Here is a 45,945-nt window from a genome sequence, read left to right as displayed (position 1 = left end):
CTGGTGGGGGTGGGGGGTTTTGTTCTGGAGGGGGCTCGTTGGGGGGGGGGGGGGGGGCCCCCCCCCGCCGGGGGGCGGGGGGGGGGGGGCCCCGGGGGGGCCCCGGGCCCCCCCCCCCGCCCGCACGCCTCCACCGACGCTCGGAGCCCGCCGCATAGGGTGTCCTCACCCGAACAGCCCCTGACGAAGGGATGCAGCGATGGCGATCCAGGTCGGCGACAAGGCGCCCGACTTCGAGCTCAAGGACAACCACGGCCGGTCCGTGCGGCTGTCCGACTTCCGCGGCGAGAAGAACGTCGTGCTGCTCTTCTACCCGTTCGCCTTCACCGGCGTGTGCACGGGCGAGCTGTGCGAGCTGCGCGACAACCTCCCGCAGTTCGAGGACCGCGACACCCAGCTGCTCGCCGTCTCCAACGACTCCATCCACACCCTGCGCGTCTTCGCCGAGCAGGAGGGCCTGGAATACCCGCTGCTCAGCGACTTCTGGCCGCACGGCGAGACCTCGCGCGCCTACGAGATCTTCGACGAGGCCAAGGGCTGCGCGGTCCGCGGCACCTTCGTCATCGACAAGGAGGGCGTCGTGCGCTGGACGGTGGTCAACGCACTGCCCGACGCCCGCGACCTGAACGACTACGTGCGCGCGCTCGACGCCCTGTAGGCGGCGCGCCCCGCTCGTGTGGCGGAGCGTCCCCGAGGCGTGCCGCCGAGGTGTCCCGGCGGTGTCCGCCCGGACGTCCCCTAGGGGCCGCGAGGGCCGACACCCGGTAATTCTTCGGGGTGCAGGGCCTGCGGGCAGCGGGAACCCGTCACTAGGATCGAAACGTTGATCCGGTATCCGAAGCACGACGGGGGCTCCCCGCCCCTGGACACCACAAGGGAGGACTCGTGGGAGTCAGCCTCAGCAAGGGCGGCAACGTATCGCTGACGAAGGAGGCCCCGGGCCTGACCGCGGTCCTCGTCGGTCTGGGCTGGGACGTCCGGACCACCACCGGCACGGACTTCGACCTGGACGCCAGCGCTCTGCTGCTGAACGCCGAGGGCAAGGTCGGCAGCGACCAGAACTTCGTCTTCTTCAACAACCTCAAGAGCCCCGACGGCTCGGTCGAGCACACCGGTGACAACCTCACCGGTGAGGGCGAGGGCGACGACGAGGTGATCAAGGTCAACCTCGCCACGGTCCCCGCCGACGTCGACAAGATCGTCTTCCCGGTGTCGATCTACGACGCCGACAACCGCCAGCAGTCCTTCGGCCAGGTCCGCAACGCGTTCATCCGCGTGGTGAACCAGGCCGGCGGCGCCGAGATCGCCCGGTACGACCTGTCCGAGGACGCCTCGACGGAGACCGCGATGGTCTTCGGCGAGCTGTACCGCAACGGCGCGGAGTGGAAGTTCCGTGCCATCGGCCAGGGCTACGCCTCCGGCCTGCGCGGCATCGCCCAGGACTTCGGCGTCAACGTCTGAGCCGAGCCGCGGGGCCCAGGCACTCGCACGTCCGCTCTGTCCGGCGCCGCACCGTTTACGGTCGGCGCCGGACGCGCAGGACAACCGGAGAAGCACCACAAGGGGAGGACCAACACCATGGGCGTCACGCTCGCCAAGGGAGGCAATGTCTCCCTCTCCAAGGCCGCACCGAACCTCACCAACGTCATGATCGGACTCGGCTGGGACGCCCGCTCCACCACCGGCGCCCCCTTCGACCTGGACGCCAGCGCGCTGCTGTGCAGGGACGGCCGGGTGATGGGCGACGAGTGGTTCGTCTTCTACAACCAGCTCAAGAGCCCCGACGGCTCCGTCGAGCACACCGGCGACAACCTCACCGGCGAGGGCGAGGGGGACGACGAATCGATTCTGGTCGACCTGCCGAAGGTGCCGGCCGAGTGCGACAAGATCATCTTCCCGGTCTCCATCCACATGGCCGACGAGCGCGGCCAGACCTTCGGCCAGGTCTCCAACGCGTTCATCAGAGTCGTCAACCAGGCCGACGGCCAGGAACTGGCCCGCTACGACCTCAGCGAGGACGCCTCCACCGAGACCGCCATGATCTTCGGCGAGCTCTACCGGTACCAGGGCGAATGGAAGTTCCGGGCGGTCGGCCAGGGCTACGCGTCCGGCCTGCGGGGCATCGCGCTCGACTTCGGCGTGAACGTCTCGTAGGGCCCGTCACAGCCGGATTCAAGGCCCACGCGAGCCGTAGGACACCCATGCCCTCTAGACTCCGTGGTCAACAGTGAGTAAAGCCGGGTACGGCGCGGGGTACACCTACCCCCAGACATCGTCTGGGCGGTGCCCCCACAGACGACGATTGGGTAGCCAGTGCTTCTGAAAACCTTCGGCTGGTCGTTCGCGATCACCGCGCTCGGCCTGGTCGCCGCGGTCTTGTACGGGGGGTGGGAGGCCTTCGGCCTCGTGGCCATCCTCGCCGTCCTGGAGATCTCCCTGTCGTTCGACAACGCGGTGGTCAACGCCGGGATCCTGAAGAAGATGAACGCCTTCTGGCAGAAGATCTTCCTCACGGTCGGCGTGCTCATCGCGGTCTTCGGCATGCGGCTCGTCTTCCCCGTCGTGATCGTCGCGGTCACCGCGAAGATGGGCCCCATCGAGGCCGTCGACCTCGCCCTCAACAACAAGGACCGCTACCAGGAACTGGTCACCGACGCCCACCCGGCGATCGCCGCCTTCGGTGGCATGTTCCTGCTGATGATCTTCCTCGACTTCATCTTCGAGGACCGGGACATCCAGTGGCTGCGCTGGATCGAGCGCCCGCTGGCCAAGCTCGGCAAGGTCGACATGCTGTCGGTCTGCATCGCCCTGATCGTCCTGCTGATCACCTCCTTCACCTTCGCCACCCACGCCCACCAGCACGGCGGCGGCCACGTGGACAAGGCGCAGACGGTCCTGATCGCCGGCATCGCAGGCCTGATCACCTACATGATCGTCGGCGGCCTCTCCGGGTTCTTCGAGGACCGGCTCGAAGCCGAGGAGGAACGCGAGCACGAGGCGGAGGAGGAGGCCGAGCGCACCGGCAAGAAGAAGTCGGCGGTACTGCTCGCCGGCCAGGCCGCGTTCTTCATGTTCCTCTACCTGGAGGTCCTGGACGCGTCCTTCTCCTTCGACGGCGTGATCGGCGCCTTCGCCATCACCAACGACATCGTGCTCATGGCCCTCGGCCTCGGCATCGGCGCGATGTACGTCAGGTCGCTGACGGTCTACCTGGTCCGGCAGGGCACCCTCGACGACTACGTCTACCTGGAGCACGGCGCCCACTACGCGATCGGCGCGCTGGCGGTCATCCTCATGGTCACCATCCAGCACGAGATCAACGAGGTCATCACCGGTCTCGTCGGCGTCGTCCTGATCGCCTGGTCGTTCTGGTCCTCGGTGCGGCGCAACCAGCGGCTGGCGGCGGCCGAGGGAAAAGCGGGGACGGACGAGAAGGCTGAGGTCTCGTCCGCCGTCTGAACCGGCCCGCCGGGCCGGAAACGAAGGGTGTGACACCCTTCGTTACGAGGAACGCTCTGTTCGGGGCGGCCGACACGGTCGGCCGCCCCGCGGCGTCGGCGGAAGTCTCTGGGGGCGGGAATGGGTTTCTTCGACGGGCTGCTGGGCGGCCGGGCGGCCGAGTTCGACTCGGGCAGCGCCGCGTCCAACTCGATCGAGCTGACCAAGCGGCACCAGCAGGTGTCCCTCACCAAGCAGGGCGCGGCCACCGGCAACCTGCGCATCAACCTCGCCTGGCGGATGCGGACGTCCGACTTCGACAGCGAACAGCGGACCAGCCTCTTCAGGCACCCCTTCAAGGCGCTCAAGCCGCCGGAGGTGCTCGGCCACGGGCAGAGCATGGTCAACGTCGACCTCGACCTCGGCGCGCTGTACGAGCTGAGCGACGGCAGCAAAGGGGTCGTACAGCCGCTCGGCGGCCTGCTCGGGGACGTCAACGCACCGCCGTACATCAAGCTCAGCGGCGACGACCGGTTCGGCTCCGCGTCCGGCGAGACGATGTACGTCAACCTCGACCACCGCGACGACATCAAGCGGCTGCTGGTCTTCGTGTACATCTACGACCAGACGCCCGCGTTCGACCGTACCCACGCCGTCGTCACGCTCTACCCGAGCAACGGGCCGCGGATCGAGATCGGCCTGGACGAGCGGCACCCGCAGGCCCGGTCCTGCGCCGTGGTGATGATCGAGAACGTCAAGGGCGAACTCGTCGTCCGGCGCGAGGTCAAGTTCGTCTACGGCTTCCAGGGCGAGCTGGACCGGCTGTACGGGTGGGGACTGCAGTGGGGCCGCGGCTACAAGACGAAGGTCGAGAAGTAGGCCGTCCCGCACGGACCGGGGCCGGTCACCGCCCGATGAACTGCGGGCCCTGCGGAGGCAGCCGGAAGTCCGAGTTCGGCACCGTCGCCACCGGGACCGGCTGCGGGTAGCCGTAGCCCGACGGGGGCTGCTGCTGCGGGTAGCCGTAGGACGGCTGCGGGGCCGGTGAGGCGGGCTGCGGATAGCCGTAGGCGGGCTGTGTCGGGACCGAGGCCGGCTGCTCGGGCGGCAGCGGCTGGGCGGCCTGGGGCTCGTCCAGCGCCTCCGACTCGTCCACCGAGATGCCGAAGTCGGTCGCCAGGCCCTTGAGGCCGTTGCTGTAGCCCTCGCCGAGCGCGCGGAACTTCCAGCCCTCGCCCCTGCGGTACAGCTCGCCGCAGATCAGGGCCGTCTCGGCGCCGGTCTCCGGCCTGATGTCGAAGTGGGCCAGCGGCTCGGCGTCGGGAGCAGAGGCGTCGTACAGCAGGATGCGCAGGGCGGGTACGTGCTCGAAGGGGATGCCGTCCGCCGATGCGACCAGGAGGATTCGGCCGACACTGGGCTCGACACCGGGGAGATCTGTCTGGATCGTGTCGGTGAGACCTTCGGGCACCCGTTTCTTGCCGAGCCGCCAGACCTTCCCGGACGGGTGCCGGGGCTGGTTGTAGAAGACGAAGTCCTCGTCGGATCGCACACGTCCGTCGGGGCCGAGGAGCAGCGCCGAGGCGTCCACGTCCGGAACTCCCTGCCCGGGCGTCCAGCGCAGCACCGCCCGGACCGTGGTGGCCTCCAGCGGGACGTTCGACCCCTTCAGCATCGCGTGCGTCATGCGGTCATCCTGCCCTCTCGGTCCTGGTCACGACAACGCGGGGGGCCTCGCGCCCGACACAGCCGGGTTACCTGGAATTCATGCCCGGCGGGAACCCTCGACATGGCTTTGTACGTACTATTACCGGCCACCCTTTACCCAATCCACAGGCCAGGCCCACGCCACGGGGGAGTTCTATGCGTCATTTCGGGCACATCGCACCTGAGGTGCGCCGGCGCCTCTTCCACCAGGAGCCGTGCGAGTTCACCGCCGGCTCCCCGGCCCGGCTGCTCTCCGCGGCCCTGGGCGCCACGCTCTACAGCCCGGCCACCCGGGAGCGGCTCGCGGACGACGTCGTCAAGCAGGCCGGACTCGGCGTGGTCTCGATGGTGCTGTGCCTGGAGGACTCCATCGGCGACGAGGACGTGGCGGCGGGCGAGGAGAACCTCGTCCGCCAGTTCGCCGACCTGGCCGCCCGGGTCCGGCAGGGCGTGGAGCTGCCGCTGCTCTTCATCCGGGTCCGCGAACCCGAGCAGATCCCCGACCTCGTACGGCGGCTCGGCGACAGCGTGCCGCTGCTGTCCGGCTTCGTGTTCCCGAAGTTCACCGAGGAGCGCGGCATCCCCTTCCTGCAGGCCCTGGACGGCGCGGAGGCGCTCAGCGGCCACCGCCTGTTCGGGATGCCCGTCCTGGAGACGCCCGAGCTGATGTACCGCGAGACGCGCGTGGACGCCCTGGAGGGCATCGCCCGCGCCGTCGACAAGTACCGCGACAAGGTGCTGGCCCTGCGCCTGGGCGTGACCGACTTCTGCTCCTCGTACGGGCTGCGCCGGGCGCCCGACATGACCGCCTACGACGTGCAGATCATCGCCTCCGTCATCGCCGACGTGGTGAACATGCTGGGACGGGCCGACGGCACCGGCTTCACGGTGACCGGACCGGTCTGGGAGTACTTCCGGGTGCCCGAGCGCATGTTCAAGCCGATGCTGCGGACCAGCCCGTTCCTGGCCGAGCAGGCCGTGGAGCTGCGGACCCGGCTCATCGAGCACGCCATGGACGGCCTGCTGCGGGAGATCTCCCTGGACCAGGCCAACGGGCTGCTCGGCAAGACCTGCATCCACCCCTCGCACGTCATCCCCGTGCACGCGCTGTCGGTCGTCAGTCACGAGGAGTTCTGCGACGCCCAGGACATCCTGCGGCCGGAACGGGGCGGTGGGGGTGTACTTCGCTCGGCGTACACGAACAAGATGAACGAGGTGAAGCCGCACCGCGCCTGGGCCGAGCGGACCATGCTGCGGGCCGAGGTGTTCGGCGTGGCCAACGAGGACGTCGGCTTCGTGGAGCTGCTCGCCGCCGGAATCCCCGGCTGACGGGCCCTAGGGGACGACACAGGAAGCTCATGAACATCGCAGTGAACAACGGGGACTGGTCGGGCAGCTGGGTCGCCGAGCGGCTCGGCGTCGAACTGGAGGGCGACGACGGTCTGCGGGCGCTCCTCGGGCTCGCCCTGCGCCGCAACCCGAAGCGGGCCCATCTGCTGGTCTCCAACGTGCTCGGCAAGCACGTGCCGCAGTCGCCCGCGGTGGTGTACGGGCACGGGTTCGCCCTGGGCCGGCGGGTCCGCGACCTCCTCGGCGAGACGGAGGCCGGCCGGGCGGTCGTCGTCGGCTACGCGGAGACGGCCACGGGCCTCGGGCACTCGGTGGCCGACGGCATCGGCCTCGCCCCCTACCTGCACTCCACGCGGCGCCCGGTACCGGGGATGACACCGGCCGGCGGCTTCGAGGAGTCCCACTCCCACGCGACCTCGCACCTGCTGCTCCCGGAGGACCCGGCCCTGCTCTCCGGCGACGGCCCGCTGGTCCTGGTCGACGACGAGTTCTCCACCGGCAACACGATCCTGAACACGATCAGGGACCTGCACGCCCGCTATCCGCGGAAACGTTACGTCGTGGTGGCTCTGGTCGATATGCGGTCACCGGCCGACGCGGGACGGCTCGACGGCCTCGCCGACGAGATCGGCGCCGGGGTCGACCTGGTGGCCGGGGCCTCCGGGACGGTGAAGCTGCCCGACGGCGTCCTGGAGAAGGGCCAGGAGCTGGTGGCGCGGTACGAGGAGGGCGCTGCGGCGGCCGATGTGTCTGCCGCGCCCCTTGCCGGGGTTGCCGTCGAAGCCGACGACCGGTCCCCCCACCCAGGGGCACGGGGAACTGCGCGAACGGCCCCCACCGGGCCGCGGGCGACCGGCGACCGCACCGCCCCCACCGCCCCGCACGTCACCGGTGTCGACCTGCACTGGCCGCACGGCCTGCCCGACGGCGGACGCCATGGCTTCACCCCCGCGCACCGCATACGCCTGGAAACGGCCCTGCCGGCGATGGCCGCCCGTCTCGCCGAGGCGCTGCCCCTGGGCGCCCGCCGCGTCCTCGCGCTCGGCTTCGAGGAGCTGATGTACGCCCCCCTGCGGGTCGCGCGCGAGCTGGAGCCCCTCGTCGCCGCCGAGGTCCGGTACTCCACCACCACCCGCTCGCCCGTGCTGGCCGTCGACGACCCCGGCTACGCCATCCGCAGCCGTCTCGTCTTCCCGGCGCACGACGACCCCGCCGACGGCCCCGGCGAGCGCTACGCCTACAACGTGGCCGGCGCCGGCTTCGACGCCGTGGTCGTCTTCGTCGACTCCGCCGGCGACACCCCCGAACTGCACGCACCGGACGGCCTGTTGGCCCGGCTCGGCGCGCATGTCCCGCATGTCCTGCTCGCGGTTGTACCGTCGTACGTCCCCGCGCTGACCGAAGAGAGCCCCGCCATGCTGCCCGAGCCCCTTCGCGGCCCCGCCTTCTCCTCGTATCCGCCGGAGGACGTCGGCTGGCTGCTCCAGGACCTCTCGGAGGTCACGCTGGAGGCGCCGACCGAGGAGCGCGAGGAGGCCATCCAGAGCGGCGGCGCGCACTACGCGGAGTCGCTGCCGGTGGAGTACCAGCCGAGCGAGCGCTACCAGGCGCTCTTCCACGCGGCCCTGGAGACCTCGGCCGCGCGGATCGCGCAGGCGGTCGGCGTCGTGACGGAGACCGTGCTGGCCGAGCGGTCCGCCCGGCCGGTCCTGGTCTCGCTGGCCCGCGCCGGGACCCCGGTGGGCGTGCTGATGCGCCGCTGGGCGCGGTTCCGCTACGGCGCCGAACTGCCGCACTACGCCGTGTCGATCGTGCGCGGCCGCGGTATCGACGCCAACGCGCTGCGCTGGCTGGCCGCCCGTCACGACCCGCGGGACGTCGTCTTCGTGGACGGCTGGACCGGCAAGGGCGCGATCACCCGGGAACTCGCCGAGGCGGTCGTGGAGTTCGAGGAGCGCGAGGGCGTATCCGGGTTCGACCCGGAGATCGCGGTGCTCGCCGACCCCGGGTCGTGCGTGCGGACGTACGGCACCCGGGAGGACTTCCTGATCCCCTCCGCCTGCCTCAACTCGACCGTCTCCGGGCTGATCTCACGGACCGTGCTGCGGGCCGACCTGGTGGGTCCCGACGACTTCCACGGCGCGAAGTTCTACCGCGAGCTGGCCGGGGCCGACGTGTCGGTCGCCTTCCTGGACGCGATCGCCGCCCGCTTCGGCGAGGTCGTGGACGCCGTGGACGCGGCCGTGAAGGAACTGGCCGCGGCGGACCGCACGCCGACCTGGGAGGGCTGGGCGGCCGTCGAGCGGATCAGCGAGGAGTACGGCATCCACGACGTGAACCTCGTCAAGCCGGGCGTCGGCGAGACCACGCGGGTGCTGCTGCGCCGGGTGCCGTGGAAGATCCTCGCGCGGGCCGGGGCGGGCGCCGACCTCGACCACGTGCGGCTGCTGGCCGAGCAGCGAGGAGTGCCCGTCGAGGAGGTCGGCGAACTGCCGTACACCTGCGTCGGGCTGATCCATCCCCGGTTCACGCGCGGGGCGACCGGCGCCGACGGCCGGGCGGTGAACCTCTGATGGCGGTGCTGGTGGCGAGCGACCTGGACCGTACGCTCATCTACTCGGCGGGCGCGCTCTCGCTGACCATGCCGGACGCGCGGGCGCCGCGGCTGCTGTGCGTGGAGGTGCACGAGAGCCGGCCCCTGTCGTACCTGACCGAGACGTCCGCGCAGCTGCTGGGCGAACTCGGCGACGCGGCGGTCTTCGTGCCGACGACCACCCGGACCCGCAAGCAGTACGAGCGGATCAACCTGCCGGGGCCCGCGCCGCGTTACGCCATCTGTGCCAACGGCGGGCATCTGCTGGTGGACGGGGTGTCCGACGAGGACTGGCACGGGCGGGTGCAGGCGCGGCTGGCCGACGAGTGCGCGCCGCTGGACGAGGTGCGCGCGTACCTGGCCGAGCACGCAGACCCGCTGTGGCTGCGCAAACTCCGGGTCGCGGAGGACCTGTTCGCCTACCTGGTGGTGGAACGCGAGCTGCTGCCCGAGGACTGGGTGAAGAACCTCGCCGTGTGGGCGGAGAACCGCGGCTGGACGGTGTCGCTGCAGGGACGGAAGATCTACGCCGTGCCGAAGCCGCTGACCAAGAGCGCGGCGATGCGGGAGGTGGCGCGCCGGACCGGGGCCGGGCTCACGCTCGCCGCCGGTGACTCGCTGCTCGACGCCGACCTGCTGCTGGCCGCGGACCGCGGCTGGCGCCCGGGACACGGAGAGCTGGCCGACGCCGGCTGGGCCGGGCCGGCCGTCGTCGCGCTGCCGGAACGCGGCGTGCTGGCCGGGGAGCGGATCCTGCGGGAGTTCTTGCGCACGGTCCGCGCCGAGGGCTAGGAAGGGCTCCTGGGGCCCGTCCTGCGGACAGGCCCTAGCCGCAGCAGCCGCCGCCGCAGCAGCCGCCGCCGCCCGAGGCGGGGGCGGCGGGGGTCGCCGCGGTACCGCCGACGGCTACGGTGGACAGAAGCTTTACGGTGTCCTCATGCCCTTGAGGGCATGCTGCCGGTGCGGCCGACTCGGCCATGGGGCGGGACAGTTCGAAGGTGTCGCCGCAGGTGCGGCAGCGGTACTCGTAGCGGGGCATGGGAACAGGCTAACCGGAGTACTGGGGGAGTGATGGGCATCACTGCACCTCAGAATTTCATGAGTGTTCCTTTCTGTCCGATACTTGTGCGGAGATATTGAAAAGATCGCTGATAATTTGAGCTGGCCGCGAGGAGCCGAAAGACCGGGGGATGAGGGGGGCTCGCAGCGCCGCACCCATCGCGGCCCTGCCACCCGTCGTGTCTAACCGCGCGCGCAAGACCGAGTGCGAGGGGAGACGCAGTCGTGACGGACGCAACGGGGCGGACGGGCGACCCGGAAGAAGGCCATGACCAGGCCGCATCCCGGGAACGAAAGCCGTTCGAGCCGGACGCGACCCTGCATCTGAAGGTCGACGGCCTGCGGGCGGAGCATGCTCCGCGGCAGAAGGGCGAAGACGCTCAGCGCGCGCAGGACGTCGCGCGACGCAAGGCCCAGGCCCTGTGGGACGAGCTGCACACCCGGCGGGCCGCCGACTCCGGGACCGCGGCGCGGGACGAGGACGCGCGGAGCGAGAAGCCGGATTTGCCGCGGCACGAGGAGACCCTGCATCTGAAGGTGGCCGACCTCCGGGCGGACGTCACGATGCAGATCCGCGTCCCCGAACAGCGCCCGAGCGAGCCGGAGTCGGAGCAGGCCGCCGCGGGCGGCCGCGCCGAGCGGCGGCGCAGCGCCCGCCCGACGCCCCGTGAGCGGGCGCTGGCGGCGGTGGCGGCGGTCCGGGCCCTCGTGGGGCCCCGACTCGCGCCACTGGCCCCGTACGCGCGCAAACTGCGGCCCCAGTACCCGCGGCCCGGCCGGGCCGGCTGGCGGCGCTGGATGCCGTCCTGGCGGCAGTGGCTCGGCGGCGTGCTCGGGAGCGTCGGCCTGACCGGGCTCTTCCTCGTCGTCGCCTACGCCGCCACGGACATACCGTCCAACCTCAACACGTACGCCACCCAGCAGGACAACGTGTACTTCTGGTCCGACGGCACGCCGATGGCCAGGACCGGCTGGGTGCAGCGGCAGGACATGCCGCTCAAGGACATACCCGTGGACGTGCGCTGGGCCGTCCTCGCCGCGGAGAACGAGAGTTTCTACTCCGACCCCGGCATTTCCGTCAAAGGCATCACCCGCGCCCTGTACCGCACGATCGGCCAGGGGGACACCGAGGGTGGATCGACCATCACCCAGCAATACGTGAAAAACGTCTATCTGACCCAGAACCAGACGGTGAGCCGGAAATTCACCGAGGCGATGATCTCCCTCAAGCTCGACAACAGGATGAGCAAGGACCAGATCCTGGAGGGCTACCTCAACACCAGCTGGTTCGGGCGCGGGACCTACGGCATCCAGCGCGCCGCCCAGGCCTACTACGGCAAGGACGTCAGCCAGCTGAACGCCAGTCAGGCCGCGATGCTCGCCTCCCTGCTCAAGGGCGCCGGTCTCTACGACCCGACCCTGAGCAAGGCCAACCACCAGCGGGCGGTGGAGCGCTGGTCCTGGATCCTGGACCGGATGGTCAAGATAGGAAAGCTGTCCCCGGCCGAACGCGCGAAGTACAAGACCTTCCCCGAACCCATCGAGACCAACAAGGTCTACGACACCGGCAGCCAGAGCGACTACCTGGTCGAACTGGCCCAGCAGTACGCCAAGAAGTCCGCCCACATCTCGGACAAGCAGTTCGACCTCGGCGGATACCAGATCTACACGACCTTCGACCGCAAGAAGGAGGACACCCTCACCAAGGCGGTCACCAAGGCCCGCACCCAGGCCCGCAGGAGCGACCCGAAGCTCGCCGAGGCCGCCCACTACGGCGCCGCCTCGGTCACCACCGACGGACGGATCCTCGCGGTGTACGGCGGCCCCGACCACCGCAAGCAGGGCTACAACGAGTCCAACGCGACCACCGTGCCCGCCGGAACCGCCTTCCTGCCCTTCGTCTACGCCGCCGGCCTGGAGAACGGCGTGCACAAGGAACGCGGCGGAGCCACCACGGCGATCACCCCCGACACGCCCTACGACGGCGACGACAAGGTGCCGGTGACCACACCGGACGGGCCGTACTGGGACCGCAGCGGCAAGAAGGTCTTCGCGAACAACGACAACGGCACGTCCTACGGGCAGATCGGCCTGGGCCAGGCCCTCGCCAAGTCCGTGAACACACCGTTCATGCAGCTCGGCATGGACACCGGCCTCGACCGGGTGCGGGCCACCGCGGTGGCCTCCGGACTGCTCTCCGACAGCATCGGCGCCCAGGTGCCCGCGCTGTCCATGGGCAGCTCCACGCCCAGTGCGATCCGCATGGCGAGCGGCTACGCGACCTTCGCGGCCGGCGGCACCCACACCGAGCCCTACTCGGTCGCCAAGATCACCCGCAACGGCCGCCGGGTCGCCCTCGACACCCCGAAACCGTCCCGCGCCCTGCGCGCCGACGTCGCCCAGAACGTCGAACAGGCACTCAGTGAATCGTTCCGTCTCGCCCATCCCGGCAGCACCGAAGCGGCCGGCAAGGCGGGCAGCACCAACGCCTCCGGAAAGGACACCGCCTCCTGGTACACCGGCACGGCCTCGTCCGTGACCACGTCCGTCGTCGTCTACCGCATCGACCTGAACAAGTCCCTCGAACCGCTCCCGCTGGAGGGTCTCGCGGGCAGTGACGACGACAGCGTCCCGTACGCGGTCTGGGCCCAGGCCATGGGCCTCGACTGACCACCGAAGCCGACAGCTCCCCACCCCACCCGCAGAGTGAGCCCTGTATGAAGCCCCGCACGAAGTCGACAACCGGCGGCCACCGCCGCAAGGCGCCCACCCGTGACCGCCGTCCCGCCCGCCCGGAATTCCTGACCCTGGCCGCCTTCCTCGTCGTCGCCTCCCTCGTCGCGGGCTACCTGGTGCTCTCCAGACAGGACGACACCGCCCCCACCGCCGCCGGCACCGGAAAGGCCTCGCCCTCGCCGTCCGCGAGCCCGAAGTGGGACGGCAGGACCAAGGTCCTCGGAGACGGATCGACCTCGTACACCGGGCCGCAGAAGGACCAGCTGAAGCCCGAGAAGCTCAAGCCCGGCGAGAAGCCCCCCCAGTTCGTGGTCTTCTCCTGGGACGGCGCCCTGGAGGGCGACGACCATCTCTTCTCGCACTACCGGGAGATGGCCAAGGAGTACAACGCCCACATGACCTTCTTCCTCACCGGCATCTACCTGCTGCCCAAGAGCAAGAAGTCCCTCTACACCGGCCCCATGCACTCCCCGGGCGACGCCGCCATCGACTACGCCACCGACCCCCACATCCGCACCACCCTGGAACAGCTCCGCGAGGCCTACAACCAGGGCAACGAGATCGGCACCCACTTCAACGGCCACTTCTGCGAGAAGAAGGGCGGCGGCGACTGGAGCGTCGCCCAGTGGAAGAGCGAGATCGACCAGTTCTACGACTTCGTCGAGAACTGGAAGACCAACACCGGCTTCAAGGACATCCCCGCCCTGCCCTTCGACTTCAAACAGGAAGTCGTCGGCGGCCGCGCCCCCTGCCTCGAAGGCCAGCCCAACCTCCTCAAGGCCCTCCAGAAGTACGGCTACAACTGGAAGTACGACGCCAGCTCCCCCGGCGACTACCAGATATGGCCCTCCAAGAAGGACGGCCTGTGGAACTTCCCGCTGGAACTGCTGCCCTACGGCACCAACATCCAGGCCCTCTCCATGGACTTCAACTTCCTCTACAACCAGTCCAACGGCGAGGTCGACGGCGACTCCTCCCAGTACGCCACCTGGGAACAGCAGACCGTCGACTCCTACATGAACGGCTTCAACCGCGTCTACTACGGCAGCCGGGCCCCGCTGTTCATCGGCAACCACTTCGAGGACTGGAACGGCGGCATCTACATGAAGGCCATCGACCGGATCATCCCGAAGATCTGCACCCAGAAGGGCGTCAAGTGCGTCTCCTTCAAGGAACTCGCCGACTGGATGGACGCCCAGGACCCCGAGACCCTCGCCCGGCTCCGCTCCCTCGACCCGGCACAGGCCCCCGCCGACTGGTCCACCGTCGTCAAGTGAGGCTCGCCGACGGTTGATTCCGGTTCCGTAACCCCCTTCACGCCAGCCACACACGCCGTGCGAAGATGCCGTCGCCCGGTAGGTGTACCGGCGTAGAGGGGAAACACCATTGAAATCAAGAAAACTGAGCCGTAAGCGCAGCCGTGCGGCCATAGTCACGGCGGCGGCTGCCTCGGTCGTCGCCGGCGTCGCCCTCGTGCCCAACTGGAGCGCGGGCGCGGCCGTCGTCGACGACCCGACCGTGGACACCGCGACCAAGGCGACCTTCCAGAAGCTGGCCGACGCGGTCTTCACCGACCGCACCCAGGCCCTCGTGCACGGGGCCACCACGAAGCAGAGCACCTCCCGCTTCTCCGGCGACGTCCGCCTCTCCGGCACCCAGTCGCGCGACGAGCACTCCGCGCTGGCCCAGCTGCGCGGCCGCCAGACCAAGCTCGCCAAGCTCGGCGAGACGTACAGCGCCGGCAACACCCGGGTCACGCTCGACGCCACCCGGGTCACCGGCCGCACCGCCAAGGCCGACGTCACCGAGACCACGACGCTGACGTACGCCAAGGCCACCGGCAACGCGCCGAAGACCACCGGCTTCCAGTCCCACCACGAGCTGACCTTCAAGGCGGACCGGCAGGGCACCTGGCAGCTCACCACCATCAAGGACACGGACGAGGGCGGCCTCGCCGTCAACACCCTGTCCAAGCCGTCCGTGAAGGCTCCCGCCACCGGCGACGACGGCAACACCACGCCGGACGCCCCGCGCGCCGCCACCACCCGCAACCCGGTGGTCGTGCCCAAGACGCTCACCGGCGGCACGTACGACTACAAGGCCATGGCGACCTACGCCGAGAAGTACTGGAACGTCTACAACAAGGACTACCCGGACTTCAACGGCCAGGGCGCCGGCGGCGACTGCACCAACTTCGTCAGCCAGTCTTTGAAGGCCGGCGGCTGGAAGCACGTCCCCGGCTACGTCTACGACTACACGAAGTGGTTCGGCACCGCCGACATCCAGTCCGACTCCTTCGTCGGCGTCAACGAGTGGTCCTGGTTCGCCCAGAACTCCAAGCGGACCAAGCCGCTCGCCAACGTCTACCAGGCGGAGGTCGGCGACGTCATCCAGATGGACTTCAACCGTGACGGGGAGAAGGACCACACGATGATCGTGACGTACAAGAGCAACGGCGTCCCGTACGTCACGTACCACTCGAACAACACCCTGCGCAGGTCCGTGGCGAGCCTCATCGCGTCGTACCCGAACGCGTACTTCTACGCCTACCGCACCTGATCACCCGCGGTGAGGGCCCGCTGCTCCGCCTCGGGGTGGCGGGCCCGCCAGTAGGGATTGTCGTGCGGCAGGTTCGTGCTGACCCGGCCGTACATCCCGAACGCCATCAGCACGAGACCCACGACGAAACTGAACAGCACGTTCTGGATCCTGAAGGCCAGGAAGTTCGAGTCCGTGTCCAGCAGGGCCAGGAACAGGAAGCCGTTCAGGATGAACAGCACCCCCAGCACCATGTTCAGCGTGGACGCGAAATTCCCGCCGATCACCATCCCGACGAACAGCAGCAGCCCGACACAGATCGACAGCACGCTCAGCGCGCCGTTGGTGTTCAGGCCGATCGCCATGTTCCCGCCGGTGTCGAAGAACCCGATGTTGTCGGTCAGCCCGAGAATCCCGAAGGCCAGCAGGAACAGACCCATCAGGCCCGCCCCGACCCGGTAGACCCTGTTCAGCCGGTGATCGACGGGCAGGGCCTCGTCGAAGAGGATCTGCTGCCGCCGGGCCCGCGGGTGCGCTGCGTGTGAGGCCATGTCCGCCTCCTGATGTCGAAAGCGTTCGCCTACCCAATATCCGCCCGCACCGACGGGTCGGCAACGGCTCGGCTCACGGACGGCCGGTGCCCCGCTCCTCCCGGATCTGCCCGACCACCCGCGCCACGCTCTGCCGCACCGCCTCGGTCTCCGTCAGGAAGTGCCAGTAGTCCGGATGGCGCCCCTCCAGCGACCCCACCGCCCGCTCCAGCCGCGCCACCGCGTCGTCCAGCGGCCGCGCGTGCCGCGGATCGGGACTGTTGCGCCCCGACATCGCCAGCCGCTGCGCGTCCCGGATCGCGAACCGGGTCCGCTCGATCTCCGCCTGCGGATCCTTCTGCACGGCGTTCAGCCGCGCCAGCCGGTCACCGGCCGCCGACACCGCCTCGTCCGTGCCGTTCAGCAGCGCCCGCACCGTCGACAGCAGCGAGGCGGCGTCCGCCCACCGCTGCGCGTCCCGCGCGCCCTGCGCCTCCTTCAGCTTCTCCTCGGCCTGCCGGACGTTCTCCGCGGCCTGCCGGGGCACCTGCTGCAGATCCTGCCAGCAGGCCGCCGAGAACCGCCGCCGCAGCTCGCTCAGCACCGGATCCACCTGACCGGCCCGCGTCGTCAGCGCCTGCGCGCGGGTCCGCAGGCTCACCAGCCGGTGATCGATCTCGGCGGCCTTCTCCGGCAGCCGCTCCGCCTCCACCCGGACGGCCTCGGCCTCCCGCTGCACCCGCCCGGCCCGCTCCAGCGTGGCCTGTACACCGTGCTGCCCCGCGCCCTGGTTGAGCTTCGTCAGCTCCGGCGCCAGCGCCGCCAGCCGGGCCGCCAGCTCATCGGCCCTGATCGGGGTCGCCCGCACCGCGTCCAGCGCGTTGCTGGCCGCCAGCAGCGCCTGCCGGGCCCGCTCCACGGCCGGCGCCAGCCGCGCCAGCTGCGTCTCCGCCTTGCCCAGCAGCGGCCCCAGCGAGTCCGCGAACCGGTCCAGCTCGCCCTTCACCCGGACCAGCTCGTCCTTGGCCCCGGAGATCTCCCCGCGCGCCCGCGCCGCGACCGCGGCCTCCAGGTCGTCCCGCTCCAGGTCGTAGGCGTCGATGGCCTGGATGTACCGGTTGCTGACCTCGTCGATCCTGCGGCCCAGCGCCTCGAAGTCGGCGACCGCGCGGCGGGCGGCGGGAGTGTCGTCGACGGCGGAGATCGTCTCTATGGAGATCCGCAGATCCCGCTGGGCGGTGTCCAGTTCGTAGAACGCGTTGGCCGCGGCGTCCTTGGCCGCCTGCGCCTCGGCCCGCTGCCCGTCCGCCCGCCCGCCGAACCACCGCCGCGTCCCGCCCCCGGCGAACGCCCCCGGCACCACGAGCACGGCGAGCAACGGCAGGCCTACGAGCCCCAGGACGTCCCGCAGCGGAGTGCGCCGGTCCCGCTCGGGGGGCGAGTACGACTGCTCGGATGCCGCCGAAGTCGCCGGTGTCGCCGTCACTTGTCCCTCTCCCGTGCCGCGGTGCGCCCAGTGTGCTGGCGGTCCTGACATTCTCCCACCCGGTGAAGACGAACACACGGGCCGGTCAGTTCGCCGTCGAGGGGATCAAGTCCGCGACGGTCCGGACGGGCGGCCGCAGACGGGCCGCGAAGGGAGCCGGCCCGCCCGCGCGCGGCGACCCGGACGGACGGCGGCAACCGTTCGCCTGTCGAACGCGTGACCTTTCCGGGCGCGAGTCGTTGAACACGGCGGAAGGATCTTCGGTTCGGACGGTCGTGACGGGGGGCGGGAACGGTGCGTGAACTCCGGGCACCGTTCGTGGCGCCCGCGCCCGCCGGCGTGAGCACGCGGACGCGACTGCGGGTGTCCGGGCAGGACGCCGCGGTGCTGACCGAGGTGGGTCTGCTGCTCGGTTCGCTGGCCGCCCGTGACCTTGCCACGCGGTGCCGGCTGGGGACGAGCACCGACGCCGCCTCCTGGGCGGACCGGAAGCGTGCGCTCACCCCTTCGTCGTCGGCACGGTGGGCGGGCAGCATCACCAGGGCCACGCACGACCAGTGGGCGCTGGCCCGGCGTGCGCAGGCGGCCGAGCTGGCATGGCTCCGCGGCGAGACGGCGCGGATCGCGGCCCGGCTGGCGAGGCCCCTGGGTGCCAAGGCCGACAAGCGGGCGGGGCTGGCGCGAGGCTGTGCCGGTCCGGGGGAACGGCACGCCAAGTCCCGCCGCCTGCAGGCGCTCGGGAACCGCCTGGACGCCCTCGAAGCCGACTGGGAGGCGGGCCGGGTACGTGTGGTCCGCGGCGGCCGGGGGCTCGCCCGCCTGCGGCACCGGCTGGAGGCGGCCGGCCTGAGCGCGGAAGCGTGGCGGGAGCGGTGGCAGGCCGCTCGTATGTTCCTGTCGGCGGAGGGCGAGTCGGGCAAGCGGTACGGCAACGAGACCGTCCGGGTCACGGAGTCCGGGCAGTTGTCGATCCGGCTCCCGGCGCCGCTGACCCACCTGGCCAACGCCCCCTACGGCCGCTACGTCCTGACCGCGTCGGTGGCCTTCCACCACCGGGCCGGGGAATGGCGGGAGCGGATCACCGCGGACCGAGCCGTGGCCTACCGCGTTCACCACGACGTCTCCCGCGACCGCTGGTACCTGACCGCGTCCTGGCAGCGGGCGGTGGTGCCCACGCCGCCTCTCCCGGCGGCGCGGGCCCGCGGCGTGGTCGCGGTCGACATGAACGACGACCATCTCGCCGCCTGGCACGTGGACGTGCACGGCAATCCGGTGGGCCGGCCGAGGCGCTTCACCTACGACCTGTCGGGCACGGCATCCCGCCGTGACGCCCAGATCCGGCATGCGCTGACCCGGTTGCTGCACTACGCCCGGCGCTGCGGGGTCTCGTCGATCGCGGTCGAGGATCTCGACTTCGGTGATGCCGTGTCACGGGAGAGGCACGGTCGGGCGAGGCGCTTCCGCCGTCTCGTCTCCCGTTTTCCCACCGCTCGGCTCAGGGCCCGGCTGACGGCGATGGCCGCCGAGCGGGACATCGCGATCGTCGTGGTCGATCCCGCCTGCACGAGCCGATGGGGTGCGCAGCACTGGCGGCAGCCGCTGAGCACCGGAAACAGTGAAGCCACGCGCCACGACGCCGCGGCCGTGGCGATCGGCCGGCGCGCTCTCGGGCACCCGGTCCGGCGTCGGGCGGCACCGCCCCGTCTCCACCGGAGCGATGGACACGGGCATCGGACCGCACAGGCCGGAGCGGAGGCCCGGGAGCGTGAGGGACCCCGCCCCCGTCTGCCCGGACCACGGACACGATCCGTGCCGCCCGGCCGCGGAGCGAACGCGGGGGACCAGCGTGCCCAGGACCACTCGGGGCACGCGGCTGGGCACCGGTCCCGGTACGGGGCCGGAACGCCGCCCAGTCCGTAGGAATCGCTGCGCCGGCCCGGTCCTGGAAACGGAATTGCGGGACGGAGCCCGGGACGATGTAGGCTGTCGAATCGTCTCGGGTGCGTAGCTCAGTGGTAGAGCGCCTGCCTTACAAGCAGGATGTCGGCGGTTCGAAACCGTCCGCGCCCACGTGTCAGAGGACCCCGGCCGGATCGGCCGGGGTCCTCCGTGTTTCTCAGGCCTCCTCGCGGGTGTGCTTGAGGCGGCTGCGGGCGTGTACGCGGTCCGGTGTCGTGACCTCGGCCCAGAAGCGGTGGCCGCTGACGAAGACCGCCAGTTCGTGTTCGCGGCGGCGCAGCTTCTCCACCTCGGCCTGTTCGTCCTCGGTCCAGCCCGGTGAGGCGGGGCGCTCCACCTTGCGCCAGCCGCCGTCGTCGCTGAATCCCTCCAGCGGCACGACCGACCAGGGAAGCCGCTTCAGCAGGGCCGACAGTTCGGCCCGGACCTGATGCAGCTCCTCCTGACCGGCCAGGAGGTCACTCGGGAAGTCATAGGTCGCTGCCACGCCGGCAATGGTACGCCTGTTCGATTTTAGGTGGCGAGTTGGTTCGTGGGGTTCATGTGTTCGAGTGAGAGGCTGGGGGCCGGCACGGGCGGGTTCCCGCGGTGCGGGCGGAACGGAACAAGGGGACAGGATGAGCAGCGGGCAGCGGCCGGTGTTCGTGAAGGTGTGCGGACTCACCCAGGAGCGGCAGATCGACTGGGCCGTCGAGCTGGGGTACGACGCGGTCGGGATCGTCGTGACCCCGAAGAGCAGGCGGTACTGCCCGCCCGAGCGGGCCGTGGCGCTCGCCGGGTATGCCCGCGGCCGGATCCCGGTCTTCGCCGTGGCCCTGACGTACGCCGAGACGGCCGAGGTCGCCGGGCACGTCGACACCGTCCAGATCTACGAGAGCGCCGACGTCCCGAACCTCGCCCTCGCCTCCGCCGCCCCGCCCGAGCGGCCCGAGGACCTGCAGTACTTCTTCTACGACGCCAGCGCGGGCAGCGGTGTCTTCGCCGACATCCCCGACTGGGTCGCGGACGTGCCCGGCCGGGTCGTCATCGCCGGCGGCCTCGACGAGCACAACGTGGCCCGTGTCGTCGAGGCCTACGGTCCCTACGGCGTGGACGTCTCCAGCAGCGTCGAGACCGCGCCGGGCGTCAAGAGCCGCGAGAAGATGGCCGCTTTCGTCGCCGCCGCCCGCGGTACCGCACGGGACGGCGGCTGAGCGTCCGGCCGCGGCGCCGCGCCGTCCTCGCGGGCCGCCGCACCGGCCGGTGCGGTCAGTGGCCCGCCTCGCGCAGCTCGCGCACGATCCTGGCCGTCACCGGCACGGGCACCCCGTGGCGGTCCGCCGCGCGTAGCAACGCGCCGCCGATCGCGTCCAGTTCGAGCGGCCGGCCGGCCTCCGCGTCCCGTTGCATGGAGGACTTGGCGGCGGGCGGGAAGGCGTCGTAGCGGGCGAGGGCCTGGGCCGGGTCGACCGGGGTGCCGCAGGCGCGGCTGACCGCGGCCGTCTCGGCGACGAGCGAGGCGAGTTCGTCGCGGTGCCGGGTGCGGGCCTCGCCGAGGGGGAGGCCGTAGCGGGTGGTGAGCAGGGCGAACGGCGCGAGGAACGACATCTTCGCCCACAGGGCCGCGCTCTCGTCGTCCAGGACGCGGGTGACCGGGCCGGCCGCGGTGAGGACGTCGGCCAGGGCGTCCAGGCGCGGCCGGGGCACCTTGGCGCCGGTGAGGTCGATCTCCGCGAACGGGCTGGTGTGTTCGATCAGGCCGGGGGCGGTGCGGGTGGACTCGACGCGGATGACGGAGGGGGCCACCCGGTCGGGGGCGTAGCGGGCGCGCAGCAGCGCGGGGTGTTCCACGCCGTTCAGGAACGGTACGAGGAGGGCGTCGCCGAGGGCCGCGGGCGGGATCCGGGTGAGGGCGTCGTCGAGGGCGGTGGCCTTGACGGTGATCAGGCAGGCGTCGACCGGTTCGCGCAGGGCGGTGTCGGCGGCCACGGGGGCGGTGAAGTCGCCGTACAGGGCGCTGCGGACCTGGATGCCGGTGGTGCGCAGGGTGTCGGCCGTCCGCTCGCCCGCGAGGCACAGCACGCGGTGGCCGGCGCGGGAGAGCAGGGCCGCGAGCAGGCCGCCCACGCCGCCGGGGCCGAGGACGGCGACGGTGAGCCGGGGCGCGGACGCGGTGTCCTGGGCGTCCGGGGTGTGCGGGGGGTTCGTCATGGGACTGTCCTCTCGTCGGTCGGCCCCGGGAGTGGTGGCCGCCTCGGGACGATCCTCGCAGGAGAGCGGGGCTCTGCGGGAGACTGGGCGCATGTGCCGGAGTATCAAGACCCTGCGTCCGCCTCAGCTGGCCCAGGAGGCCACCGAGGAAGAGATCCGTGCTGCCGCGTTGCAGTACGTGCGGAAGGTGTCCGGGTTCCGGGCGCCTGCGGCGCACAACCGGGAGGTGTTCGAGCGGGCGGTCGAGGCGGTCGCGGAGGCCACCGCCGCACTCCTCGGCGGCCTGGAGGTACGCGGTCAGGCGGCACGCGAGGAGGCCGCGGGCTGAGGGGACCGGGCCCGGCGGGTGGGCGCGAGATGGGGTCGGTCGTGCCGGGCGGCCGGGCGGGGATCGGGCCGGGTGCGGCAGAGGATGGCGGGCCCGGTGCGGCAGAGGGTGGCGGGTCCGGTGCGTCAGGCCGGGCGTCTGCGCATCAGGAGGCCCGCTCCGGCTCCCGCGCCGAACAGCGCCACCACCGACACCGCCGTCGCCAGCCAGGTCGCGCCCAGCCACTGGGCGCCGAGGTAGCCGAGGGCGACGCTGTAGACCGCCCAGCTGAGGCCCGCCAGCGCGGACCAGGGGAGGAACTCGCGGACGCGGCGGTGGGCGGCGCCGGCGCCGAGGGAGACGATCGAGCGGCCGGCGGGGGCGAAGCGGGCCAGGACCACCAGGGCGCCGCCGCCGCGGGACAGCGCCTCGCCGAGACGTTCCTGCGCGCTGCTCAGCCGCCGGGAGCGGGCGATGGCCCGGTCCAGGCGGGCTCCGCCGCGCCAGGCCAGCCGGTAGGCGGCGAAGTCGCCGAGGACGGACGCGGCGGCGGCGCAGAAGGTCAGCGCGAGGATGTCGGGTACGACGTGCGGGACGTGGCCGGGGGCGGCGCCGGTGCCCGCGGCGGCCGCCGTGGCGGCGGTGATGACCAGCACGCCGCTGGGCAGGACCGGCAGGAACACATCAAGCAGCACGGAGAGGGCCACCATGGCGTATATCCATGGCCCGGCCTCCAGCGACCCCATGCTGTCCCACACGACGGTTCCCCCGTGATTGTCCTGCTGTGCCCCCCGACGTCAGCCATACAGCGTACGCGGAGGGTGTGACAGGAGTTTCACGGGGGGGTTTGCGGAATCCGCAAAGGGTTAAACGGCCACCGGCGTGTCCCGTCCGGCGCCCGAGCACTCCGGCCGCGGCCCGTCCCCGCTCGCCGGGTCGGCCGTGCGCAGGACCTCCCGCGCGATGGCGTCGGCGTCGGACAGCGTCACCGAGTCCACGCCGGGCCGGGCGCCCGCCGCCGTCACCCAGTGCACGCCCTCGGTGGGCACGCCGAAGCCGAACCGTCTCGGGTGCGCCAGGCCGTCGCGGCCGACGAGCCGGTAGGGGCGCGGTGTCACGTCCAGGCCGCCGGTCTCGTGGCCGTCCACCCGGTGCGGGCGGCACGCGCCCTCGCGCACCAGGCCGGCCAGCAGTTCGTCGGTGGTGCGGCGCAGGTCGGGCTCGGGGAGGCGGGCCTCTATGAGGGTGGTGACCCGGACCTCCGAGCCGGGCACCCGCGGGGAGCGTGCCACCCAGGCGCCGTCGGCCCGGTCCACTTCGAGGCCGGGGCCGAGCACCGTGACCACGCCGGCCGCCAGGAGTGCGGTCAGCTCCTCGACGCGCCGGCGGGGCGGTCCGATGGACAGGTGCGCGTTGAGCGGGGTGTACCAGCCGTCCAGGTGGGCGCGGCGGGAGGCGCCGGTCAGGCCGCCGTGGTCGACGACCAGCCGTATCTCGTTGCGCAGGTCGCGCAGGACGTCCAGGGCGGCCTTGAGCGGGCCGCGGACGTTGCCGAGGGCGGCCTGGGCCGCGTCGGCGCGCAGGTGCCGGAGGAGCCAGTCGTGCCAGTCCGCAGGGCCCGTGAACTCCCGCTGCCCGTAGGGGTGCTGGAGGCGCTCCCAGCACCAGCGGTCGGCCGCGGGGACGCCCGCTTCGTCGAGGACGGCGCTCTCGGCGCGGTGCCCGTCGGCGCTCAGGAGCCGTTCGGTGAGGTCCGGGTCGCCGGTCAGGGCGGTGTAGTAGACCGTCTCCACCTCCTTGGCGACCAGCGGCCAGACCTCGGCGAGGAAGTCGGGCGCCTCGCCGGAGTCCGCGCGTTTGCGCAGGCTCGCGATGGTCTCGGGGGTGAGCAGCAGCGGGGTGTGCCGGCCGTAGGGGCCCTTGGCGTTGTCGCCGCGCGCCTGGTGCGGGACGCCGCGCCGGGAGCCGGCGTACAGGCGGGGTTCGCGGCCCGAGGGCGTGTAGCGCAGGGCGCCGTCGGGGGTGCGGGCGAACCGGCCGCCGCGGCCGGCGGTGAGCAGGGCCAGGTGGTCGAAGAAGTTGAGGCCGAGGCCGCGCAGCAGCAGCGGTTCGCCGGGGGCGATCGGGGTGAGGTCGACGTCGGCCGGGTTGGCGGGCGGCAGGTGGCGCAGGCCGTGCCGGGCGGCGTGGGCCAGGTGGCCGCGCTCCTGCGGGGTCGGTGCCGCCGGGAGGTGGCCCTGGGCCAGTACCACCGCCGCCAGGCCGGTCAGGGCGCGCCCGTCGTCGAGGATGAGGGTCTGGCGGCCGTCGGGGTCGTCGGTGAGGCGTACGGCACGGGCGCGGTGGGTCCGGACGCGGACCGTCCTCGGCGCTGCGGCGACGGTCGTGGCGAACACCCATTCCAGGTAGCGGCCGTAGTGGGCGCGGGTCGGGTAGTCGTCGGGGCCCAGTTCGCCGGCCGCCCACTCGTGCAGGCTGGGGCCGGGCCGGACGGGGCCCGAGCACTCCACGCTGTCGTCGGTGAACAGGGTGACCTGGCCGGCCACGGTGTTCATCAGCAGTTCCGCCGGCTGAGCCGTGCGCCAGACCAGGCCGGGGCCCGGTGGCGCCGGGTCGATCACGTGCACCGTCAGGCGCGCTCCCGGGGGCAGCAGTTCGGGCGCGGAGGCGCAGAGGCGTTCCAGGACGCTGGTGCCGCGCGGTCCTGCGCCGACCAGGGCGACGGCGACCGGGGCGGATTCCTGGGGCGAGACAGACAACGACGTGACTCCCGGGCGTGTGGGGGCGCTGGGCAGGACCACCGCCCGCACGGGATCAGGAAGCGGACGGTCCGCCTCATCATGCCGTCGGCGCGCACAGAAGCCAACGCGCGCCCCACTCGCCTCGGATGTCCCTCATGGGGCGGTGAGGGTGGACTCCTCCACGGTCTCCAGGGTGCCGCCGCGCCGGGCCCGTTCCAGCCGGAGCCGGGCCGAACGGCCGTGCAGGGTCAGGGTCATGAGCTGGTTGCCGAACCACGGGCCGCCCTTCTTCCGCCAGGTCACCGGCGGTTCCGCGCAGCGCCCGTGCCGGGTGAACCGCCGGCCGAGGAACCGGGCCGGCGCGCTCCAGCCGAACCGGAAGCCGGCCCGCATGGTCGGCGGCACCGAGTTGTGCACGGGCGAGCAGGTGAGCTGGAGCACACGGGAGTCGGGTCCGGTGCCGGACGGCCAGGCGGGCTCGGCGACGTAGGCGTGGTGGACGTCCCCGGAGAGCACGCAGATCGACGCGGGCGCCCGGGGGCCCGAGCCGGTGCGGGCGATGAGGTCGGCCAGGCCGGCGAAGGAGGCCGGGAAGGCGGCCCAGTGCTCCAGGTCCGCCGCGCGCCGCAGCCGTTCCCCGAACCGGGCCCAGCGGGTGCCCCGTTCGCCCCGGCACAGCGCCGCGTCCCAGGTCTCCAGGTCGTGTATGAGGTGCGGCAGCAGCCAGGGCAGTGAGGTGCCGATCAGGAGGTGGTCGTACGACTCCCGTTCGTCGAGGGCCTGTTCGCGCAGCCACTCGGCCTCGCCGGGGTCGAGCATGGCGCGGCTGTGTTCGTCCAGCACCCGTGCCGCCCGGCTGTCCACCATCAGCAGCCGTGTCCGTCCGAAGTCGCGCCGGTAGCTCCAGCGTGCCGAGGCCGGGTCGGCGTCGGCCTGTGCCGCGAAGGCGCGCAGTTCGTCGGTGCCGTCGGGGGACGCGCGTACGGCCGCGTAGAGCGGGTCGGCGGCCAGCTCGGCGGGGGAGAGGTTGCCGAGGTGCTGGTGCACCCAGTACGACATCAGGCCGCTCAGCAGCCGCTCCCGCCACCAGGGTGTGGCGCGGATGTCGGAGAGCCAGGCGGCGGAGGTGTTCCAGTCGTCCACGACGTCGTGGTCGTCGAAGATCATGCAGCTGGGCACGGTGGACAGCAGCCAGCGCACCTCGGGGTCGAGCCAGGACTCGTAGTAGAGGCGGGTGTACTCCTCGTAGTCCGCGACCTCGGCGCCGGGCGGCTCGGACAGGTCGCGGCGGGCGGCCAGCCAGCTGCGGGTCGCGGCCGAGGTCTCGTCGGCGTACACCTGGTCGCCCAGCAGCAGCAGGACGTCGGGGCGTTCGCCGCCGGCGGCGACGCGTGCGGCCAGGCTGTCCAGGGCGTCGGCGCCGACCGGGTCGTGGCCGTCGGCCGGGGGAGCGGCCCAGCGGCAGGAGCCGAAGGTCACGCGGAGTTCGTCGCCCGCGGCGGGGGCGCGGATCACCGGGGCCGGGAACGGGGAGGCGGGTGGCGGCCACACCCGGGTGCCGTCCAGGACCACCTCGTACGGCGTCGAGGTGCCCGGGGTCAGTCCGGTGACCGGGACCAGGGCGTAGTGGTGGCCGGCCACCTGGAAGGTGCGTGTGCTGCCGCCGGCCCCGTCCGCGCAGCGCACCTCGGCGGTGCACGGACGGCTCGTCTCGACCCAGACGGTCGCCGACGAGCCGTCGGTGTACCTCAGCAGTGGTCCCAGGCGCAGTCCGGCCACGTTCGCCCGCCCTCATTCCCGGTCTGGTCCGCCCCCCGTCGCCCCGTACGGTACGGAACGACGGAGGCCGGCGGCGAGGCTTCGACGCGGGAAAGAGCGCGGGAAGGGGGGTGGAGCGGGGCCGGAGCGCGGGGGAAGCGGGACCGCCGCGGTCGCCGGGTGCGTCAGCAGCCGGAGAGGTAATTGGTGAGCGCGCTCTTCTCGGCGGAGTCGACGGAGAGCTTGTAGTAGTACTTCACCTGGACCCAGGCGCGGACGTAGGTGCAGCGGTAGGACGTCAGGGACGGCATCCAGGTGGCCGGGTCCTGGTCGCCCTTGGACTGGTTGACGTTGTCGGTGACGGCGAGCAGCTGCGGGCGGGTGACGTCGTTGGCGAAGGCCTCGCGCTGGGCGGTGGTCCACTTGCTCGCGCCGGAGTCCCAGGCCTCGGCGAGCGGGACGAGGTGGTCGATGTCGACGTCGGAGGCGGCGCTCCAGGTGGCGCCGTCGTAGGGGGAGTACCAGGTGCCGCTGGTGGCGGTGCAGGCGGAGTCGGTGACGACGTTGGAGCCGTCGCGCTTGAGGATCCACTCGCGGGTGTTGCAGGTGCCGCTGATGGTGTCCCAGGTGGGGAACAGGTCGCGCTGGTAGCCGGTGCGGTTCTCGGTGGCCACGGTGAGCGAGGCGAGGTAGGTGCGGGCGGTGGACGCGCTGACCGGGGTGGGGAGGGCGGCCGAGGCGCTCGGGGAGTTGAAGAGGGCGGCGGAGGCTATCAGGCCGGTGAACGCGGCGAGTATGCTGAGCCGTCGACGCGCGTAGAATTTCGGCATGCGAACTCCCTTGTGGGGGTGGGGTGTTGGAGCGCGGGCGTGGGAATGCTCGCGTTCCGGTGTTGCCGTGGGGTGAGCGCTCGGTAAGAAGCTAGTGACGTGCGCATGACACGACAAGGTGTGCGACGTGACTCACACCCGGGGACCCCGGCCTTGGGGATCGGCGCGGTCGTCACGTACCGTGGTGGGCGTTGAAGGGGAGTAGCTCTTCGCCGGACCGTCGACATACTGCTCAGCCCGTCTGAGCCGGCGCCCGGAGGCGGCCTCGATCACGGGGCCCGCCAGCGAGACCTTCGGCAAGCAGTGCACATCCGTGCCGTGCAGCGGTGCGGGTGATCCATGTGTGCTGCCGTGCCGAGGTGTCGTGTGTTCCGCGCGAAATGCAGCACTCTCGGTGGGGTGGCCCCGACCGATTGAGGACCCTTGATCAGCATCACCGTGACGGCGCTCGTCTTCGGCGTCATCTTCCTCGCCGAACTGCCGGACAAGACCGCGCTCGCCGGCCTCGTCCTCGGCACGCGCTACCGGGCGTCCTACGTCTTCGCGGGCGTCGCGGCCGCCTTCCTCCTGCACGTCGTGCTCGCCGTCGCGGCCGGCAGCGTGCTGACCCTGCTGCCGCAGCAGATCGTGCACGCCCTGACCGGCGTGCTCTTCCTCGGCGGCGCGGCCGTGCTGCTGCTGAAGAAGGACGAGGGCGAGGAAGAGGTCCGCAAGCCCGCCGACCAGTCGTTCTGGAAGGTCTCGGGCACCGGCTTCATGCTCATCCTGGTCGCCGAGTTCGGTGACCTCACGCAGATCATGACGGCGAACCTCGCCGCCCGCTACGACGACCCGCTCTCCGTCGGCCTCGGCGCGGTGCTCGGCCTGTGGGCCGTGGCCGGACTCGGCATCGTCGGCGGCAAGGCGCTGATGAAGAAGGTGCCGCTGCGGCTGATCACGCAGATCGCGGCCGTGCTGATGCTGGCGCTCGGCGTGTGGAGCCTGTGGGAGGCGATCGCCGGCTGACCCGGAGGCCTCCCGCCGGACGCCCGGCGAGCTGAAGAGTCGGTGAACGGTCGGCGACACCGGTGGCGGGAACACCGCTCCGTTTTGTACCGTAGAGAAACAAAGTGGCTCCCGCTCGTTCTCCCTGACCGGCGGGCGGGGCCGCTCTGTTCTGCATCGCCCGGTCTGCCTAGGAGCTGCCCCGCATGACGGCCACCGTCCTCACCGCCCGCGCCCTCCTGCTCGACATGGACGGCACCCTCGTCAACTCGGACGCCGTCGTCGAACGCATCTGGCGGCGCTGGTCCGAGCGGCACGGGCTGGACGGCGACGAGGTCATGAAGGTCGTCCACGGACGCCAGGGCCACGCGTCCATGGCGATGCTGCTGCCCGACCGGCCCGTCCAGCAGAACCTCGCGGACAACGCGCGGATGCTGGCCGAGGAGACCGCCGACATGGACGGCGTGGTCGAGGTCCCGGGCGCCGCGGCCTTCCTCGCCTCCCTGGACGGCCTGCCGCACGCCCTGGTGACCTCGGCGGACGTGGCGCTGTCCACCGCGCGGATGGCGGCGGCCGGACTGCCGCTGCCCGCGGTGCGGATCACGGCGGAGTCGGTGGGCGCGAGCAAGCCGGACCCCGAGGGCTTCCTGAAGGGCGCGGCCGAACTGGGCGTCGCCCCGGAGGACTGCGTGGTCTTCGAGGACTCCGGTGCGGGGATCGCGGCGGGGCGTGCGGCGGGCATGCGGGTGGTGGGCGTGGGGGCGCGGGCGGGCGTGCACGGGCCGGACGCGGTGGTGGCGGACCTGACGCGGGTGCGCGTGGAGGCCGCGGCCGACGGTTCCCTGCGGGTGCGGGTGGGCTGACGGGGCGGTCCCCGCGCCCTTGAGGGGGAGGGTGCATCGGTTGCCGGGCGGGTGCGGGCCCGGTGGGGGTTGAGCGCGCAGTTCCCCGCGCCCCTTTCCGGCGCTGGTCCTGAAGCCGGGTTCGAGGGCAACCCCCAAGGGGCGCGGGGAACTGCGCGACGAGCCCCCACCGGGCTCGCACTCGCCCACGACCCGGACGGGTTCCTACGGGGTTGTCGTCTCCGATTCCAGTGACGCCCTCGTGGCCGTCCCGTACACGCCCGACTCGTCGGTCAGGATGCCCCGCGCCAGCTGGTACGTCCGTACCGCGGTCTCCGTCATGCGGTCGTAGTCCCCGTCCGCCGTCCCCGGAAAGAGCCTCAGCTGGGCCAGCCGCTGCTGGAGCTGCGTGACCTCGGCGCCGCTGTCGCCGAGACGCAGGACCGGCGCCTGGGTCGGCCGGGCGGAGGCGACCGTGCCGGGCGTCGACGCCGACCGGGTCGGCGCGGCCGAGCGGGACGCGGTGCCGGACGGGCTCGCGCTCACCGTCGATGACGCCGAGACCGTGGGCGACGCGCTCGCGGCGGACACGGACGGCACCGCGGGCGCCCGCCCGGCCGCCGACGTCACCGGCGCCGCCGCCGAAGGCGACCCCGTGCTCCGCGCCGGGTCGGGGACGCCCTCCCTGACGTCCCTCGGCGCCGCCGTGTTCCGCTGCGGCACCACCCGGGAGAACAGCCCGCCCGCCAGCCCGGCCACCGCCAGGACCCCCGCCACCGCGACCGCGGCCGAGACCGTCAGCACCCACCGGGGCACGCGCCGCCGGGCCGGCACCGGGTCGGCGGCCGGCACCGGTTCGGCGGGCGGCACCGCGGGCGCCGGCTCGGGCGCCGGCCCGGCCGCCACCGGCCGCAACGGCATGGTCTCCGCCCCGGCCCCGGTCCCGTCGCCGCCGAGGTCGACGTACGGCCGGATCCGCAGCGGGTCGAAGTCCTCCGCGGCCGCCTGCTCGGCGCTACGGGCGTCACGCAGCGCGTCCGACGCCCGCCGGGTGCAGTCGCACGAGGGCGTGTTGTCCGCGCCCCTCGGCGCCCCGCACTCAGGGCACCGGTGACCCCCGGTCGTATCCGTCACGGCCTGCGTTCCCTCCCCTTCGCGTCCCCTCGCGAACTCCACAGATTATGCGGCGTTCCCACACGTACGTGCGCGGGATCCCCCTGTCTCAGGGGGGCGCGAAAAGGGCTCGACGGGCCGTACCGGGAGACACCGTCCACGATGGAAGATGGCTGAAAGCACCCCGGGAGGTCTTCATGGCCCTGGACACGACCCACACCCAGGCGAAGGACGCGGAGCGCGTACCCGGCAACGTGCTCGTCCCGATCGGCGCGCTGCTGCTCGGCCTGCTGCTGGCCGCACTGGACCAGACCATCGTGTCCACCGCGCTGCCCACGATCGTCAGCGACCTGGGCGGCCTGGAACACCTGTCATGGGTGGTCACCGCCTACCTGCTGGCCTCCACGGCCGCCACCCCGCTGTGGGGCAAGCTCGGTGACCAGTACGGACGCAAGCGGCTCTTCCAGGCCGCGATCGTGATCTTCCTCGTCGGGTCGGCGCTGTGCGGGACAGCCCAGGGCATGGGCGAGCTGATCGCCTTCCGCGCGCTGCAGGGACTGGGCGGCGGCGGGCTCATCGTGCTGTCGATGGCGATCGTCGGCGACCTCGTGCCGCCGCGTGACCGCGGCCGCTACCAGGGCCTGTTCGGCGCCGTGTTCGGCACCACCAGCGTGCTGGGACCGCTGCTCGGCGGAGTGCTCACCGAGCATCTGAGCTGGCGCTGGGTGTTCTACGTCAACCTGCCGCTCGGCCTGGTCGCGCTCGCCGTGATCGCGGTGGCGCTGCGCATCCCGCGCAGGTCCGACCGCCACCGCATCGACTACCTCGGCACCGCGCTGATCGCCGCCGTCGCCACCTGCCTGGTGCTGGTCGCCTCGCTCGGCGGGACGACCTGGCGCTGGGGCTCGCCGCAGATCATCGGGCTGGCGGTGCTCGGCGTGCTGCTCGCCGTCGCCTTCGTGGCCGTCGAACGGCGGGCCGCGGAACCCGTGCTGCCGCTGAAGCTCTTCGGCATCCGCACCTTCACCCTCGCCGCCGTGATCAGCTTCATCGTCGGCTTCGCCATGTTCGGCGCGATGACCTACCTGCCCACCTTCCTCCAGGTCGTGCAGGGCATCTCGCCGACCCTGTCCGGCGTGCACATGCTGCCGATGGTGATCGGCCTGCTGCTGTCCTCCACCCTGTCCGGCCAGATCGTCAGCCACACGGGCCGCTGGAAGGTGTTCCCGATCGCCGGGACCGCCGTCACCACCTTCGGGCTGCTGCTGCTCCACCGGCTCGACGAGAACAGCTCGACACTGGAGATGAGCAGCTACTTCTTCGTCTTCGGCCTCGGCCTCGGCCTGGTCATGCAGGTCCTGGTACTGATCGTGCAGAACTCCGTCTCCTACGAGGACCTCGGCGTCGCCACCTCCGGCGCGACCTTCTTCCGCTCCATCGGCGCCTCCTTCGGCGTGGCGATCTTCGGCTCGGTCTTCGCGAGCCGCCTGGCCGGCAAGCTCGCCGACGCCTTCGCGGGCGTACGCCTGCCGGCCGGTGCCACCCCGGACGCCCTCAAGGCCGATCCGCGCGGCATCGCCACCCTGCCGCCCGCGCTGCGCCCGGCGGCCCTGCACGCGTACGCGTCCTCGATCACCGACGTCTTCCTGTACGCCGCGCCGGTCGCCGCCCTCGGCTTCGTCCTGGCCTGGTTCCTCAAGGAGGACCGGCTGCGCGGCTCGGTCACCGCGCCGGACGCCTCGGAGACCATCCCGCCCAACCCCGTACAGCGGTCGTCGTACGACGAGTGCTGCCGGGCGCTGTCGCTGCTCGGCACCCGGGAGGGCCGCCGGGAGATCTACCGGAAGATCAACGAGCGGGCCGGCGAGGACCTGCTGCCCGCGGCCGGCTGGCTGCTGCTGCGGATCCGCAGGTACGGCTCGGTCGAACCGGGGCGGCTCGCCGAACGCGGAGTCGTCCCGATGACCGTCGTCCTGGAGGGCGCCCGCCAGCTGGAGGAGCGGCACCTCGTGGACCGGCTGGGCCTGGACCTGACCCTGACCGAGCAGGGCCGCGCGACCGCCGAACGGCTCGCCAGGGCACGGGAGGAGTCGCTGGCCGAGCTGCTCGGCGACTGGTGGACCCCGGACCGCCCCACCGACCTGGACCGCCTGGTGCGCGACCTGACCGACGGACTGTGCGGCGCCGAACGCGAACAGCCGCAGAACCCGGCGCCCCGGCAGGTCAGTTGACGAGTTCCTTGCGGAACCAGTGCTCGGCGTACACGTCGTCGTTGTGTGCCGCCGTCTCCGTGTAGCCGAGCCGTGCGTACAGGGCGCGGGCCTCGACGAGATCGCCGCGGGTGTCCAGCACGATCCGCCCGGCCCCGAGCGCGCGGGCCGCGTCCTCGGCCGCCGCGACGAGGAGGGCCGCACCGCCCCGGCCGCGCAGCCCCTCGCGCACGAAGACCCGGGTGAGTTCGGCGGTGGCCGGATCCAGGAGCCGTACGCCCGCACTGCCGGCCGGCTCGCCGCCGTACCGGGCGATGAGCAACCGCCCGGCGGGCGGGGCGAGTTCGGAGCCGGGTTGGGCTGCGATCGCGCGCTCCAGCTCGGCCGGGTCGGTGCGTCTGCCCTGGTGGCGCAGGTACCAGCGGTCGCTGACCTCCGTGTAGTACGCCCGCCACAGGGCGGCGGCGACGGGTGAGCCGGGGTGCTCCGGGGTGATCGTCCAGGTGGTCATGGACGGCAGTCTCGGACGGGTCACGGGGGTCCGCGCAACCCGGTTACCGGCGGGTCCGGTCCGGCCGTACGGTTCCGGGCTGTTTGCGGGGCGCCGTGCGGGTCACCCGGAGAACGAGCCGGCCCGTCGGGCCGAGACACCGGAAGGCAACCATGTCCACAGGCTTGATCATCGCAATTGTGATCGTGGCCGCCGTGGTCGTCGTCGCGGCCCTGCTGGCCGCACGCTCCAGGAGCAGCGGCCCGCACGGTCTGAAGCAGCGCTTCGGACCCGAGTACGAGCGGGTCGTGGCCCAGCACGGCGGCGACACCAAGGCGGCCGAGCAGGAGCTCGCCGAACGGGTCCAGCGCCACGGCGACCTGCACGAGCGTCCGCTGGACGAGGCCGAGCGCGAGCGCTTCGCGGCCCGCTGGACGACCGCGCAGGAGCACTTCGTCGAGTCGCCGCGGGAGTCCGTGAGCGAGGCCGACCGGCTGCTCGCCGACGTCGCGGCCGCCCGCGGCTTCCCCGCCGGCACCGAGTACGACGACCAGGTCGCGGCGCTGTCCGTGCACCACGCCGACCACGTCGACGGCTACCGCCGGATCCACCGCGCCGCCCAGGCCCCGGTACGCGAGGACCAGCAGAGCCAGGCGGCCACCGAGGAGATGCGCACGGCCATGATCGAGGCCCGCTCGCTCTTCGACGACCTCGTCACCTCGTCGGCCGGCGGTACCGGCCGACGCCACCGCGCCGGTGTCGGTGCCGACACCGGCAGCCATCCTCACCTGCCCTGGTCCGCCGACCGGAGCCGTCCGAAGGAGAGTTGACCGACATGACCGACGCGAGGACAGGGAACGACCGCCAGTCCATGAGCGGCGACATATACCCCGGTGACGAGGCGATGCCGGGGCGCGAGGACCGCACGAGCGAGGCCGCGGCGGGCCGGCGCGACTCCTCCGCCGCGAGGACCGCCGCCGGGCGCGAGGACGTCGCGGCGGGACGCACGGACGGCCTGGACGAGGCCCCCGGACAGGCGGTCCTGGTGGCCGGCGACGGTCCGGGCCACACCCCGGACCCGGCCGACACCGGCCGCCGGACCCCGGACGCCGGGCGGGACGTCACCAAGGCCGAGGACCAGCGGCCCACGACGGCACGGGGCGAGCGGGCATCGCACGGCGACCGGGCCGTGGGCGGCGACCCGCTGATGGCGAAGGAGGAGTGCGGGCAGCTGGAACAGCGCCTGCAGCACGCGCTCACCGAGTTCGTCGACGAGCCGCGTGCGGCCGTGGAGGAGGCCGACCGCGCCGTCGAGGAACTCAGCGCCCGCTTCACGGACGCCATCGACCGGCGCCGCCGGACCCTGCGCGGCAGCTGGCAGGAGACCGACCGGGACCACCCCGGCACGGCCGACACCGAACAGCTCCGGCTGGCCCTGCGCGACTACCGCGAACTGGCCGACCGGCTGCTACACATCTGAGCCCCCGTCCCCGGCCGCCGCCCGGCGCTCCCGCCACTCCAGTACGACCTCTTCGACGTCGTACGGCTTCTTGCCGAGCGGGGGCCCGGGCGGCGGCTTGAACATCATGTCCCGGATCTTCGCGTTGACCTCGGTGATGATGCCGCGCACGATCCGCTCGGAGGGGGCCGCGTAGGCGGCCGCCAGCGCGTCCTCGGCCTCCTTGCGCAGCGCGAGGGCCGGCGGCAGCATCGCCAGGCCCTCACGGGCCATCTTCCGCTTGACCCACCACAGTTCGTCGTACGACGTCTCCAGCTCGGCCGGCAACGGCCGCCCCGCACCGGTGAGACGGTCGAACTCACCGCGCAGCTGGGCGTCATGGATCTGCTTGTCGACCCAGGACTCGAACGGTACCCCGGGTGGCTTTCGCTCGGTCATGACTTCATTGTGCCGGACGCGACCGGGCCGGGCGTTTTATCATGCGCCGGAGATCCAGGAACGATCCAGGAACCGCGCAGGGGGAAAGCACGTGCTCGAACTCACCATGGCCTCCGTGTCCGGGGACGCGGGCGAAACGGCCGGCATGCTCATGGCCGACGCGCCCAGCGAACCGGGCGCCGTGCTGCGCGTGGGCCGTGATGCCTCCGTCTGCCGCCTCGCGACGCCCGACGACTGGCTGTTCGTCTCCCGGGTGCACCTGGAGTTCCTGTGCGGATCCGAGGGCGGCTGGCAGGTCACCTGGCTGCGCGGCTCGCAGGCCGAACCGTCCTCCGAGGTGCTGCTGAAGGTCGGCGAGTACGCCCAGGCCATCGGGTACGGCGTCTCGGTCGCGCTGCCCCGGGGCGGCTCCGGCGAGATCGTCGTCCGGGACCGCACCGCCCCGCGCAGCGTCAACGTGGGCTTCTACCACGAGGCTTGAGAACCGCCCCCGGGTCCTCGCCTAGGCCAGGACCCGGGCCAGGGCGAAGCCGTCGTAGCCCTTGCTGCCGACCGTCTGGATCGCCGTACCGCTCAGCCTCGGGTGGGTGGCGATCAGCTCGATCGCGGCACGGGTGCCGACCACGTCCGGTGCGGTGCTCCCCGCGTCGATCACCCGGCCCTCGCGCACCACGTTGTCGAGGACGATCAGGCTGCCCGCGCGGGTCAGCCGCAGCGCCCACTCCACGTAGTGCGGGTTGTTGGCCTTGTCGGCGTCGATGAAGACCAGGTCGAAGGGGGCCGGGTTCTCGTCGGCGAGCTTGGGCAGCGACTCCAGGGCCGGGCCGACCCGCACCTCGACGATCCGCTCCAGTCCGGCGCGGGCGATGTTGCGGACCGCCACCTCGGCGTGCCGGGCGCTGTACTCCAGCGAGATCAGCCTGCCGTCGGCGGGCAGCGCGCGGGCCAGCCAGATCGTGCTGTACCCGCCGAGCGTGCCGATCTCCAGGATGTTCCGGGCGTCCTGGATCTGCGCGAGGAGCTGCAGCAGCTTGCCCTGGCCGGGCGTCACGCCGATGGGCGGGAGGTCGCCGGCCTCGCTCTCGCGCAGGGCCGCCTGGAGCACCTCGTCGTCCGGTGAGAGCTGGCTGGTGAAGTAGAAGTCGACGTCGTCCCAGAGCTGAGAGCCGCTCATGCGTCCGCTGCCTTTCCGATGTCCGTAACTGCCCGCTGACAGCTATCTGCCTAGCACTACCGAGACGGTGGACGACCAGACGACCCACCGCCCCGGTACCGTACGGAACTCAGCCGCCCGACGCACGGGGCGAATCGCCGACAGGCCCTAGCGAGGCGCTTCGAGGGACGGCGGCGAACCGGGCAGCGGCCTGCCCGCCGTCTCCTTCATCCGCCAGGCCGCGAAGCCGCCGACGACCGCCGCCGCCATCATGTAGTAGGCGGGCATCATCATGTCGCCGGTCGCGCCGATCAGCGCGGTCACCACCAGCGGGGTCGTGCCGCCGAAGAGGGACACCGAGACGTTGAAGCCGACGGACAGGGAGCCGTAGCGGACCCGGGTCGGGAACAGGGCCGGGAGCGCCGCCGGCATCGCCGCCGTGAAGCAGACCAGCAGCAGGCCGAGGGCGGCCATGCCGAGGCCGACCGCGGCCAGGCTGCCCTGGCGGATCAGGAGCAGTGCCGGGACGGACAGGAGCAGGAAGCCCGCGCAGCCCGCCGCGATCACGGGACGGCGGCCGACACGGTCGGTCAGCGCGCCGGCGAACGGCTGGACGATCATCATCAGGGTCATGACGGCGAGGACCACCAGCAGACCGTGCGTCTCGTCGTACTTCAGCTCGCTGGTCAGGTAGCTCGGCATGTACGACAGCAGCATGTAGTCCGTGACGTTGAAGACCAGGACCAGGGCCACGCACAGCAGCAGGGACCGCCACTGGCCGGTGATCATCTCGCGGAGGGGGACCTTCGGGCGGGAGGACTCGGCCTTCTCGACCTCGGCGGCGAAGGCCGGGGTCTCCTCCAGGCGCATCCGCAGGTAGAGGCCGATGATGCCCATCGGGCCCGCGATCAGGAACGGGATGCGCCAGCCCCAGGAGGTGAGGTCGCCGTCGGAGAGCAGGGCCGTCATCAGGGTGACCAGGCCCGCGCCGCCGATGTAGCCGGCCAGCGTGCCGAACTCCAGCCAGCTGCCGAAGAAGCCGCGCCTCTTGTCCGGCGCGTACTCGGCGATGAACGTGGACGCGCCCGCGTACTCGCCGCCGGTGGAGAAGCCCTGCACCAGCCGGGCGGCGAGCAGCAGTACGGGGGCGCCGACGCCGATCGTCGCGTACGAGGGGATCAGGCCGATCGCGAAGGTGCCGGCCGCCATCATGATCATGGTGACGGCGAGGACCTTCTGGCGGCCCACGCGGTCGCCGAGCGGGCCGAAGACCATGCCGCCGAGCGGGCGGACCAGGAAGGCCGCGGCGAAGGCGCCGAACGTGGACAGCAGCTGGGCGGTCGGGTTGCCGGACGGGAAGAAGACCTTGCCCAGCGTCACCGCGATATAGCTGTAGACGCCGAAGTCGAACCACTCCATGGCGTTGCCGAGCGCGGCCGCCTTCACGGCACGCCTGACCAGCGCGGGGTCGGTGACGGTCGGCGCGGGTGCGGCCCTGCGGGGGCCGGGGACCGGGACGGACGGGGTGACGGCTGTGGCGGTCGCCAAAACGGGGCTCGCCTACCTTTCGACGGGGACAGGGGCGTGGCCCGTACGGCGCCGGACGGGTCGGAAAGCGACGATAGGAGGCTTAGGGCCGGTTACGTCGCGTACATACATCCGTGCATTGTGCAGCTAAATGCGGTGTATGCAGGCACGTCTGCCCGCTCCGGCGCCCGTATGCGAGCCGCCGACTGTGATCCTTGTCGCGCTCCGGAGGCGCAACCGCACGGAGAATCCGCCCCCCGGGGCGATCGCGGGCCGGCATCGCGGGCCGGGGGGGCGGGGCGGCGGGCGGCCGGGGGCGGCCGGCCCGCGGGCCGTCACAGCCGCTGGAGGATCGTCCCGGTGGCCAGGCCGCCGCCCGCGCACATGGTCACCAGGGCGAACTCCTTGTCCGTGCGCTCCAGTTCGTGCAGGGCGGTGGTGATCAGGCGGGCGCCCGTGGCCCCCACCGGGTGGCCCAGCGCGATGGCGCCGCCGTTGACGTTGACCTTGTCCAGGCTCTGTCCGAAGACCTGGGCCCAGCTCAGCACCACCGACGCGAACGCCTCGTTGATCTCGACCAGGTCGATGTCCGCGAGGGTCATGCCGGCCTTGCCGAGCACGGCCCGGGTCGCGTCGATCGGGCCGTCGAGGTGGAAGTGCGGATCGGCGCCGACCAGGGCCTGGGCGACGATCCGGGCCCGCGGGCGCAGCTTCAGGGCGCGGGCCATCCGCTTCGACGCCCACATGACGGCCGCGGCGCCGTCGGAGATCTGCGAGGAGTTGCCCGCGGTGTGCACCGCCGTCGGCATCACCGGCTTCAGGCCGGCGAGCGCCTCCGGTGACGTGTCGCGCAGGCCCTCGTCCTTGTCGACCAGGCGCCACATGCCCTGTCCGGCGTGCTGCTCCTCCTCCGTCGTCGGCACCTGCACCGCGTAGGTCTCCCGCTTGAAGCGTTCCTCGGCCCAGGCGTGCGCCGCCCGCTCCTGCGAGAGCAGTCCGAGCGCGTCGACGTCGTCCCTGCTCAGGCCTCGGTGGCGGGCGATGCGTTCGGCGGCCTCGAACTGGTTGGGCAGGTCGACGTTCCACTCGTCGGGGAAGGGCTTGCCCGGCCCGTGCTTGGAGCCGGAGCCCAGCGGCACCCGCGACATGGCCTCCACGCCGCAGCTGATCCCGACGTCGATGACCCCGGCGGCGATCATGTTCGCGGTCATGTGGGCGGCCTGCTGCGAGGAGCCGCACTGGCAGTCGACGGTCGTGGCCGCGGTCTCGTAGGGCAGTCCGACGGTCAGCCAGGCCGTACGCGCGGGGTTCATGGACTGCTCGCCGGCGTGGGTCACCGTGCCGCCGACGATCTGCTCGACGCAGTCGGCGGGGATGCCGGTGCGGCCGAGGAGTTCACGGTAGGTCTCGCCCAGGAGATAGGCGGGATGCAGGTTGGCGAGCGCGCCGCCGCGCCTGCCGATGGGGGTGCGTACGGCTTCGACGATCACGGGTTCCGCGGCCATGGGGGCTCGGTCCTCTCCTCGGTCGCCCGCGCGGCGCAGGGGCGTCCCGGCCCGGCCCGCCACGCAGAACTAGAACGCGTACTAGTTCTGGGTGCAGTCTGCTGACAGGCCGTCCACAACCGCAAGAGGGGTGCACGCAATTGGGGCGACCATGCCCCTTGCTACTTGTAGAACCCGTTACTACCTTCACCGGCAACCGGCCCGTTCTGATGGCCCGTCAGAACGTGTCGGGGTGTCCGTATCCAGGTTCGTACACGGTGGGAGTGAGCCGCCATGCCCTGTCCCGCGCTGCCCGACGGGTTCGACCTCACCGACCCCGACCTGCTCCATCGCCGGGTGCCGCTGCCGGAGTTCGCCGAACTGCGCCGGGCGGAACCGGTCCGCTGGATCGAACAGCCGCACGGCGTCGCCGGTTTCGCGGACGACGGCTACTGGGCCGTCACCCGCCACGCGGACGTCAAGTACGTCTCCACGCACCCGGAACTCTTCTCGTCCTGGCTCAACACGGCGATCATCCGCTTCACCGAGCACATCCCGCGGGACGCGATCGACGCCCAGCGGCTGATCCTGCTGAACATGGACCCGCCCGAGCACACCCGGGTCCGCCAGATCGTCCAGCGCGGCTTCACGCCCCGCTCCATCCGCGCCCTGGAGGACCGGCTGCGCGCCCGCGCGCTGGCCATCACCGACGCGGCCCGCGCCCACGCGGGCCCCTTCGACTTCGTCACCGAGGTCGCCTGCGAGCTCCCCCTCCAGGCGATCGCCGAACTGATCGGCATCCCCCAGGACGACCGGGCCAAGATCTTCGACTGGTCCAACAAGATGATCTCCTACGACGACCCGGAGTACGCGATCACCGAGGAGGTGGGCGCCGAGTCGGCCACCGAACTGATCGCCTACGCGATGAACATGGCCGCCGACCGCAAGCGGTGCCCGGCCGCGGACATCGTCTCCACGCTGGTGGCCGCCGAGGACGAGGGCAACCTGAACTCCGACGAGTTCGGCTTCTTCGTGCTCATGCTCGCGGTCGCCGGGAACGAGACCACCCGCAACGCCATCACGCACGGCATGCACGCCTTCCTCACCCACCCCGAGGCCTGGGACCTCTACAAGCGCGAGCGTCCCTCGACCGCCGCCGAGGAGATCGTCCGCTGGGCCACCCCGGTCAACTCCTTCCAGCGCACCGCCACCCAGGACACCGAGCTGGGCGGCAAGCTGATCCGCAAGGGCGACCGGGTCGGCGTCTTCTACGCCTCGGCCAACCATGACCCCGAGGTCTTCACCGACCCCGGCACCTTCGACATCACCCGCGACCCCAACCCCCACCTCGGCTTCGGCGGCGGCGGACCGCACTACTGCCTGGGCAAGTCCCTCGCGGTGCTGGAGATCGACCTGATCTTCCACGCGATAGCCGACGCGATGCCCGGCCTGCGGCTGGTCGGCGACCCGGACCGGCTGCGCTCGGCGTGGATCAACGGGGTGAAGCACCTGAGGGTCACCACGGCATGACCCCTCGACCCGGGCCGACGGCTCCCGGCGCCGCCGGCCCGCCCCGAGGGAGGCAGGAGCAACCTCTTCCTACGCCCCGTTCCTGCCTCCCCCGAGGCGCCGGCCGCCGCGCCGTCCCGTCCCGCCCGTCACTCCCGCCCGGACGTCACCACCGCCAGCACTCCGGAGACCGCCGCCGCGGCGAGCAGCGGCACGCCGAGGCCGTGGTGCAGGACCAGCCAGGCGCCCAGGACCGCGCCCGCGATCAGCGCGAGGACCGCGGCCACCCGGCGCGGTGAACGCGGCCTGGTGGCGTCGCCGAGGTGCGACTCGGCGACGAGACCCGTCAGGGTCGTGGTCAGGACCGTGGTCGCCGTCAGGTCGGGGACACCGAGCTTGCGGACGTTCGCGTTGCGCAGCCCCATCGCGAAGGCGGTCAGCCCGATCAGGGTGTACGTCGTCGCCGTCCCGCCGGTCCGGGTCAGCGCCACCACGGCCGCCGCGGCCACCAGGACCGCCTCGGCCGCCAGTGTCGCCCGCATCCAGCGTCTGCGGGAACCGCCGCCGAACCGGGCCGCGACCCGGCCGCCGGTCGCCGCGCCCAGCAGGAAGGCGGCCAGGGAGGCCGCCGAGTGGGGGACGGAGAAGCCCGGCGCCCCGGCGGCCGCGAAGCCGAGGACCACCACGTTGCCGGTCATGTTCGCGGTGAAGACATGGCCGAGACCGAGATAGCTGACGGCGTCGATCATGCCGCTCAGCACGGTCAGGGCCAGCAGCACGAACACCAGCCGCACCCCGCGGGTGCCGGGCTCGCGGGTCGGTGTCGCCGTGGGCATCGCACCTCCGGTGGGGTCTGCGCCGGGCCGGGCGGCCGGGGCCCGTGGGCTCCCGGGCATCAGTGCACCACGTCAGGACACACGTCGGCACCCTCGCCCGGGAGGAGGGGGGCGAGGGTGCCGAGATGCGGTGGAGCGGGCGGCCGGCTCAGTACCAGCCGTTGGCCTGCCAGAAGCTCCAGGCGGCCGTGGGGCTGCCGTAGCGGGAGTTCATGTAGTCCAGGCCCCACTTGATCTGGGTGGCCGGGTTCGTCTTCCAGTCGGAGCCCGCGGACGCCATCTTCGAGCCCGGCAGCGCCTGGACCAGGCCGTAGGCGCCGGAGGAGCCGTTGGTGGCGCTGGGGTTCCAGCCGCTCTCGTGCGAGACGATCTTGCTGAACGCGGCGAACTGTGCGGCGTCCGGGATCATCTTGTGCGCGATCGCCTGGGCGGAGGAGGCCGAGCCGGTGGCGGCCTGGGCGGGCGCCGCGCTCAGTGCCATGCCGGCGGTGGCGGCGGCCACGGCGGCGGCGGTGAGGACCTTCTTCGGGGAGGCGACGCGACGGATGATGGACACGGACACGGAGAACCTCGTTCGTCGGGGACAGGGGGCCGCCGTGCTCCGGAACCACCCGTGGGCGGTGACCGTGTGCGTCGGCTCCGCGGCCCGGTGGGGCCGGTGGTGCCTGGCGACGTCGTCCAGAGAAGCAGCCCGCCGAACCGTCCGCAATCACCCCTTTTACTAGTTGTGGTCGCATACGCGCGTGCCGGCCGTCGTGTGGCGTGGCTCTCAAAGCGCAGGTCACGGCCCTGGCGAAGCGGACATTCCGGGACGGGCGGACTACGGTCCGGGATCGTAGGTGACCTGGGTCATGTGGGGTGCTTCACCGGCCGCGTCACCGGACGCGTACGACGCCTCACGCGCCGGGGTCGTCGAAGGTGACCGCGGTCTCGAATGCGGCCCGCCGGGTCGCCCGGCGCAGCGCCCGCAGCAGCGCCGGCCCCAGGACGAGGGTGAGGACCACCGTGCACAGGGCCCGGCCCAGGTTCCAGCCCATCGCGGTGGCCAGGCTGTAGGCGAGGAACCGGGCCAGGTTGGCGGCGGGTCCGGCGTCCGGGTCGAAGGCGATGTTCGAGGCGGTGCCGGACAGCAGCGGCCAGCCGGCCAGGTCCACGACCATGCCGTAGCCGAACGCGGCCACGAAGCCGTACGCCGCCAGCAGCACCGGTTCGGCGCGCCCGCGCAGCCGCCCGGCGCCCGGCAGCAGCCCGGCACCCATGGTGAACCAGCCCATCGCCAGCATCTGGAACGGCAGCCACGGCCCCACCCCGCCGGTGAGCAGCGCCGACGCGAACATGGTCAGCGAGCCGAGGACGAACCCGAAGCCCGGCCCCAGCACCCGCCCGCTGAGCACCATCAGGAAGAACATCGGCTCGATCCCGGCGGTGCCCGCGCCGATCGGCCGCAGCGCGGCGCCCGTCGCGGCCAGCACGCCCAGCATGGCGACCGCCTTCGGGCCGAGCCCAGACTCGGAGATCGTCGCCCCGAGCACGGCGACCAGCAGGAGCAGCAGGCCCGCGAAGAGCCAGGGCGCGTCCTGGGCGTGCGAGGTGATCCGGGAGCCGGGCGGGGCGAGGAGGGGCCAGCCGACGGCGACCGCGCCGACGGCGCTGACGAGGAGCAGGGCGGCCAGCGAACGCGGGCCGAGGCGTACCGGTCCGGTCATGCCAGCGCCTCCCGCACCTGGGCGACGGTCAGCCACCGCTGCGGGGCGAGGATCTTCGTCACCTGCGGCGCGAAGGACGGCGAGGACACCACGATGTCGTCCGTGGGCCCGTCCGCGATCACCTCGCCCTCCGCGAGCAGCACGACCCGGTGCGCGATCTCCGCGGCCAGCTCCACGTCATGGGTGGCCAGCACGATCGCGTGCCCCTCGGCGGCGAGCCCGCGCAACACGCCGACCAGCCGCGCCTTCGCCGCGTAGTCCAGGCCCCGGGTCGGCTCGTCCAGCAGGAGCAGCGGCGGCCGGGCGGTCAGCACCACGGCCAGCGCCAGCGCCAGCCGCTGCCCCTCGGAGAGATCACGGGGATGGGTGTCGTCCCCGACCCCGGGGAGCAGCCCGGACACCAGCGCGCGGCAGGTCCCCGGCGCCGCCGCGGCGTCCCGGTCGGCGGCCGCGCACTCGGCGCCGACCGTGTCGGCGTACAGCAGGTCGCGGGGTTCCTGCGGGACCAGTCCGACCAGGCGCACCAGGTCGCGCGGGCGGGTGCGGTGCGGGACCGCGCCGCCGACCCGGACCGTCCCGGCGGACGGCTCCACCAGCCCGACCAGGGCGCCCAGCAGCGTGGACTTGCCGGCGCCGTTGCGGCCCATGAGGGCGACGGTCTCACCGGGCGCGACGGTGAGCCCGACATCGCACAGCGCGTCCACCCGGTCCCGGCGGACGGCGAGCGAGCGGACCTCGGCGAGCGGCGCGACACCGGACCCGGACCCGGCCTCGGCCCGGCCGGCGGGCCTGCGGAGCCCGCCCCGCCACCGCTGCCCCGCAGCGGAGGCGGCGGGCCGGGCCCCGCTCTCCCCGGCCGCGGGGGCGGCCGGGGTGCGCTGGGCCGGGATCCGTCCGGCGAGCCGCTCCCGCAGTCCGGCCGCCCGGCGGCGGGCGTCACGGACGGTCATCGGCAGCGGCGACCAGCCGGCCAGCCGCCCCAGCTCCACCACCGGCGGGGACACCGGCGACACGGCCATCACCTCGGCGGGCGTCCCGCACACCGGCACCGCCCCCGGCCCGGGAAGCAGCACCACCCGGTCGGCGTACTGCACCACCCGCTCCAGCCGGTGCTCGGCCAGGAACACCGTGGTCCCCAGGTCGTGCACCAGCCGCTGCAGCACGGCCAGCACCTCCTCGGCGGCGGCCGGGTCGAGCGCGGAGGTCGGCTCGTCGAGGACCAGGACCTCCGGATGCGGGGTGAGCACCGACCCGATCGCGACCCGCTGCCGCTGTCCGCCGGAGAGCGTGGCGATCGCCCGGTCCCGCAGCCCGTCCAGCCCGAGCAGGTCGAGGGTCTCCTCCACCCGCCGCCGCATCACGGCCGGAGCGATCCCGAGCGACTCCATCCCGTAGGCGAGTTCGTCCTCCACCGTGGCGGTCACGAAGTGCGCGAGCGGATCCTGGCCCACCGTGCCGACGACGTCGGCGAGTTCGCGCGGCCTGTGCGTGCGGGTGTCCCGCCCCGCGACCGTGACCCGGCCGCGCAGCGTCCCCCCGGTGAAGTGCGGCACCAGTCCGCTCACGGAGTTCAGGACCGTCGACTTGCCGGTGCCGGAGGGGCCGACCAGCAGGACCAGTTCGCCTTCGGGCACCTCGAAGTCGACACCGCGGACGGCCGGTCCGGCGGCGCCCTCGTACGTCACGGAGACGTCCTCGAAACGGATCACGACGGCTCCTTCGGTACGACCAGGGCGGGCAGCAGGCCGAGCAGCACGGCGGCCGCCGGCCACAGCGGAAGCGTGGGGGCGACCAGCGGAATCACCCCGGGGTGCAGGGCGTCCGGATCCCGTACCGCGGCCAGCGCCAGCAGTCCGGCGACGGCCGCGCCCGATCCGGACACCAGCCAGGCCCGGACGTCCCAGGGGTCCGGCCGGTAGCGGGTGCGCAGCGAACGGCGGCCGCCGAGCCGCAGCCCCGCCAGCGCGGCCGCCGCCCCGGCCGGCAGCAGGAGCAGTCCGTAGCCGCCGCCGTCGGCGGTGAGCAGCGCGTACGTTCCCGCGCACACCCCGAGCAGCCCGCCGAGGGTCAGCGCGGCCGTCGTACGGCGGACCCGGTCCGGTACGTCGGCTCCGCGGCCGAACCCGCGCGCGTCCATGGCGGCGGCGAGGGCCACCGAACGTTCCAGCGCGCCCTCCAGGACCGGCAGTCCGACCTGGAGCAGGCCCCGCACACCGGAGTCGGGGCGGCCCCGCAGCCGGCGGGCGGCACGCAGCCGCCGCACGTCGGCGATCAGGTTCGGCGCGAAGGTGAGGGCGACGACCACCGCCACGCCCAGCTCGTACAGGGCGCCGGGCAGCGACTTGAGGAGACGGGCCGGGTCGGCGAGCGCGTTCGCGGCGCCGACGCAGATCAGCAGGGTGGCGATCCGAAGGCCGTCGTAGAGGGCGAAGACCAGCGCCTCGGCGCTCACCCGGCCGCCGAGCCGGATGCCCTGCGCCCAGTGGGGGAGCGGGATCTCGGGGAGGGTGACGATCGTGTGCGAGCCGGGCACGGGGGAGCCGAGGAAGACGGTGAAGGCGAGCCGGACCAGCAGGACGGCGACGGCGAGCCGTGCGAAGGCGGTGTAGGAACGGGCGCCCTGCGTCCGGCTCCGGCAGACGGCCACGACGTAGCCGGTGACCGCGACGAGCAGGCCGAGCAGGAGCGGATTGCCCGTCCGCGAGGCGGCCACCCCGAGCGACAGCGCCCACAGCCACCAGGCACCGGGATGCAGGCCGCGCGGACGCCGGGACCGGGGCACGGGCGGCTTCACCCGTATCCGGTCACCGGTCGCGCCCCGGAGGGACGGGGCGCCCTCGGCGGCCGGGCGACCGTCCCGGTCACCCATCCCGGCGCCGCCGCGCCTGCCAGAAGGCGCCCGCTGCGACCACCACGACCACTCCCGCTCCGGCCAGCAGCCCCACCGACGGCCCGCTCCCGGACGAGCCGTT

Annotated in this window: 44 protein-coding genes and 1 tRNA gene (1 of these 45 running past the window's edge); 23 read left to right on the top strand and 22 right to left on the bottom strand. The window is 72.4% G+C overall.

Annotated elements, in window-relative coordinates:
- Positions 1–199: 199 nt before the first annotated feature.
- From ACIQOE_RS03320 to ACIQOE_RS03300, 5 genes are all read left to right on the top strand, one after another.
- Positions 200–658 (top strand): peroxiredoxin, encoded by a 459-nt coding sequence (locus ACIQOE_RS03320; protein ID WP_351325427.1) that lies wholly within the window; start codon positions 200–202, stop codon positions 656–658.
- A gap of 227 nt (positions 659–885) precedes the next feature.
- On the top strand, positions 886–1,461 hold the full coding sequence (locus ACIQOE_RS03315) for a TerD family protein (RefSeq protein ID WP_351325429.1): 576 nt from the start codon (positions 886–888) through the stop codon (positions 1,459–1,461).
- A gap of 117 nt (positions 1,462–1,578) precedes the next feature.
- Positions 1,579–2,154, top strand: a complete 576-nt coding sequence (locus ACIQOE_RS03310; RefSeq protein WP_351325431.1) for a TerD family protein — start codon at positions 1,579–1,581, stop codon at positions 2,152–2,154.
- Positions 2,155–2,313: 159 nt separating this feature from the next.
- Positions 2,314–3,459 carry a DUF475 domain-containing protein gene (locus ACIQOE_RS03305; RefSeq protein ID WP_351325433.1) on the top strand — a complete coding sequence of 382 codons (1,146 nt, stop codon included), beginning with the start codon at positions 2,314–2,316 and terminating at the stop codon, positions 3,457–3,459.
- Between the two features lie 120 nt (positions 3,460–3,579).
- Complete coding sequence (locus ACIQOE_RS03300; RefSeq protein ID WP_351325435.1) at positions 3,580–4,317, top strand: Tellurium resistance; 738 nt, start codon at positions 3,580–3,582, stop codon at positions 4,315–4,317.
- A 25-nt stretch (positions 4,318–4,342) separates the two neighbouring features.
- Here ACIQOE_RS03300 and ACIQOE_RS03295 read toward each other — a convergent pair whose 3' ends face one another.
- A complete protein-coding gene (locus ACIQOE_RS03295) occupies positions 4,343–5,125 on the bottom strand; it encodes a TerD family protein (RefSeq protein ID WP_351325437.1) in 783 nt (260 codons plus the stop codon).
- Positions 5,126–5,301: 176 nt separating this feature from the next.
- Between ACIQOE_RS03295 and ACIQOE_RS03290 the strand changes: the two genes are divergently transcribed.
- Genes ACIQOE_RS03290 through ACIQOE_RS03280 form a run of 3 tightly spaced genes read left to right on the top strand, consistent with a single transcriptional unit; the run spans position 5,302 to position 9,880 of the window.
- Positions 5,302–6,474: an HpcH/HpaI aldolase/citrate lyase family protein gene (locus tag ACIQOE_RS03290; RefSeq protein ID WP_351325439.1), complete on the top strand. Its 1,173-nt coding sequence runs from the start codon at positions 5,302–5,304 to the stop codon at positions 6,472–6,474.
- A gap of 29 nt (positions 6,475–6,503) precedes the next feature.
- Positions 6,504–9,068: a phosphoribosyltransferase gene (locus tag ACIQOE_RS03285; RefSeq protein ID WP_401409347.1), complete on the top strand. Its 2,565-nt coding sequence runs from the start codon at positions 6,504–6,506 to the stop codon at positions 9,066–9,068.
- Complete coding sequence (locus ACIQOE_RS03280) at positions 9,068–9,880, top strand: HAD family hydrolase (protein ID WP_351325442.1); 813 nt, start codon at positions 9,068–9,070, stop codon at positions 9,878–9,880. Before ACIQOE_RS03285 ends, ACIQOE_RS03280 begins: the two co-directional genes overlap by 1 nt.
- Positions 9,881–9,914: 34 nt before the next feature.
- On the opposite strand, the gene ACIQOE_RS03275 is transcribed toward ACIQOE_RS03280, so the two are convergent.
- Positions 9,915–10,127, bottom strand: a complete 213-nt coding sequence (locus ACIQOE_RS03275; protein WP_365561587.1) for a zinc ribbon domain-containing protein — start codon at positions 10,125–10,127, stop codon at positions 9,915–9,917.
- A gap of 707 nt (positions 10,128–10,834) precedes the next feature.
- Between ACIQOE_RS03275 and ACIQOE_RS03270 the strand changes: the two genes are divergently transcribed.
- The 3 genes from ACIQOE_RS03270 (at position 10,835) to ACIQOE_RS03260 (ending at position 15,442) form a co-directional block, all read left to right on the top strand.
- A complete protein-coding gene (locus tag ACIQOE_RS03270; protein ID WP_401410091.1) occupies positions 10,835–12,817 on the top strand; it encodes a transglycosylase domain-containing protein in 1,983 nt (660 codons plus the stop codon).
- A 47-nt stretch (positions 12,818–12,864) separates the two neighbouring features.
- A complete protein-coding gene (locus tag ACIQOE_RS03265) occupies positions 12,865–14,160 on the top strand; it encodes a hypothetical protein (protein WP_351325446.1) in 1,296 nt (431 codons plus the stop codon).
- Between the two features lie 109 nt (positions 14,161–14,269).
- Positions 14,270–15,442 carry an amidase domain-containing protein gene (locus ACIQOE_RS03260; RefSeq protein ID WP_401409342.1) on the top strand — a complete coding sequence of 391 codons (1,173 nt, stop codon included), beginning with the start codon at positions 14,270–14,272 and terminating at the stop codon, positions 15,440–15,442.
- On the opposite strand, the gene ACIQOE_RS03255 is transcribed toward ACIQOE_RS03260, so the two are convergent.
- The gene (locus tag ACIQOE_RS03255; RefSeq protein ID WP_351935202.1) at positions 15,430–15,972 is read right to left on the bottom strand and encodes a DUF4383 domain-containing protein; all 543 of its coding nucleotides are present in this window, start codon (positions 15,970–15,972) and stop codon (positions 15,430–15,432) included. The two genes, ACIQOE_RS03260 and ACIQOE_RS03255, sit on opposite strands and share 13 nt — an antisense overlap.
- Positions 15,973–16,045: 73 nt before the next feature.
- Positions 16,046–17,437 (bottom strand): hypothetical protein, encoded by a 1,392-nt coding sequence (locus tag ACIQOE_RS03250; protein ID WP_401409339.1) that lies wholly within the window; start codon positions 17,435–17,437, stop codon positions 16,046–16,048.
- Between the two features lie 339 nt (positions 17,438–17,776).
- Here ACIQOE_RS03250 and ACIQOE_RS03245 point away from each other — a divergent pair, with 339 nt between their 5' ends.
- Both ACIQOE_RS03245 and ACIQOE_RS03240 read left to right on the top strand, forming a co-directional pair.
- Positions 17,777–19,357 carry an IS200/IS605 family accessory protein TnpB-related protein gene (locus ACIQOE_RS03245; protein WP_401409336.1) on the top strand — a complete coding sequence of 527 codons (1,581 nt, stop codon included), beginning with the start codon at positions 17,777–17,779 and terminating at the stop codon, positions 19,355–19,357.
- 78 nt (positions 19,358–19,435) lie between these two features.
- Positions 19,436–19,507, top strand: a tRNA-Val gene (locus tag ACIQOE_RS03240).
- Between the two features lie 46 nt (positions 19,508–19,553).
- On the opposite strand, the gene ACIQOE_RS03235 is transcribed toward ACIQOE_RS03240, so the two are convergent.
- On the bottom strand, positions 19,554–19,883 hold the full coding sequence (locus ACIQOE_RS03235; RefSeq protein ID WP_351325454.1) for a hypothetical protein: 330 nt from the start codon (positions 19,881–19,883) through the stop codon (positions 19,554–19,556).
- A 130-nt stretch (positions 19,884–20,013) separates the two neighbouring features.
- Here ACIQOE_RS03235 and ACIQOE_RS03230 point away from each other — a divergent pair, with 130 nt between their 5' ends.
- The gene (locus ACIQOE_RS03230; RefSeq protein ID WP_351325456.1) at positions 20,014–20,589 is read left to right on the top strand and encodes a hypothetical protein; all 576 of its coding nucleotides are present in this window, start codon (positions 20,014–20,016) and stop codon (positions 20,587–20,589) included.
- Between the two features lie 55 nt (positions 20,590–20,644).
- On the opposite strand, the gene ACIQOE_RS03225 is transcribed toward ACIQOE_RS03230, so the two are convergent.
- Positions 20,645–21,586, bottom strand: coding sequence for a 2-dehydropantoate 2-reductase (locus ACIQOE_RS03225; protein WP_365561602.1), 942 nt, complete (start codon positions 21,584–21,586; stop codon positions 20,645–20,647).
- 91 nt (positions 21,587–21,677) lie between these two features.
- Between ACIQOE_RS03225 and ACIQOE_RS03220 the strand changes: the two genes are divergently transcribed.
- Positions 21,678–21,914, top strand: a complete 237-nt coding sequence (locus ACIQOE_RS03220) for a DUF2277 domain-containing protein (protein ID WP_351325460.1) — start codon at positions 21,678–21,680, stop codon at positions 21,912–21,914.
- A 125-nt stretch (positions 21,915–22,039) separates the two neighbouring features.
- On the opposite strand, the gene ACIQOE_RS03215 is transcribed toward ACIQOE_RS03220, so the two are convergent.
- The 4 genes from ACIQOE_RS03215 to ACIQOE_RS03200 form a co-directional block, all read right to left on the bottom strand.
- Positions 22,040–22,603, bottom strand: coding sequence for a DedA family protein (locus ACIQOE_RS03215; protein WP_399008242.1), 564 nt, complete (start codon positions 22,601–22,603; stop codon positions 22,040–22,042).
- Positions 22,604–22,759: 156 nt separating this feature from the next.
- Positions 22,760–24,652 (bottom strand): FAD/NAD(P)-binding protein, encoded by a 1,893-nt coding sequence (locus tag ACIQOE_RS03210; RefSeq protein ID WP_401409331.1) that lies wholly within the window; start codon positions 24,650–24,652, stop codon positions 22,760–22,762.
- A gap of 135 nt (positions 24,653–24,787) precedes the next feature.
- A complete protein-coding gene (locus ACIQOE_RS03205) occupies positions 24,788–26,413 on the bottom strand; it encodes an alkaline phosphatase D family protein (RefSeq protein ID WP_401409328.1) in 1,626 nt (541 codons plus the stop codon).
- A gap of 164 nt (positions 26,414–26,577) precedes the next feature.
- A complete protein-coding gene (locus tag ACIQOE_RS03200) occupies positions 26,578–27,222 on the bottom strand; it encodes an HNH endonuclease family protein (protein ID WP_365561609.1) in 645 nt (214 codons plus the stop codon).
- A 423-nt stretch (positions 27,223–27,645) separates the two neighbouring features.
- Here ACIQOE_RS03200 and ACIQOE_RS03195 point away from each other — a divergent pair, with 423 nt between their 5' ends.
- Positions 27,646–28,227 carry a TMEM165/GDT1 family protein gene (locus ACIQOE_RS03195; protein ID WP_351325469.1) on the top strand — a complete coding sequence of 194 codons (582 nt, stop codon included), beginning with the start codon at positions 27,646–27,648 and terminating at the stop codon, positions 28,225–28,227.
- A 185-nt stretch (positions 28,228–28,412) separates the two neighbouring features.
- Positions 28,413–29,069, top strand: a complete 657-nt coding sequence (locus ACIQOE_RS03190) for an HAD-IA family hydrolase (RefSeq protein ID WP_351325471.1) — start codon at positions 28,413–28,415, stop codon at positions 29,067–29,069.
- Positions 29,070–29,273: 204 nt separating this feature from the next.
- Here the strand turns inward: ACIQOE_RS03190 and ACIQOE_RS03185 are convergent, their stop codons facing one another.
- Positions 29,274–29,432 carry a peptidoglycan-binding protein gene (locus ACIQOE_RS03185; protein WP_401410089.1) on the bottom strand — a complete coding sequence of 53 codons (159 nt, stop codon included), beginning with the start codon at positions 29,430–29,432 and terminating at the stop codon, positions 29,274–29,276.
- 25 nt (positions 29,433–29,457) lie between these two features.
- On the opposite strand from ACIQOE_RS03185, the gene ACIQOE_RS03180 reads away from it, so the two are divergent.
- Both ACIQOE_RS03180 and ACIQOE_RS03175 read left to right on the top strand, forming a co-directional pair.
- Positions 29,458–30,162: a hypothetical protein gene (locus tag ACIQOE_RS03180; protein WP_401410131.1), complete on the top strand. Its 705-nt coding sequence runs from the start codon at positions 29,458–29,460 to the stop codon at positions 30,160–30,162.
- 196 nt (positions 30,163–30,358) lie between these two features.
- Positions 30,359–32,392: a DHA2 family efflux MFS transporter permease subunit gene (locus ACIQOE_RS03175; RefSeq protein WP_401409323.1), complete on the top strand. Its 2,034-nt coding sequence runs from the start codon at positions 30,359–30,361 to the stop codon at positions 32,390–32,392.
- On the opposite strand, the gene ACIQOE_RS03170 is transcribed toward ACIQOE_RS03175, so the two are convergent.
- Positions 32,385–32,882 carry a GNAT family N-acetyltransferase gene (locus tag ACIQOE_RS03170; protein WP_365569619.1) on the bottom strand — a complete coding sequence of 166 codons (498 nt, stop codon included), beginning with the start codon at positions 32,880–32,882 and terminating at the stop codon, positions 32,385–32,387. The two genes, ACIQOE_RS03175 and ACIQOE_RS03170, sit on opposite strands and share 8 nt — an antisense overlap.
- A gap of 152 nt (positions 32,883–33,034) precedes the next feature.
- On the opposite strand from ACIQOE_RS03170, the gene ACIQOE_RS03165 reads away from it, so the two are divergent.
- Entirely contained in the window at positions 33,035–33,691 is a 657-nt protein-coding gene (locus ACIQOE_RS03165) for a hypothetical protein (protein ID WP_351325477.1), read from the top strand.
- Between the two features lie 5 nt (positions 33,692–33,696).
- Positions 33,697–34,341: a hypothetical protein gene (locus tag ACIQOE_RS03160; RefSeq protein WP_401409319.1), complete on the top strand. Its 645-nt coding sequence runs from the start codon at positions 33,697–33,699 to the stop codon at positions 34,339–34,341.
- Here the strand turns inward: ACIQOE_RS03160 and ACIQOE_RS03155 are convergent.
- Positions 34,330–34,758: a DUF1992 domain-containing protein gene (locus ACIQOE_RS03155; protein ID WP_362639629.1), complete on the bottom strand. Its 429-nt coding sequence runs from the start codon at positions 34,756–34,758 to the stop codon at positions 34,330–34,332. The genes ACIQOE_RS03160 and ACIQOE_RS03155 overlap by 12 nt on opposite strands.
- Positions 34,759–34,849: 91 nt before the next feature.
- On the opposite strand from ACIQOE_RS03155, the gene ACIQOE_RS03150 reads away from it, so the two are divergent.
- Positions 34,850–35,239, top strand: coding sequence for a hypothetical protein (locus ACIQOE_RS03150; protein ID WP_351325483.1), 390 nt, complete (start codon positions 34,850–34,852; stop codon positions 35,237–35,239).
- A 21-nt stretch (positions 35,240–35,260) separates the two neighbouring features.
- Here the strand turns inward: ACIQOE_RS03150 and ACIQOE_RS03145 are convergent, their stop codons facing one another.
- From ACIQOE_RS03145 to ACIQOE_RS03135, 3 genes are all read right to left on the bottom strand, one after another.
- Entirely contained in the window at positions 35,261–35,932 is a 672-nt protein-coding gene (locus tag ACIQOE_RS03145; RefSeq protein ID WP_351325485.1) for an O-methyltransferase, read from the bottom strand.
- 147 nt (positions 35,933–36,079) lie between these two features.
- Entirely contained in the window at positions 36,080–37,459 is a 1,380-nt protein-coding gene (gene proP / locus ACIQOE_RS03140) for a glycine betaine/L-proline transporter ProP (protein ID WP_401409314.1), read from the bottom strand.
- 314 nt (positions 37,460–37,773) lie between these two features.
- The gene (locus tag ACIQOE_RS03135; protein WP_365561631.1) at positions 37,774–38,943 is read right to left on the bottom strand and encodes a steroid 3-ketoacyl-CoA thiolase; all 1,170 of its coding nucleotides are present in this window, start codon (positions 38,941–38,943) and stop codon (positions 37,774–37,776) included.
- Positions 38,944–39,216: 273 nt separating this feature from the next.
- Between ACIQOE_RS03135 and ACIQOE_RS03130 the strand changes: the two genes are divergently transcribed.
- Positions 39,217–40,452, top strand: a complete 1,236-nt coding sequence (locus tag ACIQOE_RS03130; protein ID WP_351325492.1) for a cytochrome P450 — start codon at positions 39,217–39,219, stop codon at positions 40,450–40,452.
- Positions 40,453–40,580: 128 nt separating this feature from the next.
- On the opposite strand, the gene ACIQOE_RS03125 is transcribed toward ACIQOE_RS03130, so the two are convergent.
- From ACIQOE_RS03125 to ACIQOE_RS03100, 6 genes are all read right to left on the bottom strand, one after another.
- The gene (locus tag ACIQOE_RS03125; protein WP_365561637.1) at positions 40,581–41,267 is read right to left on the bottom strand and encodes a YoaK family protein; all 687 of its coding nucleotides are present in this window, start codon (positions 41,265–41,267) and stop codon (positions 40,581–40,583) included.
- 148 nt (positions 41,268–41,415) lie between these two features.
- Complete coding sequence (locus ACIQOE_RS03120; RefSeq protein ID WP_351325495.1) at positions 41,416–41,829, bottom strand: transglycosylase SLT domain-containing protein; 414 nt, start codon at positions 41,827–41,829, stop codon at positions 41,416–41,418.
- Between the two features lie 334 nt (positions 41,830–42,163).
- Positions 42,164–42,973, bottom strand: coding sequence for an ECF transporter S component (locus ACIQOE_RS03115; protein ID WP_351325497.1), 810 nt, complete (start codon positions 42,971–42,973; stop codon positions 42,164–42,166).
- Positions 42,970–44,682, bottom strand: coding sequence for an ABC transporter ATP-binding protein (locus ACIQOE_RS03110; protein WP_399008250.1), 1,713 nt, complete (start codon positions 44,680–44,682; stop codon positions 42,970–42,972). The genes ACIQOE_RS03115 and ACIQOE_RS03110 overlap by 4 nt, the downstream gene beginning before the upstream one ends.
- Positions 44,679–45,842, bottom strand: a complete 1,164-nt coding sequence (locus ACIQOE_RS03105) for an energy-coupling factor transporter transmembrane component T (RefSeq protein WP_401409307.1) — start codon at positions 45,840–45,842, stop codon at positions 44,679–44,681. The genes ACIQOE_RS03110 and ACIQOE_RS03105 overlap by 4 nt, the downstream gene beginning before the upstream one ends.
- Positions 45,835–45,945 carry the final stretch of an SCO2322 family protein gene (locus ACIQOE_RS03100; RefSeq protein ID WP_351325503.1) on the bottom strand. The gene runs 522 nt beyond the window's last position, so only the last 111 of its 633 coding nucleotides appear in the window; its start codon lies off the right edge, out of view; its stop codon occupies positions 45,835–45,837. Before ACIQOE_RS03100 ends, ACIQOE_RS03105 begins: the two co-directional genes overlap by 8 nt.

The organism is Streptomyces sp. NPDC091282, assembly GCF_044757385.1.
In the GTDB taxonomy this organism is placed as follows: Bacteria; Actinomycetota; Actinomycetes; order Streptomycetales; family Streptomycetaceae; genus Streptomyces; species Streptomyces gramineus.
The sequence above is the reverse complement of the archived record's forward strand: the minus strand, read 5'-3'. Positions and strand labels throughout refer to the sequence as shown.

Excerpts from the sequence above, each read along its gene's own strand:
- ACIQOE_RS03320 (WP_351325427.1), top strand. The coding sequence starts at position 200 with ATGGCGATCCAGGTCGGCGACAAGGCGCCCGACTTCGAGCTCAAGGAC.
- ACIQOE_RS03310 (WP_351325431.1), top strand. The coding sequence starts at position 1,579 with ATGGGCGTCACGCTCGCCAAGGGAGGCAATGTCTCCCTCTCCAAGGCC.
- ACIQOE_RS03300 (WP_351325435.1), top strand. The coding sequence starts at position 3,580 with ATGGGTTTCTTCGACGGGCTGCTGGGCGGCCGGGCGGCCGAGTTCGAC.
- ACIQOE_RS03295 (WP_351325437.1), bottom strand. The coding sequence starts at position 5,125 with ATGACGCACGCGATGCTGAAGGGGTCGAACGTCCCGCTGGAGGCCACC.
- ACIQOE_RS03290 (WP_351325439.1), top strand. The coding sequence starts at position 5,302 with ATGCGTCATTTCGGGCACATCGCACCTGAGGTGCGCCGGCGCCTCTTC.
- ACIQOE_RS03285 (WP_401409347.1), top strand. The coding sequence starts at position 6,504 with ATGAACATCGCAGTGAACAACGGGGACTGGTCGGGCAGCTGGGTCGCC.
- ACIQOE_RS03280 (WP_351325442.1), top strand. The coding sequence starts at position 9,068 with ATGGCGGTGCTGGTGGCGAGCGACCTGGACCGTACGCTCATCTACTCG.
- ACIQOE_RS03275 (WP_365561587.1), bottom strand. The coding sequence starts at position 10,127 with ATGCCCCGCTACGAGTACCGCTGCCGCACCTGCGGCGACACCTTCGAA.
- ACIQOE_RS03265 (WP_351325446.1), top strand. The coding sequence starts at position 12,865 with ATGAAGCCCCGCACGAAGTCGACAACCGGCGGCCACCGCCGCAAGGCG.
- ACIQOE_RS03255 (WP_351935202.1), bottom strand. The coding sequence starts at position 15,972 with ATGGCCTCACACGCAGCGCACCCGCGGGCCCGGCGGCAGCAGATCCTC.
- ACIQOE_RS03230 (WP_351325456.1), top strand. The coding sequence starts at position 20,014 with ATGAGCAGCGGGCAGCGGCCGGTGTTCGTGAAGGTGTGCGGACTCACC.
- ACIQOE_RS03225 (WP_365561602.1), bottom strand. The coding sequence starts at position 21,586 with ATGACGAACCCCCCGCACACCCCGGACGCCCAGGACACCGCGTCCGCG.
- ACIQOE_RS03220 (WP_351325460.1), top strand. The coding sequence starts at position 21,678 with ATGTGCCGGAGTATCAAGACCCTGCGTCCGCCTCAGCTGGCCCAGGAG.
- ACIQOE_RS03215 (WP_399008242.1), bottom strand. The coding sequence starts at position 22,603 with ATGGTGGCCCTCTCCGTGCTGCTTGATGTGTTCCTGCCGGTCCTGCCC.
- ACIQOE_RS03200 (WP_365561609.1), bottom strand. The coding sequence starts at position 27,222 with ATGCCGAAATTCTACGCGCGTCGACGGCTCAGCATACTCGCCGCGTTC.
- ACIQOE_RS03190 (WP_351325471.1), top strand. The coding sequence starts at position 28,413 with ATGACGGCCACCGTCCTCACCGCCCGCGCCCTCCTGCTCGACATGGAC.
- ACIQOE_RS03175 (WP_401409323.1), top strand. The coding sequence starts at position 30,359 with ATGGCCCTGGACACGACCCACACCCAGGCGAAGGACGCGGAGCGCGTA.
- ACIQOE_RS03170 (WP_365569619.1), bottom strand. The coding sequence starts at position 32,882 with ATGACCACCTGGACGATCACCCCGGAGCACCCCGGCTCACCCGTCGCC.
- ACIQOE_RS03165 (WP_351325477.1), top strand. The coding sequence starts at position 33,035 with ATGTCCACAGGCTTGATCATCGCAATTGTGATCGTGGCCGCCGTGGTC.
- ACIQOE_RS03160 (WP_401409319.1), top strand. The coding sequence starts at position 33,697 with ATGACCGACGCGAGGACAGGGAACGACCGCCAGTCCATGAGCGGCGAC.
- ACIQOE_RS03155 (WP_362639629.1), bottom strand. The coding sequence starts at position 34,758 with ATGACCGAGCGAAAGCCACCCGGGGTACCGTTCGAGTCCTGGGTCGAC.
- ACIQOE_RS03145 (WP_351325485.1), bottom strand. The coding sequence starts at position 35,932 with ATGAGCGGCTCTCAGCTCTGGGACGACGTCGACTTCTACTTCACCAGC.
- ACIQOE_RS03135 (WP_365561631.1), bottom strand. The coding sequence starts at position 38,943 with ATGGCCGCGGAACCCGTGATCGTCGAAGCCGTACGCACCCCCATCGGC.
- ACIQOE_RS03130 (WP_351325492.1), top strand. The coding sequence starts at position 39,217 with ATGCCCTGTCCCGCGCTGCCCGACGGGTTCGACCTCACCGACCCCGAC.
- ACIQOE_RS03125 (WP_365561637.1), bottom strand. The coding sequence starts at position 41,267 with ATGCCCACGGCGACACCGACCCGCGAGCCCGGCACCCGCGGGGTGCGG.
- ACIQOE_RS03115 (WP_351325497.1), bottom strand. The coding sequence starts at position 42,973 with ATGACCGGACCGGTACGCCTCGGCCCGCGTTCGCTGGCCGCCCTGCTC.
- ACIQOE_RS03105 (WP_401409307.1), bottom strand. The coding sequence starts at position 45,842 with ATGGGTGACCGGGACGGTCGCCCGGCCGCCGAGGGCGCCCCGTCCCTC.